The 57,671-nt window shown below is 62.5% G+C and carries 42 protein-coding genes (1 of these 42 running past the window's edge); 21 read left to right on the top strand and 21 right to left on the bottom strand.

The features are described 5' to 3' along the window. The 3 genes in view from F4Z81_13945 to F4Z81_13935 are tightly spaced (at most 34 nt apart) and all read left to right on the top strand, a layout consistent with a single transcriptional unit that may run on beyond the window. Positions 1 to 356: the 3' portion of a glycosyltransferase family 4 protein gene (locus F4Z81_13945; protein MXW06149.1), read on the top strand. Its footprint begins 814 nt before the window's first position; the window shows 356 of its 1,170 coding nt (coding positions 815-1,170); its start codon lies beyond the left edge, outside the window; it ends in the stop codon at positions 354 to 356. 34 nt (positions 357 to 390) lie between these two features. Beyond that, positions 391 to 1,314, top strand: a complete 924-nt coding sequence (locus F4Z81_13940; GenBank protein ID MXW06148.1) for a glycosyltransferase family 2 protein — start codon at positions 391 to 393, stop codon at positions 1,312 to 1,314. Further along, complete coding sequence (locus tag F4Z81_13935) at positions 1,289 to 2,572, top strand: glycosyltransferase family 4 protein (GenBank protein MXW06147.1); 1,284 nt, start codon at positions 1,289 to 1,291, stop codon at positions 2,570 to 2,572. Before F4Z81_13940 ends, F4Z81_13935 begins: the two co-directional genes overlap by 26 nt. Before the next feature lie 15 nt (positions 2,573 to 2,587). On the opposite strand, the gene rimI is transcribed toward F4Z81_13935, so the two are convergent. From rimI to F4Z81_13920, 3 genes are read right to left on the bottom strand one after another with little or no spacing between them, the layout of a single operon-like run. After that, complete coding sequence (gene rimI / locus F4Z81_13930; GenBank protein MXW06146.1) at positions 2,588 to 3,046, bottom strand: ribosomal-protein-alanine N-acetyltransferase; 459 nt, start codon at positions 3,044 to 3,046, stop codon at positions 2,588 to 2,590. Positions 3,047 to 3,049: 3 nt separating this feature from the next. Continuing rightward, complete coding sequence (tsaB, locus tag F4Z81_13925) at positions 3,050 to 3,811, bottom strand: tRNA (adenosine(37)-N6)-threonylcarbamoyltransferase complex dimerization subunit type 1 TsaB (protein MXW06145.1); 762 nt, start codon at positions 3,809 to 3,811, stop codon at positions 3,050 to 3,052. A 22-nt stretch (positions 3,812 to 3,833) separates the two neighbouring features. Next, positions 3,834 to 4,082 (bottom strand): YggT family protein, encoded by a 249-nt coding sequence (locus F4Z81_13920; protein MXW06144.1) that lies wholly within the window; start codon positions 4,080 to 4,082, stop codon positions 3,834 to 3,836. A 177-nt stretch (positions 4,083 to 4,259) separates the two neighbouring features. Here F4Z81_13920 and F4Z81_13915 point away from each other — a divergent pair, with 177 nt between their 5' ends. Continuing rightward, a complete protein-coding gene (locus tag F4Z81_13915; protein MXW06143.1) occupies positions 4,260 to 5,384 on the top strand; it encodes an Ldh family oxidoreductase in 1,125 nt (374 codons plus the stop codon). A 54-nt stretch (positions 5,385 to 5,438) separates the two neighbouring features. Beyond that, complete coding sequence (locus F4Z81_13910; GenBank protein MXW06142.1) at positions 5,439 to 7,154, top strand: hypothetical protein; 1,716 nt, start codon at positions 5,439 to 5,441, stop codon at positions 7,152 to 7,154. Here F4Z81_13910 and F4Z81_13905 read toward each other — a convergent pair. The 5 genes from F4Z81_13905 to F4Z81_13885 are packed head-to-tail and all read right to left on the bottom strand — an operon-like array spanning position 7,138 to position 12,889. Beyond that, positions 7,138 to 8,850 (bottom strand): fumarate hydratase, encoded by a 1,713-nt coding sequence (locus tag F4Z81_13905; GenBank protein ID MXW06141.1) that lies wholly within the window; start codon positions 8,848 to 8,850, stop codon positions 7,138 to 7,140. The two genes, F4Z81_13910 and F4Z81_13905, sit on opposite strands and share 17 nt — an antisense overlap. Then, a complete protein-coding gene (locus tag F4Z81_13900) occupies positions 8,774 to 8,983 on the bottom strand; it encodes a hypothetical protein (GenBank protein ID MXW06140.1) in 210 nt (69 codons plus the stop codon). The genes F4Z81_13905 and F4Z81_13900 overlap by 77 nt, the downstream gene beginning before the upstream one ends. 38 nt (positions 8,984 to 9,021) lie before the next feature. Continuing rightward, the gene (locus tag F4Z81_13895; protein ID MXW06139.1) at positions 9,022 to 9,999 is read right to left on the bottom strand and encodes a xanthine dehydrogenase family protein subunit M; all 978 of its coding nucleotides are present in this window, start codon (positions 9,997 to 9,999) and stop codon (positions 9,022 to 9,024) included. Positions 10,000 to 10,002: 3 nt separating this feature from the next. After that, positions 10,003 to 12,210: a xanthine dehydrogenase family protein molybdopterin-binding subunit gene (locus tag F4Z81_13890; protein MXW06138.1), complete on the bottom strand. Its 2,208-nt coding sequence runs from the start codon at positions 12,208 to 12,210 to the stop codon at positions 10,003 to 10,005. Positions 12,211 to 12,226: 16 nt separating this feature from the next. Further along, positions 12,227 to 12,889, bottom strand: a complete 663-nt coding sequence (locus F4Z81_13885) for a (2Fe-2S)-binding protein (protein MXW06137.1) — start codon at positions 12,887 to 12,889, stop codon at positions 12,227 to 12,229. A gap of 376 nt (positions 12,890 to 13,265) precedes the next feature. Between F4Z81_13885 and F4Z81_13880 the strand changes: the two genes are divergently transcribed. The 5 genes from F4Z81_13880 to F4Z81_13860 all read left to right on the top strand — a co-directional run bounded on the left by F4Z81_13880 (position 13,266) and on the right by F4Z81_13860 (position 16,196). Then, positions 13,266 to 14,315, top strand: coding sequence for a hypothetical protein (locus F4Z81_13880; protein MXW06136.1), 1,050 nt, complete (start codon positions 13,266 to 13,268; stop codon positions 14,313 to 14,315). Between the two features lie 11 nt (positions 14,316 to 14,326). Further along, on the top strand, positions 14,327 to 14,845 hold the full coding sequence (locus tag F4Z81_13875; protein ID MXW06135.1) for a methylated-DNA--[protein]-cysteine S-methyltransferase: 519 nt from the start codon (positions 14,327 to 14,329) through the stop codon (positions 14,843 to 14,845). A gap of 6 nt (positions 14,846 to 14,851) precedes the next feature. After that, a complete protein-coding gene (locus F4Z81_13870) occupies positions 14,852 to 15,505 on the top strand; it encodes a hypothetical protein (protein MXW06134.1) in 654 nt (217 codons plus the stop codon). Between the two features lie 68 nt (positions 15,506 to 15,573). After that, positions 15,574 to 15,924 carry a type II toxin-antitoxin system RelE/ParE family toxin gene (locus tag F4Z81_13865; GenBank protein MXW06133.1) on the top strand — a complete coding sequence of 117 codons (351 nt, stop codon included), beginning with the start codon at positions 15,574 to 15,576 and terminating at the stop codon, positions 15,922 to 15,924. Further along, the gene (locus F4Z81_13860) at positions 15,921 to 16,196 is read left to right on the top strand and encodes a helix-turn-helix transcriptional regulator (protein ID MXW06132.1); all 276 of its coding nucleotides are present in this window, start codon (positions 15,921 to 15,923) and stop codon (positions 16,194 to 16,196) included. The genes F4Z81_13865 and F4Z81_13860 overlap by 4 nt, the downstream gene beginning before the upstream one ends. 39 nt (positions 16,197 to 16,235) lie before the next feature. On the opposite strand, the gene metH is transcribed toward F4Z81_13860, so the two are convergent. Then, the gene (metH, locus tag F4Z81_13855; GenBank protein MXW06131.1) at positions 16,236 to 19,976 is read right to left on the bottom strand and encodes a methionine synthase; all 3,741 of its coding nucleotides are present in this window, start codon (positions 19,974 to 19,976) and stop codon (positions 16,236 to 16,238) included. A 202-nt stretch (positions 19,977 to 20,178) separates the two neighbouring features. Between metH and F4Z81_13850 the strand changes: the two genes are divergently transcribed. Continuing rightward, positions 20,179 to 21,498, top strand: a complete 1,320-nt coding sequence (locus F4Z81_13850; protein ID MXW06130.1) for an aminotransferase class I/II-fold pyridoxal phosphate-dependent enzyme — start codon at positions 20,179 to 20,181, stop codon at positions 21,496 to 21,498. A gap of 12 nt (positions 21,499 to 21,510) precedes the next feature. On the opposite strand, the gene F4Z81_13845 is transcribed toward F4Z81_13850, so the two are convergent. From F4Z81_13845 to F4Z81_13830, 4 genes are all read right to left on the bottom strand, one after another. Beyond that, positions 21,511 to 23,922, bottom strand: coding sequence for an FtsX-like permease family protein (locus tag F4Z81_13845; GenBank protein MXW06129.1), 2,412 nt, complete (start codon positions 23,920 to 23,922; stop codon positions 21,511 to 21,513). Between the two features lie 9 nt (positions 23,923 to 23,931). Beyond that, positions 23,932 to 26,340, bottom strand: coding sequence for an FtsX-like permease family protein (locus tag F4Z81_13840; protein MXW06128.1), 2,409 nt, complete (start codon positions 26,338 to 26,340; stop codon positions 23,932 to 23,934). Positions 26,341 to 26,755: 415 nt separating this feature from the next. After that, complete coding sequence (locus tag F4Z81_13835; protein ID MXW06127.1) at positions 26,756 to 28,462, bottom strand: hypothetical protein; 1,707 nt, start codon at positions 28,460 to 28,462, stop codon at positions 26,756 to 26,758. Positions 28,463 to 28,495: 33 nt separating this feature from the next. Next, complete coding sequence (locus F4Z81_13830) at positions 28,496 to 29,536, bottom strand: SMP-30/gluconolactonase/LRE family protein (protein MXW06126.1); 1,041 nt, start codon at positions 29,534 to 29,536, stop codon at positions 28,496 to 28,498. A gap of 306 nt (positions 29,537 to 29,842) precedes the next feature. On the opposite strand from F4Z81_13830, the gene F4Z81_13825 reads away from it, so the two are divergent. After that, positions 29,843 to 31,105, top strand: coding sequence for an aminotransferase class V-fold PLP-dependent enzyme (locus F4Z81_13825; GenBank protein MXW06125.1), 1,263 nt, complete (start codon positions 29,843 to 29,845; stop codon positions 31,103 to 31,105). Here the strand turns inward: F4Z81_13825 and F4Z81_13820 are convergent. Continuing rightward, complete coding sequence (locus tag F4Z81_13820) at positions 31,102 to 32,454, bottom strand: hypothetical protein (protein ID MXW06124.1); 1,353 nt, start codon at positions 32,452 to 32,454, stop codon at positions 31,102 to 31,104. The two genes, F4Z81_13825 and F4Z81_13820, sit on opposite strands and share 4 nt — an antisense overlap. A 219-nt stretch (positions 32,455 to 32,673) precedes the next feature. On the opposite strand from F4Z81_13820, the gene F4Z81_13815 reads away from it, so the two are divergent. Both F4Z81_13815 and F4Z81_13810 read left to right on the top strand, forming a co-directional pair. Continuing rightward, on the top strand, positions 32,674 to 33,546 hold the full coding sequence (locus F4Z81_13815; GenBank protein MXW06123.1) for a hypothetical protein: 873 nt from the start codon (positions 32,674 to 32,676) through the stop codon (positions 33,544 to 33,546). Between the two features lie 19 nt (positions 33,547 to 33,565). Next, entirely contained in the window at positions 33,566 to 35,365 is a 1,800-nt protein-coding gene (locus F4Z81_13810) for a hypothetical protein (GenBank protein MXW06122.1), read from the top strand. A gap of 114 nt (positions 35,366 to 35,479) precedes the next feature. Here the strand turns inward: F4Z81_13810 and F4Z81_13805 are convergent, their stop codons facing one another. Together F4Z81_13805 and F4Z81_13800 are read right to left on the bottom strand one after the other, a co-directional pair. After that, the gene (locus F4Z81_13805) at positions 35,480 to 36,787 is read right to left on the bottom strand and encodes a UDP-N-acetylglucosamine 1-carboxyvinyltransferase (protein ID MXW06121.1); all 1,308 of its coding nucleotides are present in this window, start codon (positions 36,785 to 36,787) and stop codon (positions 35,480 to 35,482) included. Between the two features lie 97 nt (positions 36,788 to 36,884). Further along, positions 36,885 to 37,418 (bottom strand): 2'-5' RNA ligase family protein, encoded by a 534-nt coding sequence (locus F4Z81_13800; GenBank protein ID MXW06120.1) that lies wholly within the window; start codon positions 37,416 to 37,418, stop codon positions 36,885 to 36,887. A 233-nt stretch (positions 37,419 to 37,651) separates the two neighbouring features. On the opposite strand from F4Z81_13800, the gene F4Z81_13795 reads away from it, so the two are divergent. Next, entirely contained in the window at positions 37,652 to 38,791 is a 1,140-nt protein-coding gene (locus tag F4Z81_13795; GenBank protein MXW06119.1) for a mandelate racemase/muconate lactonizing enzyme family protein, read from the top strand. Positions 38,792 to 39,004: 213 nt separating this feature from the next. After that, entirely contained in the window at positions 39,005 to 40,933 is a 1,929-nt protein-coding gene (locus F4Z81_13790) for a pyrroloquinoline quinone-dependent dehydrogenase (GenBank protein ID MXW06118.1), read from the top strand. A 3-nt stretch (positions 40,934 to 40,936) separates the two neighbouring features. Here F4Z81_13790 and F4Z81_13785 read toward each other — a convergent pair whose 3' ends face one another. The 5 genes from F4Z81_13785 to F4Z81_13765 all read right to left on the bottom strand — a co-directional run bounded on the left by F4Z81_13785 (position 40,937) and on the right by F4Z81_13765 (position 48,211). Beyond that, positions 40,937 to 41,869, bottom strand: coding sequence for an ornithine carbamoyltransferase (locus F4Z81_13785; GenBank protein ID MXW06117.1), 933 nt, complete (start codon positions 41,867 to 41,869; stop codon positions 40,937 to 40,939). 12 nt (positions 41,870 to 41,881) lie between these two features. Further along, entirely contained in the window at positions 41,882 to 44,020 is a 2,139-nt protein-coding gene (locus tag F4Z81_13780) for an insulinase family protein (protein ID MXW06116.1), read from the bottom strand. Between the two features lie 77 nt (positions 44,021 to 44,097). Continuing rightward, positions 44,098 to 45,543, bottom strand: a complete 1,446-nt coding sequence (locus tag F4Z81_13775; GenBank protein ID MXW06115.1) for an insulinase family protein — start codon at positions 45,541 to 45,543, stop codon at positions 44,098 to 44,100. A 144-nt stretch (positions 45,544 to 45,687) separates the two neighbouring features. After that, positions 45,688 to 46,449: a pyridoxine 5'-phosphate synthase gene (locus tag F4Z81_13770; GenBank protein MXW06114.1), complete on the bottom strand. Its 762-nt coding sequence runs from the start codon at positions 46,447 to 46,449 to the stop codon at positions 45,688 to 45,690. A 133-nt stretch (positions 46,450 to 46,582) separates the two neighbouring features. After that, on the bottom strand, positions 46,583 to 48,211 hold the full coding sequence (locus F4Z81_13765) for a phosphoglycerate dehydrogenase (protein ID MXW06113.1): 1,629 nt from the start codon (positions 48,209 to 48,211) through the stop codon (positions 46,583 to 46,585). Between the two features lie 347 nt (positions 48,212 to 48,558). Here F4Z81_13765 and F4Z81_13760 point away from each other — a divergent pair, with 347 nt between their 5' ends. The 5 genes from F4Z81_13760 to F4Z81_13740 form a co-directional block, all read left to right on the top strand. Beyond that, positions 48,559 to 52,131 (top strand): DNA polymerase III subunit alpha, encoded by a 3,573-nt coding sequence (locus tag F4Z81_13760; GenBank protein MXW06112.1) that lies wholly within the window; start codon positions 48,559 to 48,561, stop codon positions 52,129 to 52,131. A gap of 85 nt (positions 52,132 to 52,216) precedes the next feature. Then, a complete protein-coding gene (locus F4Z81_13755; GenBank protein MXW06111.1) occupies positions 52,217 to 54,337 on the top strand; it encodes a hypothetical protein in 2,121 nt (706 codons plus the stop codon). 19 nt (positions 54,338 to 54,356) lie between these two features. Further along, entirely contained in the window at positions 54,357 to 55,181 is an 825-nt protein-coding gene (locus tag F4Z81_13750) for a hypothetical protein (protein ID MXW06110.1), read from the top strand. A 150-nt stretch (positions 55,182 to 55,331) separates the two neighbouring features. Then, on the top strand, positions 55,332 to 56,456 hold the full coding sequence (locus F4Z81_13745; GenBank protein ID MXW06109.1) for a hypothetical protein: 1,125 nt from the start codon (positions 55,332 to 55,334) through the stop codon (positions 56,454 to 56,456). 26 nt (positions 56,457 to 56,482) lie between these two features. After that, the coding region (locus tag F4Z81_13740; protein ID MXW06108.1) for a hypothetical protein at positions 56,483 to 57,671 on the top strand (1,189 nt) is incomplete at its 3' end.

Here is a 57,671-nt window from a genome sequence, read left to right as displayed (position 1 = left end):
AGGAAGAAAAACTGCGTCTACTGACCCGTGCCGAGGTGGCGGCCTATCCCTCGAGCAAGGAAGGATGGGGCATAACCGTGATCGAGGCCAATGCCTGCGGCGTGCCGGTCGTGGCTGCCCGGGTGTCCGGACTCCGGGACGCCGTGGTCGACGGGGAAACGGGCGTGCTGGTCCCGCTCGGGGACCGGGAGGCCATGGCGCGCGCGTTGATTGATCTGCTGCACGACCGCGAAAAACGCGAACGGCTCGCCGGGAATGCCGTGGCGAGGAGCAGGCTTTACACCTGGGAAAACACGGCCAGGCAGACGCTGCAGATGATCCGGCGATCCATGGAGGAAGGCACCGATGCCGCGTGACGATCCGGCGATAGCGGATAACATGGAGGAGCAGATGGACATCACCGTCGTGATTCCCCTGTTCAACGAGGCGGAGAGCCTGCGGGAGCTCCATAAGCGCATCGTGGCGGCCCTCGAGCCATCGGGAAAGTCCTTCGAGGTGCTCTTCATCGACGACGGAAGCCGGGATGGGTCCTTTGACGAATTGCGCCGGCTTCGTGAGGCCGACGACCGGGTGAGGGCCATCCGGTTCCGCCGCAACTACGGTAAGTCCGCGGCGCTGGCCGTCGGCTTCGAAGCGAGCCGCGGCGAGGTCGTCGTGACCATGGACGGAGACCTGCAGGACGATCCCGCGGAAGTGCCCGCCATGGTCGACCTGCTGGACGAGGGCTTCGACCTGGTGTCCGGCTGGAAGAAAACGCGGAAGGACCCGCTGTCCAAGCGCATCCCGTCGAAGCTGTTCAACCGGGTCACGGGGATCGTCAGCGGCCTGCGGCTGCACGATTTCAACTGCGGGTTGAAAGCCTATCGCCGGGCCGTCGTGGAGACCATTCCCGTCTACGGCGAACTCCATCGCTACCTGCCGGTGCTGGCGCACTGGGCCGGTTTCCACGTGACGGAAACACCGGTGCAGCATCATCCCAGGAAGCACGGCCGCAGCAAGTTCGGCCTGGGACGGTTCACCCACGGGTTCTTCGACCTGCTCACCGTTTACTTCGTGTCGAATTACACCCGGCGGCCGCTCCACCTGTTCGGCTCCTTCGGCCTGTTGTCCTTCGTCATCGGCGTGGGGATCGCGCTCTACCTGTCCTGGCTCTGGCTGACCGGCATCGGGATCGGGACCCGTCCCCTGTTGCTGTTATCCGTATTCCTCATGGTCCTCGGCATCCAGCTGGTATCCATGGGGCTGATCGCCGAAATGATCGCCCACCAGGCCCGGCGCACGGAAGACTATGCCGTCCGGGAACGGCTGGGGTGAGGTCATGACCCCCACCCCGCGTGGCCGCGTTTGCTTCTTCGGCACCTACGAACGCGATTATCCGCGTAACCGGACGCTCGCCGAAGGCCTGAAGCGGACCGGCTGGCAGGTGCTGGAGTGCCATGTGCCCCTCTGGGAGAAGGAACGGGACAAGACCGGCCGCTATCTGGGCCCGTTCTCGCTTGTCCTGCGCGCGGTCGAGCTGAAGCTGGCCTGCCTCCGGCTGTTGCTCAAGTATGTCTTCACGGTCGGCCGTTACGAGATCATGCTGGTCGGATACATCGGCCATTTCGACATGCCGCTGGCCTGGCTGCTCACCCGGTTTCCGCGCCGGCCCCTCGTCTTCAGTCCGCTGATCTCCCTTTACGATACCCTCGTCGATGACCGCCGGTCCATTGCGGAAGGCACGCTCAGGAGCCGCTTTCTTCGCTGGCTGGACCGGCAGGCCTGCGCGAAGGCGGACCTCGTGCTGCTCGACACGGAAGCCCACATAGACTACTTCGTGCAGGAATTCAACCTGCCTCGGAAGCGGTTTGCCCGGGTATTCGTCGGCGCCGTGGAATTGGACGCGTTGGAGGGTGTGAATGGAGAGGGTGTGAGCGAACCGGATACATACGCAGACGCGCCGCCGGAGGACCCGCCCGCTGAAGGCCCGCCCTCGGAGGACACGAATCCCAGGGACGCCCCCTTCAGGGTCCTGTTCATCGGCAAGTTCATTCCGCTTCACGGCTTGCCGATAATGCTGGAAGCAGCGAACCGCCTGAAGGACGTACCGGATATCGAATTTCACTTCGTCGGGTCGGGTCAGCTGACGGACGAAATACACGCAACTGCGCGGAGACTGAACCTGGAGAACGTACGCTTCACGGACTGGATACCCTACGAGCAGTTGCACCGGTTCCTGCAGGGATGGGGCGTATGTCTCGGGATTTTCGGCACGTCGGACAAAGCGGTCCGCGTGATCCCGGGCAAGGTGTTCGTGGCTCTCTCAGCGGGCAAGGCGGTCATCACGGCGGACTCACCAGCCATCAGAGAACTGCTTGCCGACGGGGAAAGCGCCATACTGTGCAGGCGCGGAGAGCCGGAAGCGCTCGCCGGCGCCATCCGCCGGCTGCACGGGGACCGAGAACTGCTGCGCAGGATCGCCGAGGGCGGCAGCCGCGTCTTCCGCGACCACGCTTCCACGGAACAGATCGGACGATCCGCGTCTGCAGTGCTGGAGAAACTGGTGACGGGTGGTGTCAATGCTTTTCGATAGCGCCGAAGCCCAGCCTTATGCTTCCAGGTCCTTCACCATAACCACTGCGTCCTCGGCAGGACTCGAATAGTAGGACTTCCTCAGGGTTACCGCGTGGTATCCCAACCGGCTGTACATCGATCGGGCCGCCAGGTTCGACTCGCGCACTTCCAGGCTGGAGGAAGCGCACTCCCGTCGGACCGCCTCCTCGAGAAGCCGAAGCATCATCCCGGTACCGACTCCTCGGCGCCGATACCCGGCTGCCACGGCAATGTTGGCGACGTGCACCTGGTCGGCAGCGATCCACCCGACCAGGTAGCCGGCGACCGACTCCCCGTCCATCGCGACCAGTGTAACGGAAGTCCCAGACGTTATTTCATGGTGAAAGGCAGATTCCGACCAGGGCGCCGGATAGCACGCCCGCTCGATTTCCAGGACCTGGGGCACGTGTGAACGGCCCATTTTACCTATGACGAAGGGGATCGCCTCGGTCATGGGTCATTCAGACGAGGTTTCGGCCCGGCCGGTCGGGCCAGGCGCGGCAGAGGAAGATTCGTAAGGCGGCGTCCGTTCGAGCCGGGATGGCGGCTGCCTGGCGAAGTCGGTTTTTCGAAGGTACAGCGGTTCGAGCGCGTTCAGGTCGGACTGATCGCCCCGTTTGAGGCGGTCCAGGCCGAGATACGCGGTCGAGGAAGCCGACAGCCGTCCCGTGCCCGCGGGCGGGAAGCAGGCCTGTTCACCTAGTATGGCGACGATGTCCGGTCTGTACGCGTCAACGCCGCTGCCGACGAGCATTACCTTGTCCTCGATGGATGCCAACACGTCTTCGAGCGGCCCCACCCGGAAATCGGACTGCCGCTCGGGCCAGCCGCCGGACGTATCGTAGCGGGCTTCGTAGACCTGGCCCCTGCGGGCATCGGTCACCACGTGGACCGGGTACCTGCAGCAGGGCACCTGGAAGGCGATGGCATCGAGCGTGGGCACCGCGGCGACCGGCCGCTTCGTCACGTAGGCAAGTCCCTTGACCAGGCTCAATCCCACCCGCAGCCCGGTATACGAGCCGGGTCCGATCGAGATCGCGAATCCTTCCACATCCGACCACTGCACGTCCAGGTCGGCCAGAATACGTTCCAGCATCCCGGGCAGCTTTTCAGCGTGCACGCCGCCCAACTCCTGTGACGCTTCGGCCATCATCTGGCGGTCCCGGATCACGGCGATCCCGGCGATCGTGGATGAAGTCTCTAGTCCCACGACGATCATGGGCGGTTAGTCTCCGTCATGGTCAGTAACGCAGCCTGGTTAACAGCCAACCGCCGATCAACAGCACGAAGACCGGGGCCAGGTCGATCCGAACGTTCGTCTTCGGCACGGGAATGGGCGGAATGATCCGCCTGAAGGGCAACAGGACCGGCTCCGTAAGCCACGTCAGCAGACGCACGAGCGGCGAGGCCGGGTCCGGATTGAACCAGGACATGACCGCGCGGACGATGATGAGGACCAGGTATATCCGCAGTATCTGGATCAGGATCATGATAATGGCGTATCTGACGAATTTCGCTGCGCGCCGAATGCATGGGAACTTTACCGACCATCGTGGGCTTTGTCAACGACGAAGATAGGGCCAGGACGCCCCGGTTGCCCGCGTCTTGATTTGACGCCGCTGCGGATTCCGATCGCCTGGATCTCCAGGGAGGAAGTAACCTCTGGCGTGGCGCGATTCGCCCATCTATCTTACGCCAGTCTGATCATGCTCATATGGTTGCAGCGACACGGATCGGAAAGGAGTCTCATGGCGGAGATCCGCGTGGATGGGAAGAAACTGCGGGCTTTCACGGCGTCGGTCTTCGAAAAGGTCGGCCTGACGCCATCAGACGCGGCCATCGAAGCCGAAGTGTTGGTATGGGCGAACCTGCGCGGAGTGGACTCCCACGGCGTCCAACGGGTAATTGGATATGTCCAATCGGTGGAAGCCGGACACTACAATCCCCGGCCGGACATCCGGATCGAACGGGAGACGCCCGCTACGATGCTCATCGAGGCCGATTGCGCATTCGGACCGGTAGTGACGACCTACGCCATGGAGCAGGCCATCGAGAAGGCCCGCGGGGCGGGTATCGGATGGGTGCTGATCCGCAACACGACCCACCAGGGCGCCATGGCTTACTACGCCCAGATGGCCGCCCGGGAGAACATGGCCGGCATCGCTTCCGTCTGCAACCCCCCGAACATGGCCCCTCCGGGCGCGCGGGCGCCGGGGGTCCACAACAGTCCGATCGCCATCGCCGTGCCGGGCAGCGACGGCCGTACCATATCCCTGGACATGGCCACGAGCGTGGCCGCCTTCGGCAAGCTGGACGTGGCCGTGGACCGGGGCGAGTCCATCCCCGACACCTGGGCGCTGGACGGAGACGGACATCCGACGACGGATCCACGCGAGGCCCGGTTCCTGCAGCCCGCGGCCGGATACAAGGGTTATGGACTGGCCCTCATCTTCGAGTGCCTGTCGAGCCTGATGGTCGGCAATCCGCTGTTGACGGCCGCCATCTCCGGTCCCGGCGCCCGGCCCGGCGCGCAGAACAGCTTCATCGGCGCCATCGATATCGCGGCGTTCACCGATCCGGACATGTATCGCAGGCAGATTGATGAACTCGTCTCGGCCATGAAGGGCCTTCCGCGCGTCGACGGGGTCGATGAACTCTTCGTGCCAGGCGAGCCGGAGGAAGTCGTCCACCGGGAGCGCATCGAGCACGGGATCCCCCTGCCCGCCGGCACCCGGGACAAGCTCATCGAGGTCGCCGAGAAACTCGGGCTCAAGGTACCCTGGGAGGCGTAGGCGGACGTAAATGTCCAGGGAATAAGGGATTAGAACACTCTGGAGATCAAGCGCATGACCAGTGACTGGGGTTATTCGGAAGAAGGGTTGAAGCACTACACCGCGTGCCGGACCATCGGTCCCATCGTGGTGGACGGTCGCCTCGACGAGGCTTCGTGGCAGCACGCGGTCCGCTCGCCGCGCTTCGAGGACCTGGAGGAGCCGGGCCGGCCGGGGCTGTTCGACACGCGGGCCGCGGTGCTCTGGGACGACGACTACCTGTTCGTGGGCTTCTGGGTGGAGGACCCCGACGTGCGGGCGACGTACACGGAGCGCGATTCCATGATCTGCGAGGAGAACGACGTGGAAGTCTTCATCGCCGGGGAAGACAGTTACTATGAATTCGAACTGAACCCCCTGGGAACCATCATGGAACGGTTCTACGTCTGGCAGAACGCCTACGTGGAGGCCGGATTCGGCGCGTTTCCCGAGTTCGACCTGCAGGGCACCGACCTGGTGGATACGCTCGGGGGAATCAAGACCGGCCACGCCCATCCGCGCGGACGCCGCTGGGCGTTCCGCCAATGGGACATGCCTGGTATGAAGTGGGCGGTGCACGTGGACGGCACCATCAACGACCCGACCGACCGGGACCGGGGATGGACGGCCGAGATCGCCTTCCCCTGGAAGGGCCTGAAGCATCTCGCGGACGGGCGTTCGCTGCCGGCGCGGGAGGGGGATATCTGGCGCATGGATTTCTCGCGGTTCCAGTGGATCGACGAAGGCGGATTCAGGACGTGTCCGGGATGGGCCTGGAACAGTCACGGAATCTACGATTCGCACATTCCCGATCGATTCAGCGTGATCCATTTCTCCGAGAAAGCGGTGGGTGAGGACGAATCGCGATCGACGAGCGGCGAACCACAGGCGACGAGTGATGAACCGGTTAATCGCGCGGAGCAGGTGGGTGTGATCGGCAGCGCGCACCCCGCGGCGGCAACCCGGACCGGACGAGCCGGACAGGCCGCACGGTACCGATGCCGCAGGACGCGAGGCGACCTGGTCGTGGATGGCGATCTGGGCGAGGAATCATGGGCGCGGGCGGAGCGATCTCCGCTGTTCAGCGATCACACGGGCGCCCGGGCCCTGTTCGATACCACGGCGGCCATGACCTGGGACGACGAAGGCCTCTACATCGGGTGCTGGCTGGAGGATCGCGACATACAGGCTACCCAGGAAGAATCCACCCACGAGGTACGGGAGGACAGCCACGTAGGCGTGCTGATCACCGGTCCCGGCGCGTACTACGACCTGGCCGTGAATCCGCTGGGCGCCACCTCGGAAATGTGCTACATCTGGAAGGAAGCCCACCGGGACGACGACCGGTTCCACGCGCCGGAATTCGACCTGGCGGTCCACCAGCCCGAGGTACTGGGCGGCCACACGCGGACCGACATCCGTGCCATGCGCTGGGCCTTTTCGGACTGGCGCATGCCCGGGTTGCGGACCGGGGTGAAAGTGGATGGCGAACCGGGCACAAGGGACCGGGTCGACCGGGGCTGGACCGTGGAGTTGGCCTTGCCGTGGGCAGGCTTGAAGTGGCTGGCCGCTGGCCAGAACGCCGTTCCCGCTCCGGGAGACGTATGGCGGATCGGCCTGCTGCGCCGGCAGGTGATCGACCAGCGCGGTCATCGCTGGCAGGCCACGTGGACGTGGCAACCCCTGGTCCTGGTGGACGGCCGTATGCCCGAAACCCACCTGGAGTTGGAACTAGTCAGTTCCGGCGCATGAACCCCGAGAAGAAGTCGTTGCCCTTGTCGTCCACCACGATGAAGGCCGGGAATTTCTCCACCTGGATGCGCCAGATGGCCTCCATGCCCAGTTCGGGGTACTCCACCATCGAAACCTCCCGGATGGAGTCCTTGGCCAGCCGCGCGGCCGGCCCTCCGATGGACCCGAGATAGAACCCGCCGTGCTTTTTGCAGGCGTTGGTGACCTGGACGGACCGATTACCCTTGGCGAGCATGACCATGCTACCGCCGGCCGCCTGGAACTGGTCCACGTAGGTGTCCATGCGACCCGCCGTCGTGGGTCCGAAGGACCCCGAAGCGTACCCTTCCGGCGTCTTGGCCGGGCCCGCATAGTAGACGCACAGGTCCTTGAAGTACTGCGGCAGGTCCTCGCCGCCGTCGAGCCGCTCCTTGAGCCGGGCATGGGCGATGTCCCGGGCGACGATCATGGGACCCGTCAGGGAAAGGCGCGTGGCGACCGGGTAGCTGCTGAGCGTCGCGCGGACCTCGGACATGGGCCGGTTCAGGTCGATTTCCACCACCTCGCCGCCCAGCGTCTCGTCCGCGATCTCCGGCAGGTATTTGGAAGGCTCGGTTTCCAGCTGTTCCAGGAAGATTCCGTCCCGCGTGATCTTCGACAGGATCTGGCGGTCGGCGGCGCAGGAAACCGCAATGCCCACTGGACAGGAAGCACCGTGCCGGGGCATGCGGACCACCCGCACGTCGTGGCAGAAGTACTTCCCGCCGAACTGCGCGCCGATGCCGATTTCCTGGCTCATCTTCAGCACCCTGGCCTCCATGTCGAGGTCCCGGAAGGCCTGTCCGTACTCGTTGCCCTCCGTCGGCAGGGTGTCCAGGAAACGCGCGCTCGCCAGCTTGGCCGTTTTCAGCGTGTATTCCGCCGAGGTTCCGCCCACCACGATGGCCAGGTGGTACGGCGGACAGGCCGCCGTGCCGAGCATGCGCAGCTTCTCGTCGACGAAATCAAGGAACCGGTCCTCGTTCAGCAGCGCCCGGGTCTCCTGGAAGAGGTAGCTCTTGTTCGCCGACCCACCGCCCTTGGTCATGAACATCAGCTTGTACTCGTCGCCCCGGTCCGCGTAGATCTCGATCTGCGCGGGCAGGTTGGTCCGCGTGTTCGTCTCTGTGAACATGTCGAGGGGCGCCTGCTGGCTGTACCGAAGGTTGGTGCTGAGGAAGGCGTTCATGGTGCCCTGCGAGAGGGCGGACTCGTCGTCGCCTTCCGTCCAGACGCGGTTGCCCTTCTTGCCCGTGACGATGATCGTCCCCGTGTCTTGGCACATGGGCAGGATGCCGCCGGCGGAGATGTTGGCGTTCTTCAGCATCTCCATGGCGACGAAACGGTCGTTGTCGGACGCTTCCGGGTCGTCGAGGATCTTGCGCAACTGGGCGAGGTGTTCGGGACGCAGCAGGTGGGAACTGTCACGGATGGCCTGGTCCGCGAGCAGGATCAGGCCATCCGAATCGACCTTGAGGATGTCCCTGCCTTCGAAAGTACCCGATGAGACGTGATCGCTGGTAAGCAGACGGTACGGCGTCGAGTCCTCCCCCAGGGGCAGGAGCTCGCGATGGACATAGTCGTTCAAGCCGGAAGTCTCCTTACACGAAACGCACGTCGACGGTTTCGAAGCAGGTGCGATGGGCGTCGCATTCGGTCGGTCCCACGACCTTGTCATCGGGACCGATGCCCGACACGGAGCGGACGCACCAGAACGAGCGGCCGGGCTTTTCTTCGGTAAGGGTCGTGTCGTTCTTCTCCGCCGTGTAGAACGATTTCGTCCTCAGGTACCGGCATACGGGTTGTGCCATGATAGACTCTCCTTGCTTGCGGCGCTGCGCAGCCCTGCCTACGCCGCCAGGGCCTGAACGGCCTGTTTCACGAGGTTCTTCGCAATCTCCACCTTGTAACCGTTGTGCGGCATGGGCGCGGCGTCTTCCACTGCGGCCTCCGCGGCGCTTTCCGCCCGGGCTTCCGTGATCCTGCGGCCCCTCAGGTAATCTTCGGCCTCGAAGGCGCGCCACGGAATAGGCGCCACGCCGCCCAGCACGAGGCTGGCCCGCTCGCAGGTCCCGTTTACCACGGTCATCTGGGCGGCCAGGCTGACGAGGGCGAAATCGATGGATTCCCGCTCCCGCACCTTAAGGTACATGCCTTTGCTGTTGGCCTCCGGTTTCGGAATCGTGATTTCGGTCACGATCTCGTTGGGGCGAAGGATGTTCTCCCGCCGGATGTTCATTTCGGGCATGGTGAAGAAATCGTCCAGGACGACTTCGTTCGCGCCGCGGGGGCCATGGATGTTCACCGTGGCGCCCAGGGCCATGAGCGCCGGGGCCGCGTCGGAGGGATGGACGATGTAGCTCGGCCCGGACCCGAAGATCGCGTGGTAGGTATTAACCCCGCCCACCGCGTAGCACCTCGCCCCGCCCTTCTTGAGACAGGGGAAGTCCTCGCTGCGGTAGTACCAGCAACGCGGACGCTGAAGGATGTTCCCGGCCAGTGTGGCCATGTTGCGGATCTGCGGCGACGCGATGACGGATACCGCCTGGTGCAGCACCGGATAGTCCTGTGAAACGGCGCTGTTTCCCAACACGTCCGTCAGCGTGGTCAGCGCGCCGACACGCAGCCCGGCGTCATCCTGCCGGATGTAGTCCAGGCCTTCGATGGACTTGAGGTTGACCACCCGTTTCGGGACGGCGGCGTAGTCCTTCATTTCTCCGACCAGGTCAGTACCGCCTGCCATGACCACCGCGTCGTCCCAGCTACGGCCGAGAAGGGAAGGCACCTGCTCTATCGACGTCGCATTGACGTAGGAAAAGTTCTGCATGGGTCAGCCCTCCTTCACTGCGGCCAGCGCGCTGAGCACTTTGTCGGGGGTGAACGGCATGTCCCGTATCCGGGCGCCGCAGGCGTTGTAGATGGCGTTGGCGATGGCACCTGGGGTAGGGATCGTCGCGGGTTCGCCGATACCGATGACGCCCCGTTCCGGTTCGTCGTACCTGAGGATTTCGATTTCGGGGATGTCCGTAGAGCCCATGAGCTTGTAGTCTTCCAGGTTGGCGTTGACCATGTAGCCCGTCGCGGGGTCCATGATGCGGTTTTCGTACATGCCGTATCCGATGCCCATCAGGACGCCGCCGTTCACCTGGCTTGCCCACGTGAGCGGGTTCAGGATCATGCCGCTGTTGTGGACGGCCACGACCCGTTCGACCTTCACCAGGCCGGTCTCGGTGTCGACGCTGACCTCGACGAAATGCACGCCGGGCACGCCGCTGTCCGAGTAGCCGGGCAGCCACTGGCCGTGGAAGAAGATGGGCTCGTCCCCGAGCTGGGCCGTCGCTTGTTGCCAGGTCATGCTCTTGGAAGGATCGCTGCCCACGAACACGTTGCCGTCCGAGGCCACCAGTTCACCGGGTTCCACGCCGAACCTGGGCGCGATCTTCTTGAACAGTTCGAGTTTCGCCAGCATCGTCGTACCCTTGATGGCGGGCGATACCGACGCGGCCGTGGTGCTTCCGCCGCTTCCGCCCGAATAGGGGTAGTTCGTGTCGCCGATACCGACGTCGATATCCTCTATCTTCAACCCGAACTCTTCCGCCGCGACCATGTGCACCAGGGTGAGCGTCCCTGTACCGATATCCTGCGTGCCGCACTTCACCTGCACGCTCCCGTCCGGATTGATGGTGCACTCGGCCTGCGTCCTTCCGCCGCCGCCGCCCCACCGGGCCGATCCCACGCCCATGCCGGTCTTGATCCGGCCGGTCCCGGAATTGGGCGTGGCGCTCCGGCGGGTCTTCCATCCGATGTGCTCCGCACCCATGGCCACCATGTTGCGCCGCGCTTCGTTCGGATCATTCATCTGGCGGATGTCGATGGGGTCCATGCCCAGCGCCTCGGCCATCTCGTCCATCATGGATTCCATGGCGAAGGCCGCCTGGGGGTGTCCCGGCGCGCGCTGGGCGGCCATTGGTCCGGCGTTGGTGAACACGCTCGTCTGTTCGATGCGGTAGTTGGGGATCTCGTACAGATATGGCGCCCCGGGAATATTAGCGCTGCCGGCAACGCCCGGCGTGCCGTAGTTGGACCGCTCGTAGGCGACCAGCTTGCCGTCGCTCGTCGCGCCCAGCTTCACGTGCTGCACGGCGGAGGGCCGGTTTCCGGTGGCCAGGTGCTCTTCCTTCCGCGTCAGCATCAGCTTCACGGGCGCTCCGGCCTTCCGGGCGAGCAGCGCGCAGATCACGCCCTCTTTGCGGGCGCCGAACTTGGCGCCGAACCCGCCACCCATGAACTCCGTGATCACGCGCACGTTCGTTTCGGGAATCCCGAAATGCCCGGCCAGTTCCCCGCGGACACTGAATACACCCTGGGTGGAGGCCCAGACCGTCAGCTTGTCGCCTTCCCACTGGCACACGTTTCCGTGGGTCTCCAGCGCGATGTGGGACTGCACCTGGCATCGGAAGGTGGCCTCGAGGGTTACGTCGGCCTGGGCGAATCCCGCGGCGATGTCGCCTTGCTCGCCGACCCTGGGCTCGCCCACGTTACCGCGGTCGCTGTGCACCTGGGCCGCGTCCGGGTCCCGCGCCGCGTCTTCGTCCACGACGAAGGGCAGCACCTCGTAATCCACGTCGATGGCGTGGAGCGCGTCTTCGGCGACCTCCGGCGTCGTTGCCGCCACGGCCGCGATTTCCTGTCCGGCGAACCGGCACTCCCGCGAGAAGACCTCGGGGTCGTCGTTGGGAAGCACCACCACGCTCACGCCGGGCAGCGCCATCGCGCGGGTGGCGTCGATGCGGTTGATCCGGGCGCGGGGATGGTGCGAACGCAGGATGCGTCCGTAGAGCAGGCCGGGCAGCTTGATGTCGGCGGTGTACTTGGCGCGTCCGGTGACCTTGTCGACCGCGTCCACGCGAGTGTGTGGCTTGTTGATATAGGTGTTCTTCGAAAGGTCTCCCCAGCCGCCCTCGCCGGTATCGGGAACCTGTATCTCTATTTCTCTGGGTTCACCGTCTTCCTGGATGGTGATCGTGACCGTCTTCATCTTCTGCTGCATCGGCTCACCCTCCCTTCCGCATCTTTTCGGCGGCGCTCATTACGGCCTCGAACACGTGGGGATAGGTGCCGCAGCGACAGATGTTGCCGGACAGACCCTCCCGGACCTCTTCCGGCGTCGGGTTGTCGTTGGCGTCCAGCAACGACTTGGAGGACATCAGGAACCCCGGCGTGCAGAATCCGCACATCAGGGCGTCCTTCTCGACAAAGGCTTCCTGGATGGGATGCAGGTTGTCGCCGTCCGCCATGCCTTCTACGGTCTCGATCTTCCGGCCCTGGGCGTCCATGGCCAGCGTCATGCAGCTGAAAACGAGCTTTCCGTCCAACTCCACGGTACAGGCCCCGCATTCGCCCTTGTCGCAGACCACTTTGGGACCGGTGATCTCCAGCCTGTCCCGCAGCGCGTCGGCCAGGGTCGTGCGCGCTTCCACTTCGACGTTGTGTGACTGGCCGTTCACGTCGAGCGATATGGTCGCCGACATGACGCCCTCGGCTTCCTGGGCGGCCGCCGTCCCGGCTTCTGAAACCAGGATGGCCGGCGCTACGGCAGCCGTTACCGCACCTGCACCCGCGCCCTTGAGAAAACCACGGCGCGTGAACCGGGTCCCCGATTTCGTTTCGGAATGGGACGATTCCTCGGGCCTGGCTTCATCTTGTCGATCAGCCATAGGACCTCCTCTTCACGTATTATGCTATCAAATCAAAGCCAGCCGGAACGGACGAAGTGCTGACGACAGCATCCGGCTGGCGAGTAATCACGAGAACCGGAACCGGCAAGACCGGTGTTCTGTGGTAAACGGGTTGGGAACTACCCTACAAATATGGAAGTTGGTCCGGTCGTCGTCAAGACCTTTCACTAATGGTTATACAGGGAACGAAGGCGTTGTCGTCAAACAAAACCGGGTACGCGTTTTCACTTGCGATTTCGGCCTGTGTGCCCTTAGATTCAGGGGGAGTGCGAAGGCAGTGTGGATTTGGAGTGATGTTTGCAAGGCGGTCCGGTCCGAACGGCCGGAACAGGCGCATGACAGCCGGAGAACGGGAATGAAGCGTTACGCATTTGCCGCCATGGCCGGCGCCGCGGTGGGCGCCCTCGTGGGTGCGGAGTTCTACCTCCGCCGGCAGGATCACGCGTACAACAGGGACCGCTGGTTCCACGAGGAATACGACGGCGCCCATCCCTACATCGTGTTTCACAACCGGAGCGGTTGGGAACTGATGCCGGGATACAGCGTGGCCGGCATCCGGATCAACGACTACGGGTTCCGGGGAACGGACTTCACGAGGCGGAAGGATCCCGAAGCCGTCCGGATCATGTGTCTCGGCGACTCCTGCACCTTCGGCGCGCCCGGGGATGATTCGCCCTATCCCTACCAGCTGGAACGGCAGCTGGCCCAGATGGACCTGGAACGCGATCACCAGGTGATCAACGCCGGCGTAGACGACCACGCGTCCATCAACGCCCAGTTGCGCCTTCCCCGGCTCCTGGCTTTCGAGCCGGACATCCTGATCGTCTACATCGGCTGGAACGACATGTGGCTGGGAAACCCGAAGCACTATCCCGACATGCGCAGGAAGACCCAGTCCTTCTGGCACTACGGCAACGGCGGCAACACCGGCCTGAGGCTGCTGGACGAAGCCAAGGAGATCCTGGAACTGAACACGCCGCCGCCCATCGGCTCCTTCGACCTCGAGGACTTCCTGCCGGAGAACTACGAGTACAATATGCGCCACCTCATCCGGACGGCGAAGGACGACCGTATCCGTGTCGTCCTGACGACCCTGCCGACGCTCATATCCGGCAACGGCGCAGAGATGTCCATGCAAAGCCTCGACAAGATGCGGTATCCGTCCTTTCTGGCCCGGGGAGACCTCGACCGCCTCCGGCAACTCTACGATATCTACGATGGCTCGATCCGCCGGCTGGCCATGGAAGAGGATACGGACCTCATCGATCTCAACGCCGCTTTTACCGGGATGGACGGTGAACGCGAACGGTACTTCGCCGATACCTGGCATCCCACCATCGAAGGCAGCGAGGTCATCGCGCGGGCGCTGGCCCAGGGCCTGCGGGACCGCGACATCGTAGGATAGTCCAGACCCTATTGAAGCAGGTATTGAAATACACGGTCTTCCCCACGCCGCTCGGCCCCATGTACGCGGCGGCCAGTGACGCGGGCGTATGCCGTATTACCTCCGGCGTCACAGACGAGGCATTTGCGACGGACATGCTGAACCGCTTCGGCGCGGAGCTCGCCTTCGCCCCGGACGACGGATTGCTTGCCTCGGTCGAAGACCAGATCACGCGGTATTTCGAAGGCAAACTGAAGGATTTCAACCTCCCGGTGAGTTTCCTGCGGGGCACGTCCTTTACCCGGCAGGTCTGGACCGCGCAACAGGCCATTCCATACGGGCAGTGGCGTTCCTACAAGTGGGTGGCCGAGCAGGTTCGAAGGCCCCGGGCCGCCCGGGCGGTGGGCCAGGCCAACAGCAGCAACGACATCGGCATCCTGGTACCCTGCCACCGCGTGATCACCAGCGACGGACGCCTGGGAGGCTACGGCGGCCGGCCGGAGGTCAAGGCGTTTCTGCTCGACCTGGAAGGTACGGACTACAACCGCTGACCGCCTATGCCGCTGGACATTCCCAACCGAGTCTACTTCGCCTACGCCTTCCAGTGCAGATACCGCGAACAGGCGCCCCGGATCAACGGCGTCCTGGACGACTGGGATAACGAATACCTGGTACCCGACCTGGGTTTCCTGGAGAACCGGCCGAAAGCCGCGGACGTCTACATGGCCTGGAACGACGAGGGCCTGTACTTCGCCGTGGACGTGCGCAAGCGAAAGCCGGTCCAGTCCCACTACGGAAGGCACTGGACCGGGGACAGCTTCCAGATCTGGCTGGACACGCGCGACGTGAAGACCGCCAGGCGGGCGGGGAGGTACTGCCACCAGTTCAACTGCCTGCCCACCGGGGGCGGCGACCGCGGGGACCGGCCCGTGGTCAAGCCTTCGCAGGTCGACCGCGCCCGCGAGAAGTGGAACATGCCGGAACCGGAAGCGCTTCCCATCGCGTCCCTGATCACGGATCGTGGTTACACCCTCGAGGTGTGCCTCCCGACCGAAACGCTCAGCGGATACGACCCGGAAGAGTTCCCCCGGCTGGGCTTCACCTATTTCCTCAACAATTCGGAGTACCCCGCCCAGTGGTGGAGCGCCGGGCGGGACCTGCGCGTCCACGTGGACCCCAGTACGTGGGGCACGGCGGTGTTAAGCAGGTAGTTGGGTGCTGTGTTCATGTAGTGCGAAATGCTGGTTGCGTGCGGTTCACATTTTCGTTAACATAGAATATGAGAACTGTCCGTTTTTATCGTACCGAATCAGGTCAGTGTCCCGTTGTTGACTTTCTGGATGCGCTCGACCCTAAACAAGCAGCCAAAGTCACCTGGGTTCTGAGACTTATTGAAGAGTTGAGTTACGTACCTCGTCGGTATTTTCAGAAACTGGTCGATTCAGATGATATCTGGGAAATCCGCGTAGACATTGCACGTGACACATTCCGTCTTCTTTCCTTTTTTGACGGTTCGAATCTCGTAGTTATAGATCACGCATTCGCGAAGAAGACCCGAAAAACACCGAGATCGGACATCCGGCTAGCCGAGAAAAGAAGACAGGATTACTTCATGAGGAAGAGACGATGAGCGACTTGAGCGAGTATGTGGCATATCGCAGGGTCAAGGATGCGGAATTCGCCGAGCGATACGATGAAGGATACCAGGAGTTCAAGATCGGTGTACTACTTCGACAAGCAAGAGAGGATGCCGGCCTTACCCAGGAAGAGGTGGCACGCAGGTTGAAAACCAGGAAATCCGCGATATCTAGGATTGAGAATCATGCGGAAGACATCCGGTTGTCAACGCTCGGAAAATACGCCAAAGCGATCGGTAAAAAGTTGCAGTTTACGGTGGGATAACAGGCTGAAGGCAAGAAAACACGGCAGGAAAACGCAGCATCAACTCGCTGGTTGGTTTTCCGTGGCACCTCCCACCGGCTCGTAATCCAGGTTTGGCGCAAGCCAACGTTCGATGGTTTCGACGGTCATCCGCTTGCGGCTTGCGTAGTCTTCCACCTGGTCGCGTCCGATCTTCCCCACGTTGAAATATCGAGCCTCGGGATGGCCGAAGTAGAGGCCGGCGACGGACGGCGGCGGGTCCATGGCGTAGCTCTCGGTCAGCGAAACGCCGATCCTTTCCTCGGCCTGCAGCAGATCGAAGAGCCGGCGTTTTTCGGTGTGGTCGGGGCAGGCCGGATATCCCGGCGCCGGTCGGATCCCGCGGTATTTCTCCCGAATCAGGTCTTCTCCGGAGAGGTCCTCGTCCCGTCCGTAACCCCAGGCGTGGCGGGCCCTTTGGTGAGTTTGCTCCGCAAACGCTTCGGCCAGCCGGTCGGCGAGCGCCTTGACCATGATGGCGCGGTAGTCGTCGTGATCGGTCTCGTACCGCCTGACCAATGCATCTAGACCGATGCCGGCGGTGACCGCGAAGGCGCCGATGTAGTCCTCCGTGCCCTCGGGACCCACGAAATCGGAGAGCGCGAGGCAGGGCCCGTCTTCCGACCGGGGCCGCTGCTGGCGCAGCATGGGAAAGGTCGCGAGCGCTTCCGACCTCGCGGCGTCATCAAAAAGCACGATTTCGTTTCCGGTAGAATGGGCGGGGAAGAATCCCCACGCAGCCCGGGCCCGCAACAATCCTCCATCCACGATCTCATCAAGCAGATTCCTTGCGTCCACGAAGAGTTTCTGCGCCTCCTCGCCGACCTTTTCGTCCTCCAGGAGTGCGGGATAACGACCCCTCAACTCCCACGCACCGAAGAAGGGCGTCCAGTCGATAAAGGGAACGAGTTCATCCAGCGGATAGTCGTTGTCGATGCGGACCCCGGTGAATTCGGGTACCTCGATGGTCGCTGCTGACCATTCGAGGACGGACCGCCGCGCACTTGCATCGGCGAAGGGTACAAGAGGCGCGCGCGGCGTACGGCTTTCGTAAGTATCCCGGATCTTCCTGTAGTCCTCCCGGACCCGCCCGGCGTAGTCGGATCTCAAATCGTCGCTGAGGAGGCTGCCGACGACTTCCACGGCCCGGGACGCGTCCGTCACGTGCACGGTCGGCCCGTGATAGGCCGGCTCGATCTTGATCGCCGTGTGCCTGCGGCTCGTCGTGGCCCCGCCGATGAGCAGGGGCAGTTCGAAGCCATTGCGTTCGATCTCGCGGGCCACGTGGATCATCTCGTGGAGGGAAGGGGTGATCAGCCCGCTCAGTCCGACGAGGTCGACGCCTTCGTCCACGGCCGTTCCGATGATCTTCTCCGCCGGGACCATGACGCCCAGGTCGATGATGCGGTAGTTGTTGCACCCGAGCACCACGCCCACGATGTTCTTTCCGATGTCGTGCACGTCCCCCTTCACCGTGGCCAGGAGGATGGTCCCCTGGTACTGTCTCTTCCCGCCGTCGCCGTGCTCGGCCTCCATGTGCGGCACCAGGTGGGCTACGGCCTTTTTCATGACCCGCGCGCTCTTGACCACCTGGGGCAGGAACATCTTCCCCTCCTGGAAGAGATCGCCGACGATGGACATCCCGGCCATCAGGGGCCCCTCGATGATGTGCAGCGGACGGTCGTAGCGTTGCAGCGCCTCGTCCATGTCTTCTTCCACGTAGTCGGCGATGCCGCTGACCAGGGCGTGGGAGATGCGTTCTTCCAGGCTGTCGTCGCGCCACTCCTCGTCCCTTCGTATTCGTTCAGCCGCCTCGCCTTTACGCGATGCCGCGAATTCCAGCAGCCGTTCGGTGGCGTCGGGCCGGCGGTTCAGCAGGACGTCTTCCACCATGGCCAGCGTCTCGGGTTCGATGTCCTCGTAGATCGCCAGTTGCCCCGCGTTGACGATGCCCATGTCCAGGCCTGCCTGGATGGCGTGGTACAGGAAGGCGGCGTGCATCGCCTCCCGGATATGGTCGTTGCCGCGAAAGGAGAAGGAGATGTTGCTCACGCCGCCGCTGACCCTGGCCAGGGGATGCCGCTCTTTGAGCCGTCGGACCGCCTCGATGAAGTTCACGGCGTAGTCGTCGTGTTCCTCGATGCCCGTGGCGACGGTGAGGATGTTGGGGTCGAAGATGACATCCGTGGGGTCCATGCCGATCTCTTCGGTGAGGATCCTGTAGGAACGGCTCAGGATCTCCACCTTGCGGTCCGTATCCGTGGCCTGGCCTTCCTCGTCGAAGGCCATCACCACCACGGCGGCCCCGTACCGTTTTGCCATGCGGGCCTGGGTCTTGAATACCTCCTCGCCTTCCTTCAGGCTGATGGAATTGGCGATGCTCTTGCCCTGCGCGCATTTCAATCCCGCTTCGATGACCGGCCAGCTTGAGCTGTCGATCATCACGGGCGTGGCGGCGATGTCGGGTTCGGACGCGATCAGGTTCAAAAAGGTGGTCATGGCCCGTTCGCTGTCGAGCAGGCCCTCATCCATGTTCACGTCGATGATGTTCGCCCCGCCCTCGATCTGCTGCCGGGCCACCCCCAGGGCTTCCTCGTATTTCTCCTGACGGACCAGCCGGGCGAATTTGCGCGAACCCGTCACGTTTGTCCGCTCGCCGATCATGGTGAAGTTGCTGTCGGGCCGGACGGTGAAGGTTTCGAGTCCGCTGTACCGGGACAGGGGTTCGACGGGGTGGGGGACCCGCAGTTTGCCCCGCTGCTTGACGGCCTTCGAGATCGCGGCGATGTGCGCGGGTGTCGTGCCGCAGCATCCGCCGACCATGTTCATCCATCCTTCTTCGGCGAAGTCCCCCAGCACCCTGGCCATGTAGTCCGGGGTGTCGTCGTAGCCGCCCAGTTCGTTCGGAAGCCCCGCGTTCGGATAGCAGGTCACCGGGAGGTTTGCGATGGCCGAAAGCTCCTCGATGTAGGGCCGCAGATCCGTCGCGCCCAGGGCGCAGTTGATCCCCACGCTGTACAGGTCCCCGTGGCGTATGGACGTCCAGCACGCCTCCACGGTCTGGCCCGAGAGCGTTCGGCCGCTGGCGTCGACGATGCAGAACGACGCCATGAGCGGCACCCGGCGCGACCCTTTGTCGAAGAGGGTGTTGATGGCGTACAGCGCGGCCTTCATGTTGAGCGTATCGATCTGGGTCTCGACCAGCAGCAGGTCCACGCCGCCGTCGAGGAGTCCGCGGGCCTGCTCGCCGTAGGCCGCGGCCAGCTCATCGAAAGTCACGGATCGAAATGCCGGATCGCTCACGTCGGAGGCGACGGAAGCCGACCGGGTGGTAGGCCCCATGGTGCCGGCCACGAAACGCGGCCTGGCCGGATCGGCGGCCATGGCGGCCGCGGCAGCCCGTTTCGCGATTTTTGCCGCCGCCACGTTGATATCGTAAACCCGGTCCTGCAGGCCATAGTCGGCCTGCGAAATGGCCGTGGCGTTGAAGGTGTTGGTCTCGATGATGTCGGCGCCGGCGTCCAGGTACTCCCTATGGACCTGTTCGATGAGTTCGGGCCGCGTGATCGACAGCAGGTCGAGGTCGCCGCGCAACGGAACGGGATGGTCTTTAAACGTATCGCCGCGGAAATCGGCCTCGTCGAGTGCATGGCCCTGGAGGACCGACCCCATGGCGCCGTCGAAAATGAGGATGCGTTCGGAAAGCAACCGGTCCAGCAGGAGGTGGGTTTCAGTTGATACGGGGTGGAACTGGCTGAAGATCGCGGTCTCCTTCCAGGGGGATGTACTACGCGGGTGGCCGTAACGCCGCCACGCGCATCTCTGCGTTAAATCTACGGAAGGTCCGGGGGATCGTCAAGGTCGGAGCGCACGTTAAGGTCGGTGAGAGCGCCAACGTCGGCGTGCGTCAAGTTCCGGGGGCGTAAAGGTCCACGCAATTGGTCTTCCCATCCGTGATACGCCGATGTATCATGAAGTAATAACAAGAAATCGACAGGTGTCTACCACGGATCGACAATCCGAGCATTCGACAATCCGGGTTAGGAGTGTTCCAATGTCCGACAGAAAAGAAGCAAGTACCACGACCAGGCCGGGGCTATCGCGGTCCAGGTCGGGGCTCTCGCGCCGGGGATTCCTGAAAGGCGCCCTGGCCGGTGCCGGTGCGATTTCGTTTGGCAGTTATGAGGCCGTGGCCCAGATGGTGGGCGGCCCTTCCGTACGCGGTTGGGGCGTACCCCCGGGCCTGGTGCGCATCGATTCCAACGAGAACGCCCTGGGTCCGTCACCCCGGGCGGTCGAGGCGGTGCTGTCCCTGGTGACCAGCATCAACCGGTATGGCCAGAACCCGGACCTGCTGGGCAAGCTCGCCCGCCGGCACGGCGTCCCCGTGGTGGAGTGGACGGATAGCCCCTTCGCCCCGGTACCTGGCGCGTGGATCGCGGTGGGCGCCGGGTCGTCGGATCTGCTTTTCGCCATCGGCCACGCTTACGTTCGCGAGGGCACGGAGGTCGTGGAAAGCCTGCCGGGTTTCGGTTTCATCACCCGGTTCGCCGGCGTTGCCAACGCGGAACCGGTTCGGGTTCCCTTGCTGGAAGGCATGAAACCCGATCTGGACGGTCTCAGCGCGGCCGTGACCGACCGGACCGCCATGGTCGTCGTGACCACCCCCGGCAATCCCACGGGTCAGTTGACCCCCATGTCTCAGTTAAGACCCTTTGTCGAGTCGATTCCTGAGCGTGTCCTGGTCCTCGTCGATGAAGCCTATATCGAATTCGCCGAGAACGAGGCAGACCGCGAAGGCGCGGCATCGCTGGTCGCGGATCATCCGAACGTGATCGTGACGCGCACCTTTTCCAAGGTCTTCGGCATGGCCGGCATGCGGGTGGGATATGCAGTCGCCCAACCGGATGTGATCGAGCGGATCGGCCGCCACCGGGCCAACACACTCACCCTGCTGTCCACCCACGCCGCGTCGGCGGCCCTCGACGATACGAGTCACCTGGGTCGGTCACAGGAACTGGTGAGCCGGGGGAAACGCTATTTCTACGAGCAGTTGGACGCCATGGGCATCGAATACGCGCCGAGCGAGTCGAGTTTCGTGATGATGAACATGAAGACGGACGTGGACGAACTCGTCCGCCGGCTGCGCGAGGAACACAGTGTCCTGGTGGGCAACGCGAGGGCGCGCTGGAATATCGAAGGCTGGATCCGCGTCACCGCCGGCCTGCCCGAGGAGAACGAGGCCTTTATCGCGGCGCTGAAGAAGGTGCTGGTGAGCAGTTAGAGTAATCCCCCCTCACTCCCCATGTACCGCGTCCGCCGGGTTGGCCGAGGCCGCCTTGAACGCCTGGTATCCCACTGTCAGCCAGGAGATAATCAGCGCGACCAGACCGGCCAATACGAAAACGCCGATACCCAGTTCGACCCGGTAAGGGAAGTCCTCGAGCCACGCTCCCATGGCGAGGTATCCCACGGGTGCGCCGATCACGAAGGCCAGCAGGACCAGTTTCGTAAAGTCCGCGGACAATAACACGATCACGTTCGATATCGTCGCGCCGAGCACTTTTCGGATCCCGATCTCCCGGGTCCGCTGTTCGGCCATGTAGGACGAAAGGCCCAGGAGCCCCAAGCAGGCGATCAGCATGGAAAGCGCGGCGCCGGCGATGAAGACGCTGCCCAGCCGTTGTTCGGCGGAGTACAGTTGCTCGAGGTTCGTGTCGAGAAACGAGATCTCCATGGCCGGGTGGTTCGGATAGGTCTGCCGCCACTGGTCCTGCAGGATCTCCATGCCCCGCCGCGGGTCCTCCCCCCGCATCCGGATGACCATGTACGGCCCGGGCGCGTTGAACAGGATCATGAGGGGTTCAATGGGTTGGCGCAGCGAGTGCTGGTGGAAGTCCCTCATGACGCCGATCACCCTGTGCGACGAGGCGGTTTCCGGCGATCCCGCGAACCGGAAGGTCTTGTCGATCGGCTCTTCCCAACCCAGGGCGCGCACGGCGGTCTCGTTGATCAGGCAGGCCGATGAATCGGTGGCGAAGGCGGTGTCGAACAAACGTCCGGCGGCCAGCTCGAATGCCATGGTTTCCGCGAAGTCGAAGTCCCCCCAGATCGTCTGGAACACCGGGCTCTGGTCGGGCGGCAATCCCTCGGGCGTCAACAGGTTCAGGCTGGTCTGCGCGCCGGGTACGCTGCTCGAAGTACTCACCTTCAGGATCTCGGGATACTGCAGCACCGCGTTCTTGTAGGCCCCATATCCCCTGAGGGCCGCTTCATCCGGCATGCGGACGACGGCCAGGTGCTCGCTTTCGAATCCCAGCCGCTTGTTCTGCATGAATTCCAGCTGGCTGAGGACCACGGCCGTGCCCACCATCATGAGGATCGAGACGCTGAACTGGAAGGTGATCAGCACCTTCCTGAGTACTGAATGGGAGGCGCCGGTCTTCAGCGCGCCGGTCAGCACGGCCACCGGCCTGAAGGAGGAGAGCAGGAAGGCGGGATATCCTCCGGCGGCGAAACCGACGAAAAGCGTGATGATCGCCAGGGCTGGAACCAGCCAGGCCGAACCGTAGTTCATGACCAGGTCCTTGCCGGACAATAGGTTGAACTGCGGCAGCAGCAGGTGCACCAGTGCGAGGGCAATGACCAGTGCGAGCAGCGCGAGCAGTACCGATTCTCCGATGAACTGCCGGATCAGCTGGATACGCTGCGCGCCCAGGACCTTCCGAATCCCGACCTCCTGCGCCCTGCGGGCGGAGCGGGCGGTGGACAGGTTCATGAAATTTACACAGGCGATGACGAGAATGAAGACGGCCAGGGACGTGAAGATATAGACGTAACGGATGTCGCTGTTGGGCCGCAACTCGGCTTCGATGTTGGAATGCAGATAAATCTCCGTGAGCGGCTGCAGGTAGGGATTGGCTACGATGCCGGCGGATTGGAGCACTTCGCCGAGGTACTTGTCCAGGAACGGGCGGAACCTGGATTCCATTTCCTCGCGCGTGGCGCCTTCCCGGAGCAGCAGGTAGGTATACAGGTCGTGGTTGAACCCGCCGTTCTGAATGTCGTCCGGATCGCTGTAGTACAGTTGATTCGGCGCCAGTGTGGAGAAGGAGGCCAGGAAATCGAAATGGAAGTGGGAGGTCCGCGGCATGTCCCGCATGATGCCCGTTACGGTGAACTCGTAGAGATCGTCCCCCGTGATCACCTTCCCGATCGGGTTCTCGTCTCCGAAGTACTTGGTGGCCATGGACTCGGACAGCACCACGGTATGCGGTTCGACCAGGGCGGTCGCGGGGTTACCCTGTACGAGCGGGATGGTGAAGATGTCGAAGACCGACGAGTCCGCGAAAATGAAGTACCGCTCGTAGAACCGGTTCTCCTCATACCGGATGAGCCAGCGGGAGCCCGGCGGCTTGATCCGGGTGTACAGCTCGATTTCCGGATAGTCCCGCGCAAGGACCGGCGCCCAGGACGGGGGCGTGACGGCCGCTTCGATCGGCCGGTCCGTTATCACAGCGGATTCCGCGATGCGGTAGATCCGATCCTTTTTCTCATGATGCTGGTCGTAGGCGAGTTCGTCCTGCACGTAGAGCAGGATCAGCACACAGCTTGCCATGCCGATGGCCAGCCCGAGGACATTGATGGCCGAATAACCCTTGTGCCTGAGCAGGTTTCTAACCGCGATGGTCAGGTAGTTTCGGATCATGGTGCCGTTTCACTCCGCGTGCACCGCTTCCGCCGGGTTGGCCGTGGCAGCCTTAAACGATTGATATCCCACCGTCAGCCAGGCGACCGACAGCGCCGCGACGCCCGCGAAAAGGAACACCCCCAGACCTGGCTCGATACGGTATGGGAAGTCTTCCAGCCACGAGTGCATGGCGTAGTATCCCGCCGGCGCTCCGAGCACGAATGCCAACAGGATCAGCCAGGTAAAGTCCCTCGACAACAGCAGGATCACGTTCGATATCGTAGCGCCGAGGACCTTCCGTACGCCGATCTCCCGGGTCCGTTGCTCCGCCATGAAGGACGAAAGCCCCAGCAGTCCCAGGCAGGCGATCAGGATCGAAAGCACCGCACCGGCGATGAAAACGGAACCCAGTCGCTGTTCGGCCTGGTATAGTTGCTTAAGATCGTCATCGAGAAACGAGTAATCCATGGCGGGATGGCTTGGATACGACTTCCGCCACTGATCCTGGAGTGTTTCTAGTCCACGTGATCCGTCAGCGCCCTGTACTCTGACGACCATAAAAGGAGCGGGGTCCGCATCCAGACGCACCATGAGCGGCGTTATGGGTTGGTGCAGTGACTGGACGTGGAAATCCGCCATGACGCCGATGACGCTCAGGGGCGGGTCATCATCCTCGCCGGTTAACCTGAAGGTCCTGCCGATCGGGTCTTCCCATCCCAGGGTCCGGACGGCCGCCTCGTTGATCAGGCAGGCGTTGGCGTCCGAGCCGAATGCCCGGGAGAACGTGCGTCCCGACGCCATCTCGATGCCGAGTGTTTCTATGTAGCCGAAGTCCGCCTGGACCATCTGGTACACCGGACTTTCATCCTCCTGCACCCCTTCCGGCGTAACCAGGTTGAGGCTCGTCTGGCCCCCGGGTATGCTGTTCGCCGTACTCACGTTCCGGATTTCAGGATACTGCATCAAGGCGTCCCTGTAGGCGGGATAGCCATTAAGGGCTTCCTCATCCGGCAGGCGAACGACGACCAGGTCGTCTTCATCGAAGCCCAGGGGCTTGTTCTGCATGTATTCCAGCTGATCGAGGACTACGAGCGTGCCAATGATCATGAGGATGGAAATACCGAACTGGAAGGTGATCAGGACTTTCCTGAGGAGCGAATGAGACGCCCCCGCCTTGAGCGCGCCGGTCAGGACGGCCACCGGCCTGAAGGAGGACAGGATGAAGGCGGGATATCCGCCCGCGATGATCCCCGTCACCAGGGCAATGCCCGCCAGGGTCGGCACCAGCCACGTGGACTGGTATTCCATCGCCAGCGTCTTGCCGGACAACAGGTTGAACTGCGGCAGGAGCATGTGAACCAGGCCCAGTGCGATGAACAGGGCGATCAGGGAGACCAGGATCGACTCGCCCGTAAACTGTTTGATCAGTTGATTCCGATAGGCGCCGAGCACTTTCCGCATGCCGACTTCCTGCGCTCTGCGGGCGGAACGGGCGGTGGACAGGTTCACGAAATTCACGCAGGCGATCAGCAGGACGAAGACGGCCAGGCAGGTAAAGATATACACGTACCGGATACTGCTGTTCGCCCTGATTTCGGCTTCCATGTTGGAATGGAGGTGGATATCCGTGATGGGCTGCAGGAAGGGCCGGGCCTCGATGCCCACGGACGTGAGCAGTTCGCCAAGGTACTTGTCCAGGAATCCGGGAAATTCCCGCTCCAGGTCTTCGGGTGCGTTTCCTTCCCGTAGAAGTAAATAGGTAAACAGGTCGTGGCTGAAGCCCTGGTCCTGCATCGTGGACGGTTCACTGTAGAGTCCGTGCGGCGCCAGGGAGGCATAGGAGGCCAGAAAGTCGAAATGAAAATGAGTGTTCTTCGGCATGTCCCGCATGACGCCGGTAACCGTGAACTCATAGAGGTCATCGCCCGTAATGACCTCGCCGATCGGGTTCTCGTCCCCGAAGTACTTGTCGGCCATGGATTCCGACAGCACCACGGTATGGGGGTCGGCCAGGACCGTCTTCGCATCGCCCTGAACCAGGGGGAAGGTGAAAATGTCGAAGAACGATGAATCCACGAAGGCGAAATACCGCTCGTAAAACCGCTTTTCTTTGTACCGAATCAGCCACCGGGAGGCCGGAGGCTTGATCCGGGTATACGCCTCGATGACAGGATAGTCTTTTGCCAGCACCGGGGCCCAGGGCGGGGGCGTAACTGCGGCTTCGATGGACCTTCCCGCTACCGTCGCGGATTCCGCCACGCGGTATATCCGGTCTTTCTTCTCGTGATACTGGTCGTAGCTGAGTTCGTCCTGCACGTAGAGCAGGATCAGCACGCAGCAGGCAATGCCGATGGCCAGCCCGAGGACGTTGATCGCCGAATAGCCCTTGTGCCTGAGCAGGTTTCGCAATGAGGTGGTGAGGTAGTTCTTGAACATTGAGGGGGAACCGTTTCGAGGTGGTTTTGTCCCGAAAGGGTTGGAAAATGAACGCTGGATGAGCCCGTTTTATACGGAATCCTCTTTAAATGGATTCCTCAAGGTTTGTTTCTATTCCGTAATCTGTGGCTGATAATTTTATAGGTAAACCAGATGGGCAGTGCTAAGAATAACGCAATGAAAATCAGGATTAACTCGGTCATTCCAAATGTGCTCATCATGTACTCCTTGTATTAACGGCGGGATTATCCCGGTATGGGATTGCTGCAATTGGATTGATGTTAAGACCCGCCAAATTTGCCGGTTGTTTCAAGAACGGGCACATTGCTTACAGTATAGTCGGAAAAGGATCGTCAGGAAAGGGCAGCCGGGAAACTTGCCAGAAGGATCCTGCCTCGGGGTTGGCGCCGGTCCCTTACCAAAGCACCCCGAACAGCAAGCCCGACGCGATGGCCAGGTAACCCAGGGCCAGCACCCCGGGCCGGCGGAACAGCGGCAAGCCACCTGGCGGCGGCTTGAAGGGATAGGCCCCCCGAACCGGCATCTCGGCCAGGGTCTTCTGCAGCCAGGTGCCTTCGAGGGCTTTCAGCCGGTGGGCCATGCGATTGCGCACCGAGGGGATGTCGTTCTCCCGCGCGTAGACGAGTCCTTCCAGGGCCTCGTCGGACATGGGACCGCTCCGAAGCGTGATCAGCGCCGAAGCGACCAGCATGCCGCCGGCGGGCAGCACGATGTTCCACAGGTAGGTCCACCAGGTGTTGGTGTACCAGACCGGCAGTCCCCATTCCAGGCTTTCGCCCAAAATGGCCGTCACGCCGTAGGCCAGCCCGACGAGCAGGCCCACGATGCCGGTCGAGCGGTGGACGCGGGTGAAGACGCCCATGAGGATGACCGTCATGAGCGGCACGGCGATGGCGCCGGCCAGGCGGAGGTAGAAGGCCAGCATGCCCTCCTGGATGAAGGGCACGTAGGCGAATCCCAGGGCCATGATGAAGGGGGCCGTGATTCGGCCCACGCGGGTATAGTGGGCGTCCGACGCGCGTTTCACGATGAACCGGGCGTAGATGTCGCGGACGAAGAGGCTCGATATGCCGATGCCGATGGAGTCGAAGGTGGAATACCCGCCCGCGATGAGCCCCGCCACGACGATCCCGATGAGCCCGTGGGGCAGGTAGGCCTGGATCATCAGGGGATAGGCCTGGTCGATGGTTTCCAGCGCGGGGAAATCCGCCCGGGCCATGGGGCCCATGGTGATGTTGAACCAGAGACACACGGCCGTGGCCGTGCTGGCCACCACCGCGGCCATCTTGAAATCCCATTCCGACCGGGCGCCCAGGAACCGGATCGCCTCGTACTGGTTGATGACGGCGTACATGGTCAGCACGACGATGAAGCTGAGGATGACCACGGCCGCGGGGACGCCGGGCGGCGCATAACCGCCCACGTGGAGCATCACGTCGGGCAGTCCGGGTTCCACGGCGGCCAGGCGCTCGTTCAGCCCCGACCATCCGCCGCCCCGGACCCAGACTACGATCCAGAGCACGAAGGATCCGATGATCATGGCCACACCCTGGACGGCGTCGGTAAACACCCCTGCCTGCAGGCCGCCGCGGACCACGTAGAGGGTCGCGGACGCGGCCACCGCTACCACGACGAACCAGCTGGCGGTCGTGGAGAACCCGGCGAGGACGCTCAGCACCAGGTACATGGAGAAGAAGATGTTGGCGAGGACGTTGGTGCGGGACTGGATGTTGATGAGGACCGCCATGATGCGGACGGACGGCCCGAAGCGGAACTCGAGCCACTCGGCGTTGGTGAATACGCCAGACCGGTACATGGGCAGGATGACGAAAAAGGCAAGCACGAACCAGCCGATGGCGATCCCGAGCCACCACTGCGACAGCTGGGAAAGGCCGAACTGGTACGAGCCGCCGGCGATGGCCACGTAGTCGCCGCTGTCCACGGCGGTGCCGAAGGCGGACAGGCCGATGGCCCACCAGGGCATGGACTTGGCCGCCAGGTACCAGTCGAAGCTTTCGCCCTTCTCCCGGAACGCCAGCAGGCCGTACAGGACGATGCCGCCGTTGACAAGAAAGACGATGGTCCAGTCTAGAAAGGACATGGGTTAAGGACGCGTGGGGCGAGGGTTGCGCATTTACTCCCGCGGAAGATGGTAGCCGTCCTTCATCACGGGGATCCGGTAGAGCCCGGTACCCGCGGTGATGTACAGGATCTTGCTGTTCTCGCCCCGTCCGAAACCCACGTTGGTGGGCAGCACGCCGGTGGGGATGAAGGCCTTTTCGGTCCCGTCCGGCGCGCGGATGGCGATGCCCGGCCGGGTCACGTCGCGCTCGGACACGTACAGGTTGCCTTCGACGTCGACGACCAGGCCGTCGGGTCCGTCCTCGGGCAGGTAATCCACGAGGACGCTCCGGAAGGTGGCGGATCCGTCCTCGTGCAGGTCGTAGGCCAGCAGGGCCATGCGTCCCTTATGCACGGGGATGTCCAGGGTGATCTTGCCGAGGTCGATGGAACCGTTGTCGTTGCTGACCACGTATAGGGTCTGCTGGTCGGGAGAGACCACCACGCCGTTCGGCTTGCCCGCGTCGGTGATGATCCGGTGGATCGAGCCGTCCGTGTCGATGCGGTACACGGCCATCACGGGCTGTTCCACCGATTCGCCGCCGATGTACTTGGGATCGCTGAAGTAGACCCGGCCCCGCTCGTCGATGGCCACGTCATTCGGGGCGTTGAACGGCCGCCCTTCGTACTCGTGGGCGATTATATATGCCTTCCCCGTCTCCATATCCGTCCTTGTCACCCGCCGTCCGCCCTGGTCGGCGCCTTCCGCGGCGATGAGCCGGTCCTGGGCGTCGAATTTGAGGCCGTTGGACATCCCGCTCGGCGAACGATAAATAGTGGTCTCGCCCGTTTTCGGGTCATAGCGCCAAATGTGCCCGGCCTGTATGCCATCCGTACCTGCGGACGTGGTGAAGGTGATGTCGCTGAAGTAGATCATCCCGTCCGGACCCTCGGCGGGACTCTCCGTCAGGGCCAGGCCTTCATTGAACACCATCTCCAGGCGGGCGTCGGGCGAGATGAATTCCGGATCGCCGAAGGGCGGATCGACTTCCTGGGCGTGGAGGGGTGAGGCGAGCAACAGGCCGATCAGTGGGAATGTGTTACGCAAAGACATGGTACGGTCTCCTTGGTCAGTTTACGTCATCATCCATCACATGTTCCGCCAACCGCTATCTCGGGATAGCGCTCTGAAGGTTAAATTGTAGGTCGTGGTTGGATCAGTTTTCTGCGGATCGCAAGCGCATCATGGCAATCCTGCCACAGTATTTTCACCGGAGCCCGGACCGTCAAGTGTTTTGAGCGGGCCTGACCGGTTCTTTCTTGACGCTTCCCCGCAGTTTCCATACCGTGTTTGCAAGTACTTATCACACTTTCCCCAGCGAAGAACCAGCCTTGCTGAGCATCCAAAGAGGAGCAACTCATGTCCGTATCGAGACGGGAGTTCATGGGCGTCGTGTCCACGGCCGCCCTCGCCGGCGCCGCCGGACTCGCATGCAGCGACGAATCGAACCAGGCCCCGGCGGATGTCAGCGCCGCGCCGCCCACCGGCGACGATCCCCTGGGCGTTCGCGCGGACTTTCCGGTCGCCAGCGATAACCTTTACCTGAATACGCCCTACATCGGTCCGTCGCCCCAGCCCGCGGTGGACAAGACCATCGAGTTCCTCGCGGCCAAGTCCCGCGATCCCGTCAGTTTGCGCGCCATGCTCGATGAAGAGGAAGCCGTGCGGGAAAAGTTCTCGCGCCTTATCCGGGCACAGTTGGGCGAGATCGGGCTGGTGTCCTCCACCAGCGAGGGCGAGAACATCGTGGTCAACTCCCTGGACCTGAAGGCCGGCGACAACGTGGTGATCGACGATCTTCACTACATGACGTCGTTTGTGATGTACAGCCAGCTGGCCGAGACCCTGGGCATCGAAACGCGCATCGTCCGGAACGTGGACGGTGTGGCTTCGCCCGATTCCTTCGCCGAGATGGTGGACGAGAACACGAAGCTGGTTTCCGTGGCCTGGATCTCCAACCGGAACGGCTATCGCCACGATCTGAAGACCCTGGCGGACGTGGCCCATGCTAGCGGCGCCTACCTGTACGCGGATGCCGTCCAGGGGGTCGGCATGGTCGATCTCGACGTCGGACCGACCGGGGTCGATTTCCTCACCACGGGGTCGTACAAGTGGCTACTCGGCGGCTTCGGCGTGGCGCCGTTCTACGTGCGGGAATCGGTGATGGACGTGGTGAAGCCCGACCGCCTGGGTTGGAGAATGGTGGACGAAAGGCTCCCCGACTACCAGTACACGATTTACACCGATGCCAGGAAGTTCGGATACGCCACCCCGGCCTTCGCCGCGATCTACCAGCTTTCCGGGTCGCTGGATTACCTGCTGAACGTGGGCACCGACCGGATCGAGCAGCACACGGTCGCCCTGGCGCACCGCCTGCACGCCGGATTGACCGAGCAGGGGTTCGAGGTCTTTACTCCGCCCGGCAACCAGTCCGCCATCGTTTCCTTCAACCACGGCGCCGACCAGGAGGTGATTGAAAAGCAGCTCAACGACACGGGGGTCTGGTTGTCCTTCCGGGAGAACAACGCCCAGATCCGCGTGGGTCCCGCCATGTTCAACAACGAGCAGGATATCGACGCCTTTCTGGACATCACGAAGGGCTGGAGGGAGACCGCCAGCTAGCCGCGGATTCTGCCCATGCGCCACCGTACCACGATCGTTTCCGTGACAAACCCACTGTAGAGGGCGGCCACGCCGCGGATCGCCCCGTGCAGGTCGAAGAGCGCGAGTACGTTCACGACGATGACGATCGCGCCGGCCCGGGCGGGGCCGCTGGGTGCGATGGCGCCCGTCCGGTGGTCCCGCAGCGCGATCCCGTGGAGGTAGGACCGGATCGTGACGGCAAGCGGAAAGAAGGAGAAGATGATCAGCGGCACGGTGCAGCGCACGGCGAAATCGTGATCCACGCCGATCAGCGTCTCCAGCAGGAAAAACCTCACCGGGGTCCAGAACATCAGGACCATCGTCCCAAAGGAAATCAGACCGCAGATGGCCGTGAACCGTCGGATGATCCGGCCCTCCGGGTCCTGCCGCTGAAAGGCGGGCGGCAGGTTCTTGAGTTCGTTCAGCCACCCGTAGGGCAGATGCGCAAGGGCGTACACGATGGTGAGCACGGCCAGGGATTCCGTGCCGTCCGCGCCCCGGGCGACGAAGAGGTTGATGATGGGCCGGCTCAGGGCCTGAATGCCGATCGTTACGGCCAGGGGCCAGTAGAACCGCAATACGTAGGCGGCGGTCAGCAGGTGCTGTCTCCGGGTGACCGGTTCGCCGGCCGCATCCTGCCCGGCCGCTCGTCCCCCTTCGATTTCCTCGCTTACGATTTCCCCGCTCGACCGCTTCAGTGTCCGCCGGACGAATCGCCGGTAGCCGTAGATGATCACGGACAGTTCCGTCAGGACGCCGAAGTAGGTCGCGGCCACCGGCAGCAGGATGGGATCGGCCTGGACGGTCGGCGTAGGGAGGAACAGGAACACGGACACCACGCTCATGCTGATGCCCGCCATCATGGCATAACTGATGATGTCGGTCCGTCTCACCCGCAACAGCAGACCCGACAGGAACCTTGTGATGCCCACGATCAGCGGTATGGGCAGCAGGAGTCCGAGCGCGCTGCGCACCGTGCCGCCCAGGACCGGGTCCACGGCATGAAGCTCGTCGATCACCCATAGTCCCACCGGTGTAAACGCCAGACATGCAAGGATGAGGAAGTGGACGCCGCCGAAACCGGCGACGCATCGAAACACGGTGTGGAAGGTCGCCCGGTCCCGGACGAGGACCATGGACATCTGCCGGGTTTGGGATACGGTGCCGGTCAGGAAAGACGTCAGCCCCCAGGCGATACCGTACGCGGCCAGGGTTTCGGTGGGCCGGGGTACACGGGCGATGCCGCCGTTGATGACCTGGATGCCCAGTTCGTAGATCAGTTCGGTGATGACAAGAGGGAGGAGGAACCAGAAAAGGGTCCGGTACATGGTAGGAGAGTATAGCCGGGCGGGAGAATCAAGTCAAAAACTCCCGTTCTAGTTGGCCCCCCTTCCACTGCATTGGTTTTTCATTGTGTGGGTAGGTACCCGCGGGTTATTTTTGTCCGATTGTTTCTGTTAAAAGTATATCTGGATATGAGGGTAACTGGCCCGGAACTCCCCATGTCCGCAGTTTAATTGACATCTCACTTGGAGCATACCCTGGATATGATCCCCCGCGATCACTGGCTCATCGGATCCAAGGGCGTATACCACGGCACCATCGGTGGATCCTGGACGCGCATTGGTGCCCAGGAGTACGGCATCTCCAGCCTTATCCGGGAACCGGGCCGCCTGGTGGCGGGCGCGAGCTGGGGCAGCGGACTCTGGGAGTGGCCGAACGACTCGGATCAGGTCGACCGCTGGAAGCAGCTTCACGACGAGACGCTTACCGAGATCATGGCCATCGCATCGATTGAAGGATCGCCGGGTGTGATTGCTGGATCCCCCTACGGCATCGCCACGGGTCGCTACGACGACCTCGGGGCGGTCCGCTGGACGCATCACTCGGACGCACTTCGCGTCAATGAGCGTTTCACCAATGCCATTCTCGTGCATCCGGAAGAACCCACGACGTGGTTGATCGGCACCGAAGGCGGCGTCCTGATCGCGGACGACTCGGGAGCGGCGTGGCGGCGGACCAGTATCTCGGGTACCGCAGTACGCGCGCTGGCGTGTATCCATGGGCAGTTCTGGGCGGGTACCGACGACCGGGGGATCTGGCGCAGCGAGGATGGTGAGCGCTGGGATTCGGCGGGCCATACGGCGGACGGCGGCGCGGTCTTCGAATTGATGCGGGCCGGCGACGATATCGTTGCCGCCACGGAACACGGCGTGGCCATCGGCGATGGGTCGGGCCACTGGGTTCGAAGGGGACCTCGCCACCTGTGCGCGGCCGTACGATGCCATCCCGGTTCGATGTCGACGTGGCTGGCCGGCGCCACACCGGGCGGGCTGTGGTACACGGATGATGGCGGCCACACGTGGCATCAGATTCCGGGTTTCGTAAACGTTCGCGCGATCATTGCACCTGAAGCGTAGTCAAACCGAAGTAAAAAACATGGACCAGGCAACTTACAACAAACAGGTCGACGAGCGGGCCGACCGGGTCGTCCGGCAGTGGTCGAAACGGGACGGCGGCGGCCTATGGGACCTGAACGCGCACCTTGCGATGGGCATGGATGACGCGAAGGTCGTCGACATCGTGCGGAACGCGCTCTCGGACCAGACGGATGGATGGGGAGGCCGTCCCGCCGGCGGTCCGTTCCACGTGTATCCCTGCGGCGCGCTCATCGCCCGGTGGCCCGACCGACTGCCGGAGGAAGCCCTGGGTATCATCCGGGATTTCATGATGGACGGCGTCCTCGAGCGCGGCAACACGGAGAACCACTGGCTGATGTTCTACGTGGGCAACCTGCTGGCGGCGGAACGGTGGCCGGACGCGAAATGCATGTGGAACGGCCTGTCTGCGGAAGCCAACCGCGCCGAGGCCATGCGCTGGATCCTGGGGATGATCGAACGCACCGCCGTCAACGGCCACCACGAATACGACTCCCCGCAGTACCATGTGGAGCACATGGTCCCGATGATCACGCTCGCGGATCACGCGGCCGACCCCCACCTGCGCCGCCAGGTCGAGCAGGTCCTCTCGTTGTACGTGGCGGACATGGCGCTGGAGTACTACTACGGTGCATGGGCGGGTGGACACAGCCGTGAAGGATACCGGGAGAACACCTGGAGGAAATCCGGCGCGATCTCCGCGCTGCAGTATCTGTACTTCGGCGACGAGGCGTTCGAACCGAAGCATCACGTCCATGGCTTCTGCATCCCGCCGGCCACAGCCGCTTACCGGCCCCCAGCTCTCTTCGCGGAGATGGCTGTGGACCGGTCCACAGCCCACGTCGTCAAGAAGACCAAGGCGCCCCGGACGATCTACCGCCGTGTGGAGCACGAGGCGCGGCAGGTCCGAAAGTACACGTATATGAGCCCGTCCTTCGCCCTCGGATCGTCGCAGCTGGGCCTGCCGGGCCCCGGGGCCGGCCCCATCGACCTGATTTCATGGGACCTGACGTGGCGAGGAGAGAATCAGCAGGCCAAGATCTGCTGCAATCACCCCTATCGGAGCCCGGAACGGTTCAGCGCCTTCCTCGTGGGCTATCCGCAGCAGATCAGACGGCAGATCGGATCCGACAAGCCCTATCTACAGTGGCCCGATCGGCTTTTCGGCGCGTCGCCCTACGAGCGAATGATGCAGCACGAGGGCACCGTCATCGTCCTTTACAAGATCCCGCCGGACGACGAGGCCCCCTTCATCAACCTGTTTCTGCCCCGGTCTATCGGCTGGGTGGAGCGCGACGGCTGGATCATGGGAGATACCGGCGCCGGCGCCTATGTCGCTCTCTATCCGATCGGACCCTACGGGTGGTCGGAAATCCGGGAGGAAGGGGCCATGCGCCACCTGGCGGCGAATCCCGACCAGATCGACGGCTGGCTCCTCAGGATCCCGGACCTGCATGGCGGACTGGTGCTTGAAGCCAGGGAGGCGGACAACGAGCAATCGTTTGAAGCGTTCTGCGCGCGCCGGGCCGCTTTACCACCCGACCTGTCCGGATGGCCGGGGAGCGACCGCGTCGCCGTCGAGACGCTGGACGGAAACCGGATGGAAATGTACTTCGATGGCCAGCATAGGGTAGACGGCGAGGCCATCGACTACGATGCCTACCCGCTGTACGAGGCACCCGGGGTGGACGCCCCTGCCGGAACGGGCAAGATGACGTTTCGCAAGGGGGACCAGGAAGTCAGGCTGGACTTCGGGGTCGACGCCTCGAAACCCCTTCTGCCCATACGGGTGATCGGCTAGGCCGGGATCGACGTCCAGGTCGAAGGTACGACGGCTGGACGGGCACGCGGCTAATTTGGAGTGCGGCTCCTCTCCTCTCACACCGCACCTCTCACGCCACGCCTCTCAGCAGCTCTACCCTAATTCCTCTTCCAACCCGTCCCACGACACTTCCGCACCCAGGGCGCGCAGGTTCTCCACGAAATTCGGATGGGCCCGGTTGATGGACTCCGCGCCGTTGATGACGCTGGTGCCCGGAATACTCGCGGCGGTCATGTACAGGGCCACGGCCGCCCGGATGATGTAGGGCGCCTCCACGGTGGCCGGCTGAAGGGGACGGTTACCGAAGACGATGATGCGGTGGGGGTCGTTGATGACCGCGTGGGCACCGAACTTGACCAGTTCCGAGATCCAGAAGAAGGCGCCTTCGTACACCTTGTTCCAGAACATGATCGATCCCTCGGCCCGGATGGCCAGGGGGATCATCAGGGGCAGGAGGTCGGCGGGCAGGTAGGGCCAGGGCGCGGCCTCGATCTTGGCCAGGATATTGGACGTGAAGGGGTTCTCGATCCGGTGTGGCTGGCCGTTCCGCACCAGCGCGGTATCGCCCTCGTATTCGACGGTTACGCCCAGTTTCCTGAAGCAGCGGTTGATCAGGTCGAAATGATGGGGTATGGCCTGCTCGACCCGCACTTCGCCGCCCGTCATGGCGCCCACGGCCAGGAACGTCGTAATCTCGTGATGGTCGGGCGTGATCTCCACCGTGCCGCCGCCGAGACGGTCCACGCCCTGTATGTGCAGGACGTTCGCCCCGATGCCCTCGATCCTTGCCCCGAGGGTGTTGAGGAAATGGCACAGGTCCTGCACGTTGGGCTCGCACGCCGCGTTGACCAGGGTCGATTTGCCCTCGCCCAGGACCGCGGCCATGATGAAGTTCTCGGTCCCGGTCACCGAAACGTAATCCTGCCAGATCCGGTCGCCCCTGAACCGGCCGTTCAGCTCGAATTCTATGGGATCTTCCGATACGATGCGGCCTCCCAGCGCGCGCAGTACGTCCACGTGCGGGTCGATCTCCCGCACGCCGAGGGCGCATCCCTTGACGTTCGCGAAGCGGATGGACCGGGTGCGGTGCAGCAGGCCGGGCAGGAGGAGCAGGGCGGAACGCATGCCTTCCGGCAGGGCCACCTCGCCCGTGTCGTCATGGAATCCTGCGTTGTTGACCTGAAGCGAACCGGCGTCCCGGTCCCAGTCGATCCGGGAGCCCAGGGCCTCGAGGAACGTGACGATTTTCTGCACGTCGGTGATGTCCGGCACGTTCCGGATCGTCACCGTCTCGTCGGTCAGCAGGGTAGCGCAGAGAATGGGCAGCACGGCGTTCTTGTTGCCGGACGGAACGACCGTGCCGGAGAGGGGTTTACCGCCTTCGACGATCAGACTGGCCATGGGGATCCTTACAGATTCGATGTGCTAACGGGGTTTTCGGCAACCATGTTTTCGACAACCATGTTTTCGACAACCATTCTTGCGGTCCATACTAATACTAACCGAGTGCACAGGTAAACCGTTCCTTCACGGGTCGGAATTCCACCAGTCCGATCTCACGGAACTGTCCCGAAATCGGTTGGAAGACCTCACGACCGTACGCCACGGCCTCAATCACTTCGTCCGCCGACAGGTCGATGGCGATCGTGCAGTGCGGCACCCAGTTGCCGGGCAGGTAGTAGCCCATGCCCGCGTTATCATGTTTCGAAAACACCTCGTGAAATTGCGCGTGGACTTCCAGCAACCGGCGAGTTACTACGGGTGCAAGGAACACCACCCCCTCCTGGCCGGCGAAAGTCCCCAGGCTGCTCAATGTGAAGTCGAATGGATCGATGGATCGCGCGAATTCGAGCAGCCGCTCCGGGAAATCATTCGTGTCGAGGTCGTCGCCGTAGACCGCGAGGGAAACGTGAGGCCGGGCACCGAGTTCCGACAGCGAGGGTTGTCCCAGGGCCGTGCCCAGACCGTCCCAGATATCGCGAACGGCCCGTTCGCTCGCATCGTCATAAAACAGTTCAATCGCGTAACCCATCAAATCAAGATATGCATTGGGCAGGGCAAGTCAACCACACCGATAAACAGCGTCTGCTGGTGCCCTGACTCACCTTCTACCGCTCGCTTCCGGCGCACCTGCCCTTCCTTGACAGCCCGAATCCACCCGTCTATCTTGCTCAAGACTCACCCGCCCCCTGTTCGTCACTTGAATCTTTCTGGATGCTGCCACGGTTGCGGAGTTCAGCACCCCGTTCGTCCGGAGTCTCGTTCATGAAAATCACCGCCATCAAAACATTTGCCGGATACTTCAAAAACCGTTCGCGCGGACTGGTCAAGGTGGAGACGGACGAGGGGCTGTACGGCTGGGGGGAAGCCTACTCGATCGGTCCCGACAAGTCCGTGGAACCCATTGCCGACTATATCTTCGAAATGATCAAGGGGGAAGATCCCAGGCGCGTCGAATACATCATGCTGAAGCTGTTCCAGCAGTTTCGCTTTCCACCGGGCGGTACGGGTCTGGCGGTCATGTCCGCCGTCGATCACGCTCTTTGGGATATCAGTGGAAAAGCCGCCGGGCTTCCGGTCTACATGCTTCTTGGCGGCACCGTCAGGGACCGCGTTCGGGTGTATCACAGCGTCGGCGGAAACGCAGGCGAAGCATCTGACCAGGCGCACGAACTGCATGACCGATGGGGATTTACGGCCTTTAAGACGAGTCCCTACCAGGTAGATATCGAGGCCGTACGGTGGGGCCGGGTCTGCAGCGCCGCCGCGCGGTTTTTTGAGGATGTAAGGGACCGCACGCCCGACGAATGGGAATTCGCCTTCGATCCCCACGCCCGGATTTTCGAGCCGGTCAGGGCGCTGCAACTCGCCAACGCCCTGGCGCCCTGCGATCCGTATTTCTACGAAGAGCCCCTGCGTCCCGAACACATTCCCGCGTGGGCACGGTTGCGGTCGCAGATGCAGGTACCGCTTGCTACCGGTGAATCGCTCTACACACGGTTCGAGTTCCTGGACCTCATGGCAGCCCACGGCGCCGATATCATACAGCCGGACATCTGCGTCTGCGGAGGATTGCTGGAGATGCGCAAGATCGCTGCTATCGCCGAAGCGCACTACGTATCCATCGCCCCACACAATCCCATGGGTCCGCTGGCCACGGCCGTCAACGTGCACTTCGCGGCGGCCACACCCAATTTCAAGATACTCGAATACGGCCTTCCCGTGGGTACGGAATGGGAACAGTGTATCGCCGATCCATATCTTCCCGAGGATGGCTACCTGTTGTTGCGCGATCGTCCCGGGCTGGGTATCGAAATCGACGAGGAGGCGCTGAAAGACAATAAGATCGTGCACTGGCAGCGGACATGTACCATTCGTCCTGACGGGTCGACGTCCTACATCTGATGGAACGTGGGTGCGATGTTACACATAGAGGTCATATGAGTTGTACAATTGTACAATACTTAACCACGCAAGGTATACGTGACGGTGATGAAACACTTGAAACATAACAGACATCGCAGGTATTCGACTTAATCCTGTTTTCCAGGAGATTTCAACATGCAAAGCTTGCGTTCATTGACCACGTTGACGCTCTCGGTCCTGTGCCTCGCCGTGATGTCGTCCTGTACCGGCGACGCCGGTCAGACGGGCGACGCCTCCCAGAAGGAATGGCGCGCGTACGCCGGAGACCACGCGAGCACCAAGTACGCGCCCCTGGCCGTGATCGACCGGCATAACGTGACGGACCTCGAGGTCGCGTGGCGCTGGGATTCCATCGACAACGCCATCCTGGAGGCGGATTCGACCCTGCGTGTATTCGTGAACGAGGCGACGCCGCTCAAGGTCGGCGGCGTGCTGTACACGAGTACGGCCCTGAGCCAGGTGGCGGCCATCGACGCGGCCACGGGGGAAACGATATGGTCGTTCGACCCCGGGACGTGGAAGGAGGGTACGCCCGCGAACGTGGGTTTCGTCCATCGTGGCGTGTCCTACTGGGAGGAGGGCGAAGACAAGCGTATCCTCTATGCCACGGGTGACGCCTGGCTCATTGCGCTGGACGCGGGAACGGGCGAACCGGTCCCGGGCTTCGGCGACAACGGCCGCGTGGACCTGACGAAGGGCCTGCGCCGTCCCGTCGACCGGAGCCTCTACGCCGTTTCGAGTCCGCCTGCGATCGTCCGCGGGACAGTCGTGGTGGGGGCGACGGTGCTGGATTCCTTCGCCGTCGACCGGATGCCCGACGCAGCCATGCCGCCGGGTGACGTGCGCGGGTTCGACGTGCGGACAGGTGAACAGAAATGGGTGTTCCAGACCATTCCGCAGGAGGGTGAGTACGGCAACGATACCTGGCTGGACGAGTCCTGGAAGACCGCGGGCAGCACGAACGTGTGGACGTGGATGAGCGCGGACGAGGAACTCGGCTACGTCTATCTACCGGTCAGCACGCCTACCAACGACTTCTACGGCGGCCACCGGCTGGGCGACAATCTCTTCGCCGAGAGTCTGGTCTGCGTCAATGCAGAAACCGGCGAACGGGTCTGGCACTTCCAGACCGTGCATCACGGCATATGGGACTACGATCTGCCCGCCGCGCCGATCCTGGTGGACATCACGGTGGACGGCCGTGAGATCAAGGCGGCGGTCCAGGTCACCAAGCAGGGGTTCACCTTCGTCTTCGACCGGGTAACCGGAGAGCCGGTCTGGCCGATCGAGGAACGGGAGACGCCGCCGTCCACGGTACCCGGAGAAACCGCCTCGCCTACGCAGCCCTTCCCGACGAGACCGGCGGCCTTCGAGCGCCAGGGGCTGACGGAAGACGACCTCATCGATTTCACGCCTGAACTGCGCCAGGCGGCCCTGGACGCGATCGCGGAATACGACCATGGTCCGCTTTTCACGCCGCCGACCACAAGAGGCGTGATCGCGGTGCCCGGACTGGTGGGCGGCGCGAGTTGGTCGGGGGCGGCCGTGAACCCGGAGACGGGCATGCTGTACGTGCCGTCCTACAGCCTGCCGGCCATCATGACCGTAAACGCGTCGGAGGAGGAGGACGCGCCCTATTCGTACACCGGCCGGTTCGCTTACGGACCCACCGTCATGGACGGCCTGCCGGTGATCAAACCGCCCTATGGCCGCATCACCGCCATCGATCTGAACACGGGCGAGCACGTGTGGATGAGTCCAGTGGGCAGCGGACCTCGTAACCACCCGGCCCTGGAAGGCCTGGACCTGGCGCCCCTGGGGTGGGACCGCCGCACCTTCCCGCTGCTGACCCCGTCTTTGCTTTTCGCCGCCCAGATGGGGATCGTGCTGGACCGGCAGGTGTCGGACCGCGGCAACGCCATGACCTACGATTCCGAGAGCAACGAGGCGTTCCTGCGAGCCTTCGATCCGGATAACGGCGATCTGATCGCGGAAATCCCCCTTCCCGGCAATGCGACGGGCAATCCCATGACCTATATGGAGGGTGGCAAGCAGTACGTCGCCGTACCGATAGGCGGGGCGTCGGAAAGGGCGGAACTGGTGGTGCTGGGCCTGCCGTAAGGGCTACAACCGGTTCAGCAGCCGCAGCATGATGGCCTTCTGGGCGTCCAGGCGGTTCTCGGCCTGGTCGTAGATAATCGACTGCTCGTGCTCGATCATGTCCTCGGCGATCTCGTAGCCGGGATGGATGGGCATGTCGTGCATGATCTTCGCACGGCTGCCGGCGAGCAGGGACGCGGTGATCTGGTAGGGCATCATGATCCCGCTACGCTTTTCCTTCTCGGCCGCGTAGTCGGGATCGTTGAAGAGTTCCATGTCGAGCCAGGTATCCGTGTAGACGTAGTCGGCCTCCGCGACCGCCTCCCCAGCATCCAGCGTCTCCGTGAGCAGCCCCCTGTCCAGCAACTTCTTCCGGCTTTCCTCGTCGACACTTGCCGGCTCCCTGATCGGACAGACCAGCGTTAGGTGCACGCCCAGCGGCGCGGCGATGGAAACCAGCGAATTGACCACGTTGTTGTACACGCCGATATAGGTCAGCCGCGCGCCTTCCACGCCCTCCGGACGGTCTTCCGCGATGGTCAGCACGTCCGCCAGGGCCTGGCAGGGGTGGTAGAGGTTGCAGCACCCGTTGATGACCGGCACCGTGGAGGCCTTCTCCATCTCCAGCAGGTCCCGGTTGTCCTTCAGCCGCGCCATGATGATCGCCGCGTTGCGTCCCAGGTACCGCGTCTCGAAGCGGACCTTGCTCAGGGTGAAGTTCGTCGTCATCCAGTCCAGGTTGATGGCGTGACCGCCCATTTCGGTCATGCCCGCCTCGAAGGACACCCGGGTGCGCGTGGAAGTCTTCTGGAAGATCATGACCAGCGTGTTGCCCTGCATCCTGCCCTGGTACTCCCAGCGGTAGTGCTTGACACGCCGGGCCAGGTCCAGGATCTCCACGATCTCGCCGTCGTCCCAGTACTTCCAGTCGATCAGGTGCTTGATAGCTGCGGACATGCTCGCTTCCTTTTATTCAGGCGCCGAAAACGCGTCGGCCGGTAACTCCGGGTTGATCTCGATAGTCTGGGTCACGGACTCGCCGCTGGGATTCCCGTTTTGTTTCATCGACTCCTTGAAGGGCAGTTTGATTCCTTCGACTTCGCGGTAATCGCTCATGGTCGATTCGGCTTCCACGGGGCCCTGTTGGGACATGGACTGGCCGGCCTTCCTGACCGGCAACATGGTCTCCGCGTCCAGGTACAGCCTGAAGGGGTTCAGATCCGGAGGCGTGATCAGAAGCGCCTCCGCCGTCCTTCCTTCGATCTCTTCCTGCCCGATATGTTGCACCGTCAACCCCTCCGCGTCCATCCGGCTGTACAAAAAGACCAGGTTCCGCCAGAGTTCCTCTCGCATCGAATCCCGCTGCTGGTCCGGAAGGGGCTGCGTATTGCCCATGGGATCAACTACCAGGGCCTGGTCGCCGGTCAATATCATATCGATGTTTCCCATCGGCGTCTGCATAGTCGTCTTCATTCTGTCCGGAAACGCGACCAGGCTTTCCACGCCGATGGCCATCTCACCCATGGGCTGGATCACTGTGACTTCCGCGGTTACCCTGACCGCCTGAACCGCTGCCAGGGCATCTAGGCCGCCCATAGCTTCAGCCGAGCGTACCAGCAGTTCCCTGCCCATGGCCACGTCGTCCTCGGTGGCTACCGGGGCTTCCACGGCGGGAAGCGCGATGGTCACGTCGATCTCGTTGACCTCGCCGAACGCCGACATCGCCTCGTCGAAATCCTGGTCGTTCCCGACCACGATGAGGCGCATCTTGTCCGGCTGCAGGTATTCGCGAGCCACGCGCTTGACGTCTTCCACGGTCACCTTTTCGATCCCGGTCTTGGTCTTCTCGAGGAAATCCTGGGGATAACCGTAGTACTCGTAGGTCATCTGCCGGTCGATGATCTCACGGCGACTGTCGAAATTGAAGACGAAGGAATTCAGGAAACTTTCCTTGGCCAGGTTCAGTTCCTCTTCCGTGATTTCATCGGTCGTCATCCGTCCCACTTCGTGCCGGAGAGACCGGATCGCCTGCGCCGTGGTTTCCGAACTGGTCATGCAGGCCACGTAGAAAATCCCGGGGAAATTGTAGTTGGCGCTGTAGATGCCGAAGACGGCGTAGGCCAGGCCCTGCTCCGACCGGACAATGCGAAAGAGCCGGCCGGAAAACCCGCCGCTGAGGATATCGTTCATGACCCGCAGGGCGAAGTAGTCGGGATTGTCCCTGACGCCGCCGATGTGGCCGAGGACGACCGTGCTCTGGTTGATATCGTCCTTCCGGACCAGGTTCACCGAACTGTCGTAGGTATAGTCGACATCGGGCAGATCGGGCCGCACGAACCCGGCCTTCTCCCATCCCCCGAATACATCGGAGATCTTCTTTACCATCTCGTCCGTGTCGAAATCCCCCCACACGCCGAACATGGTGTTGTCCGGATGCATCCAGTCCCGGTGAAAGGCCACGAGGTCGTCCCGGGTAATGGCGTCGATCGTGGCGTATTCGGCGTGGCGCGCGTACACACTCTCCGCGCCGTAGATCAGCTTGCGGTATTCCCGGAAGGCCATGTCGGTCGGGTCGTCGTTCCGACGGGAGATCGTGGATCGCGCGGTGACTTTTTCCAGTTCGATCTTGTCTTCGGGGAAGGCGGGATGCATGAGAATGTCCGCTAGAATGGGCAGCACGGTATCCACGTTGTCCTTGAGAGCGGACATGAAAGCGGACCCGGAAACCAGGCCGATCTGTGTCTCTACGGTCGCACCCAGTCCCTCCAGGGTCTCGTCGATCTCGTCGCCCGACATGCTCGTGGACCCACCCGTGCGCATGACCGCGCCGGTGATCCCGGCCAGGCCGATCCTGTCCGCCGGTTCGTTGACGGAGCCCACGCCGAAGCGGGCGCTCAGGTTGATCATCGGCAGCCGGCGGTCTTCCACCAGGTACAGGATAATCCCGTTATCCAGGACCACCCTGGTGGGCGTCGGGGTGGCGATATCGTTGAGCGGCGGGAATTGCAGCGCTCTGTAGTCCTTCTGTGCCGCGACCGGCATGGCCGAAAAGACCAGCCCTGCCAGCATCAAGCCAAGTGTAATGACTTTCAGACGGGTACTGCGCATGGGTTCGACTCCTGTGTTCGACTCCTGTGTTCAGGGCAGCGGATGTTCGCGTCGATCCGTGATCATTAGGTCCGTGATCACTCGGTTCCGCTATCATCCATGGTAACGATCAAAGCCACCGTCCGGTTCTTGGAAACCAGGTACTGGTTGGCTACGCGCTTGATATCTTCGGCGGTCACCTCATTGATCGCGTCAATACTGTGGAAGAGGTTCCGCCAGTCTCCGGTAAGTACATGAAAATAAGCCAGTTGAGTCGCAAGTCCCATGTTGGACTCGAGTCCCCGGATCAGGTTGACCCGGGCCCGCACTTTCGCCCTGGACAGTTCCTCTTCGGTGACTTCCTCGTTACGGATCCGTTCGATTTCCTCCTCGATGGCTTGCTCCGTGTCCGCCGCGGTGTAGTCCTTACTCGGAAAGGCGAAGAACACGATCATGTTGGGGTACTTGCTGCCAGGGAAGTCCGTGAAGGAGGAGGCGTTCACCGCGATTTTCTGATCCTTGACGAGTTTTGTATACAATCGGCTGGTGCGGCCGCTTCCCAGGATATCGGACAGTACGTTGAACACCACGTCGTCTTCGTGGTTGATGTCGACCTTATGGTAACCCATCAGGATCACCGGCTGGGACCGGTCTTCCATGGTTACGCGACGCTCCGCTATTTGCGGGGGTTCGGTCGTCTCAACCGGTTCGACCGGAGGTCCGGCCGGAAGGCGGTCGAAATACTCGTGGGCCAGTTCCTTGACGTGCGCGGGGTCCGCGTCGCCCGAGATGATGATCGTCAGGTTGCCGGCGCCATAGTATCGCCTGAAGAAATCCATCGCCTCCGCGCGGGTCATGGAATCAATGTCCGACATGTGGCCCACGATCGGCTCACCGTAGGGATGGGCCTTGTACGCAGCGCTCAGCATCTCCTCCACCAGGCGTCCGACCGGACTGCTTTCGCTCATCCGGCGTTCTTCCTTGACCACGTCCCGTTCTATGAAGAACTCCCGGAGCACCGGTTCGAGGAAGCGGTTGGACTCCAGCGCGAAGAATAGCTCAAGCTTGTTCGAGGGAAGACTGTAGTAGTACCGCGTGGCGTCCCGGCTGGTCGAGGCATTCAACCCCGTTCCGCCGGCGCGATCGATGGCCTCGTCCATGGCATTGGACCGGCCGAGTTCCCGGGCCGCCGTCTTGGCGTTTTCGAAGGCCTGCTCCAGGCTGGCCAGGCGCTCGGGGTCGGCCAGGTGGCCCTTGTGCCGTTCGTTCCGGAGATCGTCGAAAATCTCGTCCACCTTCTCCATGGCCGCATACTCGGCTTCCAGGTCCATGGCGCCGATGGTCGTGGTACCCTTGAATGCCATGTGCTCGAAGAGGTGGGCTATGCCGGTGATGCCCTTGACCTCGTCCGAGGAGCCGACGTCCGCGTAGGTAAGGACGCTTAGGACCGGGGCGTCATGGTTCTCCACCACGATGAAGGTGAGTCCGTTGTCGAGCGTAAATTCCGTGACGTTCTGCTCGAAGGCGGCCAGGTCCTGGGACATCGCCGGGCTGGACGGACCGGACAAGGCAAGGACCATGCAGGCCAATGGGATAAAGCGTGTTAATCGGGTCTTCATGTAATCAACCTCCAGGGGGAATTTGTTTGATCGCGCAATACTGATACGTTCAGGATAGATCCCATTTGATCAAGCACTGGTTGAAATCACTTCCGCCTTTTCGAGTTCGCCCAGGTATGCGCCCACGGCGAGCTTCAGCCCCATTTCCAGCGCATCGGCGACCAGCGCGTGGCCGATCGAGACCTCGAGCACGTTCGGTACGGTGCCGCAGAACACCGCCAGGTTGTCCAGGTTGAGATCGTGACCGGCATTGACGCCCAGGCCGAGCTCTTGGGCGCGTTCCGCCGCACTGGCGAAGGCCGAAAGTGCGGGTTGCATCTCTTCGGGACCTGCTGCGAAGGCCACCGCATAGGGTTCGGTGTACAGCTCGATCCGGTCGGCCCCGATATCGGGCACCCGGTCGATCTGGTCGAGGTCCGCGTCCATGAACAGGCTGACCCGGCAGCCCAGGTCCTTCAGTTCCGCGATGACCGGTTTGAGTTTCTCGGCATTGACCTTCACGTCCCATCCGTGGTCCGAGGTGAAGGCGTCCGGATCGTCGGGAACCAGCGTGGCCTGCGTGGGCCGGGTCTTCCGGACGATGTCCATGACCTGGTGGAAGGGATTGCCCTCGATGTTGTATTCGATATCGGGGTAGTCCTTCAGCATTTCGGCCAGGTCGTCCACGTCGCCGGGCGTGATATGGCGCTGGTCGGGCCGCGGGTGCACCGTGATGCCGTAGGCGCCGGCCTCGATCGCGGTCCGGGACGCGCCCGTCACGCTGGGTATGCCGTGCAGGCGCGTATTCCGCAGCAGGGCCACCTTGTTTACGTTGACACTAAGTTTAGCCATAGACTCTGTATTCCCTTAAACGGCTGTTTTTCTTCAATCGTTCCACGTGACGCGCGGTCGGGCAGGCCAAGTGTTCAGTCTTGCCGCGCCGTCGTTCGGCCAGACCGCGTCCGGTCCCTTCGGCTGGTCGGCATCACCCGGGCATCCAGGGCGGCAGGGCTCCGTGGGCGGGCAGCCGGATGAACCGCGCGCTGTTGATGGCCGGGTGACCCATGATCTCGTCGATGGACTCCTGGGGCGGGACGTCGTCCAGGTTCAGCACGCCCACGGCCTTGCCGCCGGGCTCGTTCCCCAGCCTGCCCACAGCCATCTGGGCGATGTTCACCTTGTACCTTCCGAAGGTGTCGCCGATGGCGCCGACGATGCCGGGCACGTCGCTGTGGTGGAAGACCAGGAGGTTGCCGTCCAGGTAGGCCTCCATGCGGTGTTCACCCAGGCGGATCAGCCTCGGCATGTTGTTTCCAAAAACCGTTCCGTCGGCCCGGTATGTCTGATCGGCGCAGTCGATCTCGACGCTGATGGCCGAGGAGAAGAACCCGGCCGCGCTGCGGGTCTGTTCCGTCAGGTGGATGCCCCGTTCCCGGAGCAGCATCTCGCCGTTGACGATATTGACTTCCTCGTCGAGGGCGTCCTCGAGCAGGCCCGCGCAGAAGGCGGAGGTGAGCAGGCGCGTGTTCTCGTCGACCACCTTGCCGCGGTAGGTCAGCCGGCATGCGCGCGGCCCCCCGCTGTGCCACTGGGACAGCAGGATGCCCAGCCGGTAGGCCACGTCGAGATAACCGCCCAGCGTCTGGTACGTATTCGAATCGATGGTTACAGCGTTCACGGCATGGCGGACTTCTCCGGTGACCAGGAAGTTGACCAGGAGGTCCACGGCTTCCACCGCGACGTCGGCCTGCGCCTCCTCCGTGCTCGCCCCGAGATGGGGGGTGCACAGCACGCCGGGCATGTGAAACAGCGGGCTGTCGACACAGGGCTCCTCTTCGTAGACGTCCAGCGCCACGCCGGCCAGCTTCCCGGATTCGAGGCCCCGGACCAGCGCTTCTTCGTCGTAGATGCCACCGCGGGCGCAGTTGACCAGCCGCGCGCCAGGTTTGAGCAGTTCGATCTCATCGTGGCTCACCAGGTGGCGGGTCTCTGGAGTCAGCGGCGTATGCACAGTCAGGTAATCCACCTCGGGCAGCAGGTTGCGTACTTCGTCGACGTACTCCACACCCAGCTTGGCGGCCTGTTCGGGCGAGAGGAAAGGGTCGAATCCGATGACGCGCATGGCGAAGGCCTTCGCCCGCGCGGCGACCTCCCGGCCGATGCGACCCATGCCGATGATGCCCAGGGTCTTGCCGGCCAGCTGGACTCCCGTGAACGCGCCGCGGTCCCACCGCCCTTCCATGAGACTCCGGTTCGCCGGCGCGATGTTGCGCGAAAGGGCCGCGATGAGGGTGAAGGTGTGCTCCGCCGTGCTCAGGGTGTTGCCGGTCGGCGTGTTCATGACCACGATACCCTGCCGGGTCGCGGCGTTCCGGTCTATGTTGTCTGTGCCCACGCCCGCCCGCACGATGCCGCGCAGGCGCGCGTTGCCTTTCAGCACGTCCGCCGTGATCTTTGTGTCGCTCCGGCAGATGGCACCGTCGAATTCCATGAGCGCGCCGCGCAGCGCCTCGCCCTCGAGGCCGGTACGCACGTCGTGGAATACTTCACTTGCCCCGGTGAGCCGTTCGAGCCCTTCCCGGGCCAGTTTGTCGAGGACGATAACGTGATGCATGACGCGCCGGTCACTCCTTTTACGTGATCTGCAAATCCGGGCTGAAATCCGGGCTGAAACCGGGCTGAAACCAGGCTGAGCACAGACTGAAATCCTGCCAAAGAAACGGCCGAAGAAACGGCCGAATCGTCGGTCTGATCGAAGCCTTCCTGCCCATCCCCCGGATCGTGCTCAGACCCGCCGGAAAAAAACGTAAAATACCTTGCGCCGATGGTTCTTATCAACCTATTTTTGCAGGGTAGTCTCGTATCTTCATTCCCACTTTGAAGCCCGTCAGACACTCATCAGGCAGGACCCCGCCCGTCCGCAACAGGTGAACTGCGGTACCTGCCTTAAGGACGAACCCCGTGTCCTCGTTCGTACACCTGCACAACCATACCCACTACAGCCTCCTCGACGGCGCCAGCCGCATCGAGGATCTCGCCGAGACCGCCAAAGCCTTCGACATGCCCGCCATCGCCATGACCGACCATGGCAACATGTTCGGCGCCGTGGAGTTCTACAAGACGGTCACGGCCGCGGGCCTGAGGCCGATCATCGGTTGCGAACTGTACCTGGCCCCGGGCAGCCGGAAGGAAAGGCGCCCGGTCCGGAGCGGCGACCGGCTCGACCGGTCCGCACAGACGACGCACTTCGTCGTGCTCGCCAAGAACGCGACCGGCTACCGGAACCTGATGAAGCTCACCTCCGCCGGGTACCTCGAGGGGTTCTACTACAAGCCCCGGGTGGACATGGAGCTTCTGGAGAAGCACAGCGAAGGGCTGATCGCCACGTCCGCCTGCGCCAAGGGGCCGCTGGCCAACCTGGTGGTGGACGGCCAGATCGACCGGGCGCGGACGAAGTGCGCCGAGCTAAAGGAAATTTTCGGACCAAACTTCTACCTGGAGATCCAGGACCACGGACTGGAGTTCGACAAGCCCATCAACAACGCGATGATCGATTTTTCCAGGGAGTTCGATCTCCCCATCGTCGCGACCAACGACGCCCACTATCTGAAGCGGGGCGACGCCCCCGCCCAGGACGTGCTGGTCTGCATTCAGACCGGGAAGGAACTGAACGACCCCAAGCGGCTCAGGTTCGCCACGGATTCGCTCTACTTCAAGAACGCCGATGAGATGAGCCAGTTGTTCGGCCATGTCTCCGGCGCCCTGGCAAACACGGTCTCCATCGCCGAGTCCATCGAATTCGAGATGGAAATGGGCCAGTTCAAGTTTCCCCACTTCCCGCTGCCGGAAGGTTATGACAGCGCGGACGCCTACCTGCACAAGCTGTCTTTCGACGGGATGGAAAAGCGGTACGACACCGTCACCCCAGAGTTGAAGGCGCGCCTCGAATACGAACTGGGCGTCATCAGCCAGATGGGCTATCCGAGCTACTTCCTCATCGTCGAGGATATCGCCCGGTTCGCCGCGGAGCAGGGCATCCCGCTCATGACGCGGGGATCCGGCCTGGGATGCATGGTGGCGTACGTGCTGGGCATTACGAACATCGACCCCATCGAGTACGGGCTGCTTTTCGAACGCTTTCTGAATCCCGAGCGCGTCAGCATGCCCGACATCGACATCGACCTCGCGGACCGCGAACGCGACAAGGTCATCAACTACGTGGTGGAGAAATACGGCAAGAACAGCGTGGCCCAGATCATCACCTTCGGCACCATGGGGGCCAAGGCGGCGATCCGCGACGTGGGCCGCGTCCTTGGCATGTCTTACGGCGACGTGGACCGCGTGGCCAAGCTGGTGCCCGGCGAACTGAAGATCACCCTCGACCGGGCCATCGATCAGGTCCCGGAGTTGAAGCAGATGGCCGACGGCGGCGGCACGGAAGGCCAGCTGATCCAGTACGCCAGGACCCTGGAAGGCCTGGCCCGCCACGCGTCCGTCCACGCGGCGGGCGTGGTGATCACGCCGGGCGAACTGACCGACTACGTGCCGCTGTACAAGCCGAGCAACAAGGATACGATCGTCACCCAGTATCCAGGCGAGCTCATGGAGGACATCGGCCTGCCCAAGATGGACTTCCTGGGCCTGCAGAACCTGTCCGTCATCCAGGACGCCCTCGCGATCATCAAGGACACGACGGGCGACGAGATCGAGCTGGACGACATTCCCCTGGACGACCCGAAGACCCTCGACCTGTTCCGCCGGGGCGAGACCACGGGGATCTTCCAGTTCCACAGCGGCTGGCTCCACGAATTCCTGCGGCGGCTCCGGCCGGACGGCGTCGACGACCTGATCGCCATGAACGCGCTTTGCCGGCCCGGCCCCCTGAACGGCGGGGTCGTGGACGACTACATCGACCGCAAGCACGGGCGCAAGGAGGTCACCTATCACCACGCCGTGATGGAAACGGCCCTGAAGGAGACGTACGGCCTCATCGTCTACCAGGAACAGGCGATGCAGATCGCCCGCGACATGGCGGGTTACACCCTGGGCCGCGCCGATTTCCTCCGGAAGGCCATGGCCAAGAAGCAGCCTGAAGTCATGGCCGAAGAACGGCGGAACTTTGTCGACGGCGCCGTGGAGAACGGCATCGAGAAAAGCATCGCGGAAGAGGTCTTCGGCCTGATCGAGTACTTCGGCGGCTACGCGTTCAACAAGAGCCATTCGGCGGGCTATGCCGTACTCGCGTTCCAGGAGGCCTATCTGAAGGTGCACTACCCGGTGCCCTTCATGGCTGCGCTGTTGTCGAACACCATGTCCAATACCGAGGAAATCGTCGTACTAATCAACGAATGCCGGAAGATGGGCATCGAGGTGTTGCCGCCCGACGTCAACAGAAGCGACAAGACCTTCGTCGTGGAAGGCCGCTCGATCCGGTTCGGGCTATGCGCCATCAAGAACGTGGGGCAGGCCGCGGTGGAATCCATCGTCGAGGCGCGGAAGGAACATGGAACCTTCGAGGATGTATTCGGGCTCTGCGAGCACATCGACCTGCGGCTGGTCAACAAGCGGGTGCTCGAGTCTCTGATCCAGGCCGGCGCCTGCGACAGCCTCGAGGGGCACCGTGCGCAGCTCATGGAAGTGCTCGATTCGGTCATAGAAGGGGCGCAGACCCGCCAGCAAGACCGGGAGAAGGGACAGACCTCCCTTTTCGACCTCGACGACATGGGAGGCGGCGCCGGGTTGGAAGTGCACAAGCCCGTGCTGCCGATGGTCCCCCGGTGGGCGGCCAGCCAGGAACTGGGACTCGAGAAAGAACTGCTCGGATTTTACGTGACGGGGCACCCTTTAAAGGAATACGAGGAAGACATCCGGGCGTTCACGACGGCGGAGATGCGCCGCCTCGAACTCGCCAACGGCCGGTCGGACGGCGTCGTGGTCGGCGGTATCGTGACCGAGATCAAGCCCATCGTGGACCGGAACGGCAAGACCATGGCCTTCGTCACGCTTGAAGACTTTTCCGGATCCGGCGAAGTGCTCGTCTTTTCGGAACCCTACGCCCTGTACCGCGATCTGGTTTCGATCGACGCGCTGATCCTCGTGAACGGTCACCTTTCGAAAAAAGAAGAGGACAACAAGGTTATCGCCTCCGAGATCATCGCGTTGACGGATGCACGGGACCGGCTGGCGCGGTCCGTCGTGCTATCCATGGAGTACGAACAGGTCGGGGATGAAAACCTCGCGTCGCTCAAGGGCGTGCTGGAGACCCATCCGGGCAAATGCGACGTGGTGCTCGAAGTGTCGACGGCCGATCACGGCGAGATCGGCGTCAGGGCGGGGAATCACCTCCAGGTCAGGCCCACGGACGAGCTGCTCAAGACGCTGCGGGAATCGACCGGTGCGAAACGGGTCCGGCTGGCCGGCGCGCCCGCGCACAGCGGTGAAAGCGGATGGAAGCCGGTGGAGATGAACGGCAGGAAACGGAACGGCCGCGGCCGCTGGAACGGGGACGGACGCGGGAACGGAAACGGGAAATAGGGCTACGAGGAGCTGGAAACAGGGCTACGCGTAAGCCGTGAAGCCTCACAACTCGGCGGGAGTTTACGATACGGCGGGAGGATGTATGTCGATCAGAATGATAACGACTCGTTTTGCCATGCTGGTCATTGCAGGCGGTCTCTGGGCCGTCGTGGGTTGCGGCGGCGGCGATTCACCGACTCAGCCCACACCAACCACACCATCTCCGCCGACCCCGCCGCCTCCTCCGCCGCCCGCGCCGACGGTCTCCGTTGTCGAGGTCAGCCCGGCCATGGCGACGCTGGAGGTGGGCAGGACCCAGCGATTTGTCGCGACCGCCAAGGCTTCCGACGGCACCGTGATCAGCGGGGTCGATTTTGCCTGGTCAAGCAGCAATACCGCCGTGGCTACCATCAACAACAACGGGGTCGCCACTGCCGTGGCCGCCGGAACGGCCACCATCCGGGCGACCGGTAACGGCGTTTCGAGCGCGGCAGTGACGCTTACGGTCACCGTGGCAGCCGTGGCCCGTGTCACGGTCTCTCCATCTTCGACCCAGGAGTTGATGGTCGGGGAAACGGTCACCTTCATGGCAACGGCCCGGACCGCGGGAGGCGCGGTCCGCAGTGATGTCGGTATCTCATGGGCGAGCAGCGACACCAGTGTTGTGACCATTACTCCCGCCGGTGTGGCCACGGCGGTCGGCGCCGGTTCGGCCATGGTCCGCGCAACGGCGGATGGTGTTACGAGTTCGCCGGTAACGATCAACGTGGCCGAACCTCCGCCGCCCGAGCCGGTAGTCGCAATCGTCGCGGTGAATCCATCGGAAGCAATGATCGAGGAGGGTCAGACCCAGCAGTTCGCTGCGCAGGCGTTTACGTCGGACGGGATGGAGATACCGGACGTGGAGTTCATGTGGTCGAGTTCGGATGAAATGGTCGCGACGATCGATTCGGACGGTCTGGCGACCGGTGTCGGCGCGGGCGAAGCGATGATCACGGCCACCGCGGACAGCGTTTCCGGCATGGCGATGCTGACTGTGGGCGTACCCCCGACTGATGAGCCGGTGGTAGCGAGCGTGACAGTGAGTCCGGATGAAGCGACGATCGAGGCGGGCGCGACGCAACAGTTCGCGGCGATGGCTTCGAGTTCGGATGGCATGGAAATACCTGCCGCGGAGTTTACGTGGTCGAGTTCGGACGAGATGGTTGCGACAGTCGACGCGGACGGTCTGGCGACCGGTGTCGGCGCGGGTGAGGTTATGATCACGGCCACCGCGGACAGCATATCCGGTATGGCGACGCTTACGGTGACCGAACCGCCGCCGCCCGAGCCGGTGGTAGCGAGCGTCGAGATCGTGGACGCTATGCCGGTAATGCTCGAGATCGGTGATACGCATCAGCTTACGGCCGTCGCCCGAACTTCAGACGGGACCATGATCGATGGTGTGACCCTTGTGTGGTCGAGCGACGACAACGAGGTGGCGACCGTTGATTCGACCGGGCTGGTTACCGCGGTCGGAGCAGGCATGGCAAATATAACAGCCATGATAGAAGAAACAGCGTCCGAACCGGTGACCGTCACGGTTGCCGAACCGCCACCGGTTGTGGATCGCGTATCCGTGTCACCATCAACTGCGTCGATCGAAGAAGGCGAGACTCAACGGTTCACGGCGACAGCATATGAATCGGACAACACCGTGATCCCGGGCAAGTCCTTTGCCTGGACCAGCAATACAACCTCCGTTGCCACGGTTAGTCCTTCGTCCGCTACGGCTACGACTGCAACCGGGGTTAGTGCCGGTTCCACTACGATCACGGCATCAGTGGACGGCAAGTCCGGAACAGCGATGCTGATGGTGACAGCACCGCCACCGCAATTAAAGACACGAACGGCTACAATCTCGGGCACTCCCAGTTATCCGCGCACCGCCGGAACCGTGACCTTCGAAGAAGTAGCTGGCGGGGATCTCAAACTGACCATAACGGGCATGAACACTGGAGGCGGGATTGCCGCTCATTTATTTCTTTACACTTCCGCGTCGATTAACTGGCGTAGCGGTCCTGCTCCTGCTGGTGCCAGGCATTTTGACAATGTCACCGGCAGAAGGAGCTATACAAAAACCTTCACACCCCGCCCGGGCGAGACGATTGACTCATACAGCTATGTCATTCTTCATTGCGCAATTGTGAACATGCCACTCGGCAGCGGATCATTGAGTAACTGAGTCGCAAAGGAGCATCGGAGTGAACAGGTTCATATCAGTCACATTGATTACAACCGCGTTGATCTGCTGTTCGACCTTAGCTCACGCGGGCGGATGGACCCAGCCGAAAGGAAAGGGGTATTTCAAACTCAGCCAGCAGATCGTGCGTGCCGAGTCACTGTTCCTGGCGACCGGATCCAAAACCGAGATCCCAAAGGTGAGCGGCAACACGACGAGCCTTTACGGTGAATTCGGCTTGCTCGACCGGGTGACCGTTGTGGGGTATATGCCTTTCTACTCACGTTTCAGCATTGATGCCGAAGGGTTTGATTCGACATCAGGTGTTGGAGATTGGGACATCGGTGTACGAATCGGTATTCTGACCGACGGACCAACGGTCGTCAGCCTGCAGGCCATGGCCGGACTGCCGCTGGGAGATTCGGGGAATGATATCGTCCTCTGGACCGGAGACGGCGAGTTCAACCAGATCCTCTCGCTTCAGGTGGGCCATTCATTATACCCCGTACCCGGATATCTGAAAGGCGAGATCGGGTACAACAACAGGCAGGGCGACGACGATCCCAATGACGACTATTCCGATGAACTGAGGTATAGCCTTGAAGCCGGCTACACGGTCGCCGAAAGACTGGGTATAACGGTCTGGCTTCGCGGGATCGAAGTCCTGGGCAAAGCGGATGATGAATTCCGTTCGCGCTACGAAATCGAGTATATGTCTTTCGGCCCCCAGGTCGATTTCTACGTTACACCCAACGCAGGACTGACCGCCAGCATGTCGACGTTCACCCGGGCCCATAGCATGCTGGACGCCCCCACGTGGGAATTCGGGGTTTTTCTGAAACTGTAGGAAACAGCCGACGTCGAGATCGTTTTTCTCGCCGCATCGTTAGCATTCAGGCCATGGCTGGCGAGCGAGTCGGATTTTCCGATTGGGTTCGCGGTGTGTAAGCCCTCGGAACGACCGACAGTACGTGTCCTTCGGTCCCTAAGACCTGTCATGCCGCTTCATACCTCGCATAATACGTCTGTCTTCCTTGATGAAATCGATTGTGAAAGCACCGAGCTGCCCGCTGACAAGGACTCTGGGGCCTACCATGCAGTCAGGAGTTTTCCGGTGTATACCCGCGTCACGAACTTGGTGAAGCCCTACGTTATGGCGGGAAGTCGTAAGTCATACAGGATGATAACGACAGGTCTAGCCATGCTTGTTTTCTGGCTTGGTCTACTAGCAGCTGGTTGCGGCGGCGGCGATTCTCCAACACAGCCTACACCTGCCACACCATCGCCACCGCCACCGCCACCGCCCGCGCCGACGGTCTCCGTTGTCGAAGTCAGTCCGAGCATGGCGACGGTGGAGGTGGGCAGGACCCAGCGATTTGTCGCGACCGCCAAAGCTTCCGACGGCACCGTGATCAGCGGGGTCGATTTTGCCTGGTCAAGCAGCAATACGGCCGTGGCTACCATCAACAACAACGGGGTGGCCACAGCCGTGGCCGCCGGAACGGCCACCATCCGGGCGACCGGTAACGGCGTCGCAAGCGCGGCGGTGACGATTACAGTCACCGTGGTCCCCGTGGCCAACGTCACGATCTCTCCATCCTCGGCTCAGGAGTTGATGGTTGGGGAAACGGTCACCTTCATGGCAACGGCCCGGACCGCGGGAGGTGCGGTCCGCGGTGATGTCAGTATCACCTGGGCGAGCAGCGACACCAGCGTAGTGTCCATTACTTCCGCCGGAGTGGCCACGGCCGTCGGTGCCGGTTCGGCCATGGTCCGCGCCACGGCGGACGGTATTACGAGTTCGCCGGTAACGATCAACGTGGCCGAACCCCCTCCGCCTTTGCCGGTGGTAGCCAATGTGACGGTGAGTCCGTCAGAGGCGATGATCGAGACGGACGCGACACAGCAGTTCGCGGCGAAGGCATTGACGTCAGACGGGACGGAAATCCCGGACGCGGAGTTCACGTGGTCGAGTTCGGACGAGATGGTCGCTGCAGTCGACGCAGACGGTTTGGCGACCGGTGTCGGAGCGGGCGAAGCGATGATCACGGCTACTGCGGACAGTGTATCCGGCACGGCGACACTGACGGTGACCGAACCCCGCCACCAGAGCCGGTGGTAGCCATCGTGACGGTGAGTCCGCCTTCAATGATGATCATGGTCGAAGGCATGTTCCGGTTCACGGCCGTTGCCATGACGATTGACAGCATGGTGGTTGAAGACGTCGATTTTACCTGGATGAGTGATGATACGGAAGTCGCCACGGTGGATGAAACAGGGCTGGTAACGGCCGTGGCCGCAGGTACAGCCATGATAACTGCCTCGGCGGATAACGTGACGAGCATGCCTGCGACGGTCATCGTGGAGGAATCGCCGCCGGTGATCGACAGCGTCGAGATCGTGGACGCCATGCCGCTTATGCTCGAAGTGGGCGATACGCACCAGCTCATTGCCGTCGCCCGGACTTCGGACGGAACCATGATCGGTGGGGTGACCTTAGCGTGGTCAAGTGACGACAACGAGGTGGCGACCGTTGATTCGACCGGGCTGGTTAGCGCGGTTGGAGCAGGCATGGCGGATATCACCGCTATGACGGAAGAAACGACTTCCGAACCGGTGACCGTCACAGTTGCCGAACTTCCACCGGTTGTCGATCGAGTCACCGTGGAACCATCAACTGCGTCGATTGAAGAAGGTGAGACGCGGCGATTTACCGCCAAAGCCTATACATCGGACAATGAGGTCATATCAGGCAAGACCTTTACGTGGACGAGCAGCCGGCCTTCAGTGGCAACCATAAGTTCATCCGGTTTGGCGCGGGGGCGGAACGCGGGTTCCACGACGATACGAGCATCGGTGGACGGCAAATCAGATACTGCCATGCTGACCGTGACCGAACCTCCGCCGGTAGTGGCCCGGGTCACGGTGTCTCCATCGACTGCATCGATCGAGGAGGGTGAGACGCGGCGTTTCACCGCACGGGCCTATGCATCGGATGATCAGGTCATACCAGGCAAGAGTTTCAGGTGGACGAGCAGCCGTACTTCGGTGGCAACCATAAGTTCATCCGGTTTGGCCAGGGGAGTGAATGCCGGTTCCACGACGATACGAGCATCGGTGGACGGTAAATCAGATACTGCCATGTTGACCGTGACCGAACCTCCGCCGGTAGTGGCCCGGGTCACGGTATCTCCATCGACCGCATCGATCGAGGAGGGTGAGACACGGCGTTTCACCGCACGAGCCTTTGACTCGGATAACGTGCGGATTACTGGCAAGACCTTCAGGTGGACGAGCAGCCGTACTTCGGTGGCAACCATAAGTTCATCCGGTTTGG

This window comes from Gemmatimonadota bacterium (assembly GCA_009835325.1).
In the GTDB taxonomy this organism is placed as follows: Bacteria; JAAXHH01; JAAXHH01; order JAAXHH01; family JAAXHH01; genus JAAXHH01.
This window is presented reverse-complemented; position numbering and strand designations above follow the sequence as displayed.

Excerpts from the sequence above, each read along its gene's own strand:
- F4Z81_13910 (MXW06142.1), top strand. The coding sequence starts at position 5,439 with ATGACCAGTGACTGGGGTTATTCGGAAGAAGGGTTGAAGCACTACACC.
- F4Z81_13805 (MXW06121.1), bottom strand. The coding sequence starts at position 36,787 with ATGGCCAGTCTGATCGTCGAAGGCGGTAAACCCCTCTCCGGCACGGTC.
- F4Z81_13775 (MXW06115.1), bottom strand. The coding sequence starts at position 45,543 with ATGTCCCAGGACCTGGCCGCCTTCGAGCAGAACGTCACGGAATTTACG.
- F4Z81_13845 (MXW06129.1), bottom strand. The coding sequence starts at position 23,922 with ATGATCCGAAACTACCTGACCATCGCGGTTAGAAACCTGCTCAGGCAC.
- F4Z81_13795 (MXW06119.1), top strand. The coding sequence starts at position 37,652 with ATGAAAATCACCGCCATCAAAACATTTGCCGGATACTTCAAAAACCGT.
- F4Z81_13800 (MXW06120.1), bottom strand. The coding sequence starts at position 37,418 with ATGGGTTACGCGATTGAACTGTTTTATGACGATGCGAGCGAACGGGCC.
- F4Z81_13885 (MXW06137.1), bottom strand. The coding sequence starts at position 12,889 with ATGGCTGATCGACAAGATGAAGCCAGGCCCGAGGAATCGTCCCATTCC.
- rimI (MXW06146.1), bottom strand. The coding sequence starts at position 3,046 with ATGACCGAGGCGATCCCCTTCGTCATAGGTAAAATGGGCCGTTCACAC.
- F4Z81_13905 (MXW06141.1), bottom strand. The coding sequence starts at position 8,850 with ATGACAAGGTCGTGGGACCGACCGAATGCGACGCCCATCGCACCTGCT.
- F4Z81_13815 (MXW06123.1), top strand. The coding sequence starts at position 32,674 with ATGATCCCCCGCGATCACTGGCTCATCGGATCCAAGGGCGTATACCAC.
- F4Z81_13825 (MXW06125.1), top strand. The coding sequence starts at position 29,843 with ATGTCCGTATCGAGACGGGAGTTCATGGGCGTCGTGTCCACGGCCGCC.
- F4Z81_13790 (MXW06118.1), top strand. The coding sequence starts at position 39,005 with ATGTCGTCCTGTACCGGCGACGCCGGTCAGACGGGCGACGCCTCCCAG.
- F4Z81_13770 (MXW06114.1), bottom strand. The coding sequence starts at position 46,449 with ATGGCTAAACTTAGTGTCAACGTAAACAAGGTGGCCCTGCTGCGGAAT.
- F4Z81_13865 (MXW06133.1), top strand. The coding sequence starts at position 15,574 with ATGAGAACTGTCCGTTTTTATCGTACCGAATCAGGTCAGTGTCCCGTT.
- F4Z81_13920 (MXW06144.1), bottom strand. The coding sequence starts at position 4,082 with ATGATCCTGATCCAGATACTGCGGATATACCTGGTCCTCATCATCGTC.
- F4Z81_13810 (MXW06122.1), top strand. The coding sequence starts at position 33,566 with ATGGACCAGGCAACTTACAACAAACAGGTCGACGAGCGGGCCGACCGG.
- F4Z81_13765 (MXW06113.1), bottom strand. The coding sequence starts at position 48,211 with ATGCATCACGTTATCGTCCTCGACAAACTGGCCCGGGAAGGGCTCGAA.
- F4Z81_13785 (MXW06117.1), bottom strand. The coding sequence starts at position 41,869 with ATGTCCGCAGCTATCAAGCACCTGATCGACTGGAAGTACTGGGACGAC.
- F4Z81_13900 (MXW06140.1), bottom strand. The coding sequence starts at position 8,983 with ATGGCACAACCCGTATGCCGGTACCTGAGGACGAAATCGTTCTACACG.
- F4Z81_13880 (MXW06136.1), top strand. The coding sequence starts at position 13,266 with ATGAAGCGTTACGCATTTGCCGCCATGGCCGGCGCCGCGGTGGGCGCC.
- F4Z81_13840 (MXW06128.1), bottom strand. The coding sequence starts at position 26,340 with ATGTTCAAGAACTACCTCACCACCTCATTGCGAAACCTGCTCAGGCAC.
- F4Z81_13745 (MXW06109.1), top strand. The coding sequence starts at position 55,332 with ATGCCGCTTCATACCTCGCATAATACGTCTGTCTTCCTTGATGAAATC.
- F4Z81_13755 (MXW06111.1), top strand. The coding sequence starts at position 52,217 with ATGTCGATCAGAATGATAACGACTCGTTTTGCCATGCTGGTCATTGCA.
- F4Z81_13940 (MXW06148.1), top strand. The coding sequence starts at position 391 with ATGGACATCACCGTCGTGATTCCCCTGTTCAACGAGGCGGAGAGCCTG.
- F4Z81_13820 (MXW06124.1), bottom strand. The coding sequence starts at position 32,454 with ATGTACCGGACCCTTTTCTGGTTCCTCCTCCCTCTTGTCATCACCGAA.
- F4Z81_13850 (MXW06130.1), top strand. The coding sequence starts at position 20,179 with ATGTATCATGAAGTAATAACAAGAAATCGACAGGTGTCTACCACGGAT.
- F4Z81_13830 (MXW06126.1), bottom strand. The coding sequence starts at position 29,536 with ATGTCTTTGCGTAACACATTCCCACTGATCGGCCTGTTGCTCGCCTCA.
- F4Z81_13780 (MXW06116.1), bottom strand. The coding sequence starts at position 44,020 with ATGCGCAGTACCCGTCTGAAAGTCATTACACTTGGCTTGATGCTGGCA.
- F4Z81_13895 (MXW06139.1), bottom strand. The coding sequence starts at position 9,999 with ATGCAGAACTTTTCCTACGTCAATGCGACGTCGATAGAGCAGGTGCCT.
- F4Z81_13835 (MXW06127.1), bottom strand. The coding sequence starts at position 28,462 with ATGTCCTTTCTAGACTGGACCATCGTCTTTCTTGTCAACGGCGGCATC.
- F4Z81_13890 (MXW06138.1), bottom strand. The coding sequence starts at position 12,210 with ATGAAGACGGTCACGATCACCATCCAGGAAGACGGTGAACCCAGAGAA.
- tsaB (MXW06145.1), bottom strand. The coding sequence starts at position 3,811 with ATGATCGTCGTGGGACTAGAGACTTCATCCACGATCGCCGGGATCGCC.
- F4Z81_13935 (MXW06147.1), top strand. The coding sequence starts at position 1,289 with ATGCCGTCCGGGAACGGCTGGGGTGAGGTCATGACCCCCACCCCGCGT.
- F4Z81_13870 (MXW06134.1), top strand. The coding sequence starts at position 14,852 with ATGCCGCTGGACATTCCCAACCGAGTCTACTTCGCCTACGCCTTCCAG.
- F4Z81_13860 (MXW06132.1), top strand. The coding sequence starts at position 15,921 with ATGAGCGACTTGAGCGAGTATGTGGCATATCGCAGGGTCAAGGATGCG.